Annotated in this window: 37 protein-coding genes and 1 pseudogene; 21 read left to right on the top strand and 17 right to left on the bottom strand. The window is 44.3% G+C overall.

Annotated elements, in window-relative coordinates; translation table 11 throughout:
- The first annotated feature begins 65 nt into the window (after positions 1-65).
- Positions 66-254, top strand: a complete 189-nt coding sequence (locus tag ACED42_RS09585) for a hypothetical protein (protein WP_371702351.1) — start codon at positions 66-68, stop codon at positions 252-254.
- 100 nt (positions 255-354) lie between these two features.
- Here the strand turns inward: ACED42_RS09585 and ACED42_RS09580 are convergent, their stop codons facing one another.
- The 6 genes from ACED42_RS09580 to ACED42_RS09555 form a co-directional block, all read right to left on the bottom strand.
- Positions 355-1,809: an alanine/glycine:cation symporter family protein gene (locus ACED42_RS09580; protein WP_371702349.1), complete on the bottom strand. Its 1,455-nt coding sequence runs from the start codon at positions 1,807-1,809 to the stop codon at positions 355-357.
- Positions 1,810-2,454: 645 nt separating this feature from the next.
- On the bottom strand, positions 2,455-3,609 hold the full coding sequence (locus ACED42_RS09575) for an ABC transporter permease (protein ID WP_371702317.1): 1,155 nt from the start codon (positions 3,607-3,609) through the stop codon (positions 2,455-2,457).
- Positions 3,606-4,868 (bottom strand): ABC transporter permease, encoded by a 1,263-nt coding sequence (locus ACED42_RS09570; protein WP_371702315.1) that lies wholly within the window; start codon positions 4,866-4,868, stop codon positions 3,606-3,608. The genes ACED42_RS09575 and ACED42_RS09570 overlap by 4 nt, the downstream gene beginning before the upstream one ends.
- A gap of 7 nt (positions 4,869-4,875) precedes the next feature.
- Entirely contained in the window at positions 4,876-5,850 is a 975-nt protein-coding gene (locus tag ACED42_RS09565; RefSeq protein WP_371702313.1) for an HlyD family secretion protein, read from the bottom strand.
- A gap of 3 nt (positions 5,851-5,853) precedes the next feature.
- Entirely contained in the window at positions 5,854-7,308 is a 1,455-nt protein-coding gene (locus ACED42_RS09560) for a TolC family protein (RefSeq protein WP_371702311.1), read from the bottom strand.
- Positions 7,309-7,521: 213 nt separating this feature from the next.
- The gene (locus ACED42_RS09555) at positions 7,522-7,749 is read right to left on the bottom strand and encodes a hypothetical protein (protein WP_009846577.1); all 228 of its coding nucleotides are present in this window, start codon (positions 7,747-7,749) and stop codon (positions 7,522-7,524) included.
- Between the two features lie 662 nt (positions 7,750-8,411).
- Between ACED42_RS09555 and ACED42_RS09550 the strand changes: the two genes are divergently transcribed.
- The 5 genes from ACED42_RS09550 to gnd all read left to right on the top strand — a co-directional run bounded on the left by ACED42_RS09550 (position 8,412) and on the right by gnd (position 14,917).
- Complete coding sequence (locus ACED42_RS09550) at positions 8,412-10,022, top strand: ATP-binding protein (RefSeq protein WP_371702347.1); 1,611 nt, start codon at positions 8,412-8,414, stop codon at positions 10,020-10,022.
- A 69-nt stretch (positions 10,023-10,091) separates the two neighbouring features.
- Positions 10,092-10,787, top strand: a complete 696-nt coding sequence (locus tag ACED42_RS09545) for a response regulator (protein WP_009846579.1) — start codon at positions 10,092-10,094, stop codon at positions 10,785-10,787.
- 437 nt (positions 10,788-11,224) lie between these two features.
- Entirely contained in the window at positions 11,225-12,727 is a 1,503-nt protein-coding gene (gene zwf, locus ACED42_RS09540) for a glucose-6-phosphate dehydrogenase (RefSeq protein ID WP_029222938.1), read from the top strand.
- Positions 12,724-13,440: a 6-phosphogluconolactonase gene (pgl, locus tag ACED42_RS09535; protein ID WP_371695602.1), complete on the top strand. Its 717-nt coding sequence runs from the start codon at positions 12,724-12,726 to the stop codon at positions 13,438-13,440. The genes zwf and pgl overlap by 4 nt, the downstream gene beginning before the upstream one ends.
- A gap of 28 nt (positions 13,441-13,468) precedes the next feature.
- Positions 13,469-14,917, top strand: coding sequence for a decarboxylating NADP(+)-dependent phosphogluconate dehydrogenase (gnd, locus tag ACED42_RS09530; protein WP_004733587.1), 1,449 nt, complete (start codon positions 13,469-13,471; stop codon positions 14,915-14,917).
- 133 nt (positions 14,918-15,050) lie between these two features.
- Here gnd and ACED42_RS09525 read toward each other — a convergent pair whose 3' ends face one another.
- A complete protein-coding gene (locus tag ACED42_RS09525) occupies positions 15,051-16,211 on the bottom strand; it encodes an HD-GYP domain-containing protein (protein WP_371702309.1) in 1,161 nt (386 codons plus the stop codon).
- 423 nt (positions 16,212-16,634) lie between these two features.
- On the opposite strand from ACED42_RS09525, the gene ACED42_RS09520 reads away from it, so the two are divergent.
- Positions 16,635-17,048 (top strand): VF530 family DNA-binding protein, encoded by a 414-nt coding sequence (locus ACED42_RS09520; RefSeq protein WP_012603790.1) that lies wholly within the window; start codon positions 16,635-16,637, stop codon positions 17,046-17,048.
- A 152-nt stretch (positions 17,049-17,200) separates the two neighbouring features.
- Here the strand turns inward: ACED42_RS09520 and ACED42_RS09515 are convergent, their stop codons facing one another.
- The 5 genes and pseudogenes from ACED42_RS09515 to ACED42_RS09495 all read right to left on the bottom strand — a co-directional run bounded on the left by ACED42_RS09515 (position 17,201) and on the right by ACED42_RS09495 (position 21,880).
- Positions 17,201-17,392 (bottom strand): hypothetical protein, encoded by a 192-nt coding sequence (locus ACED42_RS09515; protein ID WP_009846584.1) that lies wholly within the window; start codon positions 17,390-17,392, stop codon positions 17,201-17,203.
- A 284-nt stretch (positions 17,393-17,676) separates the two neighbouring features.
- Positions 17,677-18,435, bottom strand: coding sequence for a sulfite exporter TauE/SafE family protein (locus tag ACED42_RS09510; protein ID WP_371702306.1), 759 nt, complete (start codon positions 18,433-18,435; stop codon positions 17,677-17,679).
- A 195-nt stretch (positions 18,436-18,630) separates the two neighbouring features.
- A complete protein-coding gene (locus tag ACED42_RS09505) occupies positions 18,631-20,151 on the bottom strand; it encodes a tripartite tricarboxylate transporter permease (RefSeq protein ID WP_371702304.1) in 1,521 nt (506 codons plus the stop codon).
- Between the two features lie 10 nt (positions 20,152-20,161).
- Positions 20,162-20,662 carry a tripartite tricarboxylate transporter TctB family protein gene (locus tag ACED42_RS09500; protein WP_009846587.1) on the bottom strand — a complete coding sequence of 167 codons (501 nt, stop codon included), beginning with the start codon at positions 20,660-20,662 and terminating at the stop codon, positions 20,162-20,164.
- 247 nt (positions 20,663-20,909) lie between these two features.
- A pseudogene (locus ACED42_RS09495) lies at positions 20,910-21,880 on the bottom strand (tripartite tricarboxylate transporter substrate binding protein).
- Between the two features lie 454 nt (positions 21,881-22,334).
- On the opposite strand from ACED42_RS09495, the gene ACED42_RS09490 reads away from it, so the two are divergent.
- The 11 genes from ACED42_RS09490 (at position 22,335) to ACED42_RS09440 (ending at position 38,298) form a co-directional block, all read left to right on the top strand.
- Positions 22,335-25,508 (top strand): HD domain-containing phosphohydrolase, encoded by a 3,174-nt coding sequence (locus ACED42_RS09490; protein ID WP_371702302.1) that lies wholly within the window; start codon positions 22,335-22,337, stop codon positions 25,506-25,508.
- A gap of 391 nt (positions 25,509-25,899) precedes the next feature.
- Positions 25,900-26,619 (top strand): GntR family transcriptional regulator, encoded by a 720-nt coding sequence (locus ACED42_RS09485; RefSeq protein WP_017071741.1) that lies wholly within the window; start codon positions 25,900-25,902, stop codon positions 26,617-26,619.
- A 100-nt stretch (positions 26,620-26,719) separates the two neighbouring features.
- The gene (gene prpB / locus ACED42_RS09480; RefSeq protein WP_371702300.1) at positions 26,720-27,616 is read left to right on the top strand and encodes a methylisocitrate lyase; all 897 of its coding nucleotides are present in this window, start codon (positions 26,720-26,722) and stop codon (positions 27,614-27,616) included.
- A 146-nt stretch (positions 27,617-27,762) separates the two neighbouring features.
- Positions 27,763-28,965, top strand: coding sequence for a 2-methylcitrate synthase (gene prpC / locus ACED42_RS09475; protein WP_371702298.1), 1,203 nt, complete (start codon positions 27,763-27,765; stop codon positions 28,963-28,965).
- 101 nt (positions 28,966-29,066) lie between these two features.
- The gene (acnD, locus tag ACED42_RS09470) at positions 29,067-31,703 is read left to right on the top strand and encodes a Fe/S-dependent 2-methylisocitrate dehydratase AcnD (RefSeq protein WP_371702297.1); all 2,637 of its coding nucleotides are present in this window, start codon (positions 29,067-29,069) and stop codon (positions 31,701-31,703) included.
- Between the two features lie 9 nt (positions 31,704-31,712).
- The gene (gene prpF, locus ACED42_RS09465) at positions 31,713-32,885 is read left to right on the top strand and encodes a 2-methylaconitate cis-trans isomerase PrpF (protein WP_371702295.1); all 1,173 of its coding nucleotides are present in this window, start codon (positions 31,713-31,715) and stop codon (positions 32,883-32,885) included.
- A 117-nt stretch (positions 32,886-33,002) separates the two neighbouring features.
- Positions 33,003-34,907, top strand: coding sequence for a propionyl-CoA synthetase (locus ACED42_RS09460; RefSeq protein WP_371702293.1), 1,905 nt, complete (start codon positions 33,003-33,005; stop codon positions 34,905-34,907).
- Between the two features lie 146 nt (positions 34,908-35,053).
- Positions 35,054-35,500 (top strand): hypothetical protein, encoded by a 447-nt coding sequence (locus tag ACED42_RS09455; protein WP_371702291.1) that lies wholly within the window; start codon positions 35,054-35,056, stop codon positions 35,498-35,500.
- 217 nt (positions 35,501-35,717) lie between these two features.
- On the top strand, positions 35,718-36,119 hold the full coding sequence (locus ACED42_RS09450; protein WP_371702290.1) for a glycine zipper domain-containing protein: 402 nt from the start codon (positions 35,718-35,720) through the stop codon (positions 36,117-36,119).
- Positions 36,120-36,322: 203 nt separating this feature from the next.
- Positions 36,323-36,802 (top strand): GNAT family N-acetyltransferase, encoded by a 480-nt coding sequence (locus tag ACED42_RS09445; protein ID WP_009846623.1) that lies wholly within the window; start codon positions 36,323-36,325, stop codon positions 36,800-36,802.
- Between the two features lie 83 nt (positions 36,803-36,885).
- Complete coding sequence (locus ACED42_RS09440) at positions 36,886-38,298, top strand: NUDIX domain-containing protein (protein ID WP_371702288.1); 1,413 nt, start codon at positions 36,886-36,888, stop codon at positions 38,296-38,298.
- 100 nt (positions 38,299-38,398) lie between these two features.
- Here the strand turns inward: ACED42_RS09440 and ACED42_RS09435 are convergent, their stop codons facing one another.
- Positions 38,399-39,208 carry a Cof-type HAD-IIB family hydrolase gene (locus tag ACED42_RS09435; RefSeq protein ID WP_371702286.1) on the bottom strand — a complete coding sequence of 270 codons (810 nt, stop codon included), beginning with the start codon at positions 39,206-39,208 and terminating at the stop codon, positions 38,399-38,401.
- Between the two features lie 203 nt (positions 39,209-39,411).
- Between ACED42_RS09435 and queE the strand changes: the two genes are divergently transcribed.
- Positions 39,412-40,062, top strand: a complete 651-nt coding sequence (queE, locus tag ACED42_RS09430) for a 7-carboxy-7-deazaguanine synthase QueE (protein WP_371702285.1) — start codon at positions 39,412-39,414, stop codon at positions 40,060-40,062.
- Positions 40,063-40,122: 60 nt separating this feature from the next.
- Complete coding sequence (queC, locus tag ACED42_RS09425; protein ID WP_371702283.1) at positions 40,123-40,818, top strand: 7-cyano-7-deazaguanine synthase QueC; 696 nt, start codon at positions 40,123-40,125, stop codon at positions 40,816-40,818.
- 2 nt (positions 40,819-40,820) lie between these two features.
- Here the strand turns inward: queC and ACED42_RS09420 are convergent, their stop codons facing one another.
- From ACED42_RS09420 to ACED42_RS09405, 4 genes are all read right to left on the bottom strand, one after another.
- Complete coding sequence (locus tag ACED42_RS09420) at positions 40,821-42,809, bottom strand: diguanylate cyclase (RefSeq protein WP_371702281.1); 1,989 nt, start codon at positions 42,807-42,809, stop codon at positions 40,821-40,823.
- 162 nt (positions 42,810-42,971) lie between these two features.
- Entirely contained in the window at positions 42,972-43,322 is a 351-nt protein-coding gene (locus ACED42_RS09415; RefSeq protein ID WP_017062305.1) for a DUF2750 domain-containing protein, read from the bottom strand.
- Positions 43,323-43,453: 131 nt separating this feature from the next.
- A complete protein-coding gene (locus ACED42_RS09410) occupies positions 43,454-44,068 on the bottom strand; it encodes an OmpA family protein (protein WP_017103074.1) in 615 nt (204 codons plus the stop codon).
- The gene (locus ACED42_RS09405) at positions 44,068-45,375 is read right to left on the bottom strand and encodes a TolC family outer membrane protein (protein WP_009846631.1); all 1,308 of its coding nucleotides are present in this window, start codon (positions 45,373-45,375) and stop codon (positions 44,068-44,070) included. Before ACED42_RS09405 ends, ACED42_RS09410 begins: the two co-directional genes overlap by 1 nt.
- 400 nt (positions 45,376-45,775) lie before the next feature.
- Between ACED42_RS09405 and ACED42_RS09400 the strand changes: the two genes are divergently transcribed.
- Positions 45,776-47,670: Calx-beta domain-containing protein (locus ACED42_RS09400; RefSeq protein WP_371702279.1), on the top strand; the 1,895-nt coding region annotated here is incomplete at its 3' end.

The raw sequence follows: 47,670 nt of genomic DNA, 5'->3' as shown, positions 1-47,670 counted from the left end.
GACAAAGGACAAAGGACAAAGGACAAAGGACAAAGGACAAAGGACAAAGGACAAAGGACAAAGCGATGCCTGAATATCTGTGCGAGACTTGTACCGTAGCTTATTGCTTTGATGATTGTAATTCGGCATTGGCGCAACGAGAAATGATTGAAGTAGAAGAAGTCTTGGATCGTAAACAAGTAAGCCAAGGTCCTGAACGGCGGCTTAAACAAGAAAATTCAGACATAAAAAATCCCTACAAGCACAGCCTGTAGGGATTTTGTACGTTGCAATACTGTTCTCGCTTTCTAAAGCAAAGGGTCTTACAAAAATTTTTAGAACAGTGTTATTCGACAATAAATTATTGACGAGTCACTATTTTTCGTAAGTTTTGATTTCGCCAGATTTAACGCGAGCAACAAATGATTGCAGTTCTTTCTTCACAACAGGCATTAGGAAGTACAGGCCAAGAATGTTGAAGATAGACATCGCAAAGATAGCTGCGTCAGAGAAGTCGATTACCGCGCCAAACTGAATCGTCGCACCGATAACAACAAACACACAAAACATCACTTTAAAAATCAGTTCCGTTGTTTTGCCTTCACCAAATAGGTAAGTCCACGCTTTAAGACCGTAGTACGACCAAGAGATCATGGTAGAAAACGCGAACATGATTACCGCTAGAGCGAGTGTGTATTTGAACACTTCTGCCGTTTCAGTAAACGATGCAGCAGTCAGCGTTACACCCGTTAAGCCAGAACCATCGAATGGACCTGTATTTAGACCAGCGATAGTGATAACCAAGGCTGTCATTGTACAAATGATGACAGTGTCAACGAACGGTTCTAATAGTGATACTAGACCTTCAGTGATTGGCTCTTTTGTTTTAACCGCTGAGTGAGCGATAGCTGCTGAACCTACACCGGCTTCGTTTGAGAACGTTGCACGTTTTAGACCTTGGATTAAGGCACCAATGAATCCACCAACCACACCTTCGCCAGTAAACGCACCTGTAAAGATTGCACTGAACGCAGGACCCACTTGATCAAGATTAGAACCGATAACAATCAGAGCCATACCGATATACAGAGCAGCCATCCAAGGAACAACTTTTTCCGTTACCGATGCGATAGAAGGCATACCACCAACAATCACAGAGAAAACTAAAGCGGCGAGTACAAGGCCTGTGATGACACCGTATTCACTTGGTACATCGAATGCGTAAGTTAACATGGCATGTGCTTGGTTAGCTTGGAACATGTTACCGCCACCCAATGCGCCTAAAATACACATTAATGCAAAACCAATAGCAAGGGCTTTACCTAGTCCACCCAACCCTCTTTCACCAAGACCTTGGCTTAGGTAGTACATTGGACCACCGGAAACGACACCTGAAGGTAGGATAGTTCGATATTTCACACCTAAGGTACACTCACAGAACTTAGACGCCATACCCAGAAGACCACACAAGATCATCCAGAATGTTGCACCAGGACCACCAATTGCGAGTGCAGCACCCACACCGGCAATATTACCAAGCCCAACAGTTCCAGAAAGCGCGGTTGTTAACGCTTGAAAGTGAGAAACTTCCCCTTCGTGTTTGGAGTTAGGGTCTGTGTACTTACCTTTAATAATGTCTATGGCCATCCCGACACGTTTAAATTGAACAAAGCCAAAGTAAACAGTAAAGATGATCGCAGCGAGCAGTAACCAGCCAACAATAATTGGGAAGTTTGCTTCACCTACCGGTACGCTTTTAAATATCAGTCCAACGAACCAACCTGTATATTCGTTGAAAAAACCATCAACACTTTGACTTAAGTTACTGATAGATTGATTAAATCATCCTTCTTCTGCAAATGCACTGGAACTAAACAATAATATAAACCCAAAAAATAATTCACGTATGTTTTTCATGGTTTTCCCTGTCTTTTTATTAAATTATGTTTGTTGCTGTTGTGTTTTTTCTATTTGATTTTTTACATTTCAGCGACTTATTTATTGCAATTCGACGGCAACATAAACGGCTGTAGCTAGGTCGAAAAATGAAATAAATATGAGTACTGATCTTGCTTTATATGGATATCCTTTTGGTATGTGCACCAATTAGACTATGGCATTCGGCCTGCCAAGTCCTACTGATAATCCTATACACAAAAATAATACCATCAAAGATTTTTTTACAATAAATTTACAATTGTTCGGGTTTTGTCATTGTTTGGGAATAAGCAGGCATTTTTTAGGTTGGAAAAGGCATATGCAGCAGCTGTTATAGCATGAACTAAGGTGAATGATAGTGGAGGTGCATAGGGAAGTCGGCGAGTTTTAATGTTCAATATGTTTTGGGGAGGTGTTTAAACAATTGATAGTTGAAGATGTAATCAAGCTAAAAGACATTAAAAAAGCCCTTTATCAGAGCTTTGTTAATGGTTTCAATGAGCGTGAGGTTTAGTGCCTGACGAATAGAGACTAGAGTTAAACAGAGCCAATGATACGTTTACTCGATTTGTGGTAAAGCTTAAGTGCGAGTAACGAGCCCCATAGAGCGACTTGTATCCATAGCAATGTCCATTGAGACGCTACCTCTTGCCAAGATGCCCCCATCTGATTGAGCGCTAAAAAACCTTGGATAGCGGGTGTGCTTGGGAATAACTGTGACAGCAGTACTAACCATTCAGGCATCATTTCAACAGGCCAGATAAAACCTGAAGAGAAGATCAGCGGCATTGAACTGATTAACACCACAACCGTGACTAACTCTCTTCTTGGCACTAGCTCACCAATAAAAATCCCGATCAAACAACTAGCCAATAAGAAGGGTAGCAGTAAGGTCAAAATGTTTGTTATGGAACCAAGTAGGTTAATGCCATACATCGAAAAGCTAGCGCCGAAGTAGTACATCGACAACAAGTAATATATGCCGACTAAGGTACAGCAGCGAGCAAGTATCAGTTTCGCTGGAGAGGTCTTACTCCAATAGCCAAACGTCGATTGAGCGTTTTGGGTCGCGCCAACTAAACCAGAAGCCATGGCTAAGGTTTGTTGCAAGATCAACACAAAGACGGCTGGAACCACGTAATCAATGTAGCCCATGCGACTATTGAAGGTTGGTTTTAGGTTCAAGCTGAATGCACTGTAGCCTTTGGCTGCGGATTCTAACGGCACACCTTCAACTAACAAGTGACTGACTTTAACTTGTGCAGCTAACGTGCCGCCTGCCTTGGCAAGCCCTTCAACAATGGTTCCGTAGACTAAGAAGTAAGATGCATCACCGGCGTAAGAAAGCGTAGGGCTCTTACCTAGGAGCAAGTCTTTATAGAAGTTCTCTGGGATGACGAGGAACCCACCAATCTCTTGATTAAGAACAGCTTGTTTAGCATCGGCGATGGTGGAGTCGCGGCGTACCAAGTCAATTTGAGATGTGGCATCTACCATTCTTTCTAACTGGTAGCTGCTTTGGCTCTTATCCAAATTCACAACGGAAGCTTTAAGCTGTTGAGGAACTTGATTTGCGTAAGGCAGCGGATACAAGAATGAATAGAAGACCACACCACCAAATACCGTTAGAAGTACAACAGGGTTGCGAATTACCGCTAACAGTTCTTGTTTTAGCAGTTGAGTAAAGCTCATTGTTTTACTCCTTGTTCTGCTTCGTTTTTAGTTTTAGCTGAGAGTGATGCTTGCATTAGATGTTTCTTAATTAACAACATAACCACCAATGCAGGAACTGCATACCACAACATAGAAGAGAGGCTGATCAGCGACTGTGTTGCGCTCACGCCATAGCTAGATTGTGCCGTTTGTACTTCGATGTAATGACTCACGGGCAATAAGCTTCTCCAAATTTGAGCTGCCGTGTTCATGTCTGTCACCGGAAAGGTAATGCCCATGAATGCAAAGCTTGGCGCTGTAAAGGCGCCAGCGAAGCTCATCGCCCTTGCTGGATCAAGCGTTAAGAAGAAAAACAAACACCCCATGATGATACAACTGATGACGGTAAGCAGTTGGGCAATGGTTAATGCCAAAAAACTGCCGTTAAACGGCCAGTCTAAGAGGACATAGAACCAAAAGCTAAACGCGATACCAAACATCAAAAACAAGACAAGGTAGGGTGTTAATGTTGATGTTAGTGACTTCATCGGGGCGGTGGATAACCAAGCGTGAAGGCCACGAGCTCTAACGTTCGCCGTTAAAACCAATATCGTGCCCACCACAATCATGATCTGCCACAGTGCTGGAATAACCGCAGACACCAAGAACTGAGCATAGCTAGTGTTCTTGTTAAACAGTGGCGTAATCTGGCTTTGTACCGTTACCGCTTGCCCCAATGCCGATTGTACCGTGGTATCACCGTGCGAGAGCTGTTTAACCACTTCGAGTTGCGCGTTAAATGTCCCTTGAGCCTGCAACAGAGCCGAGTTCACCAGTTTGCCAATTAAGATAAATTGGCTGTTGTAGAAAACGGACACTTGCGGGTTCAAGCCTAGGAAAAGGTCTCGGTCAAAGTGTCTTGGTATCACGACATAACCATAGATATCGCGCTCAATCATCGCTTTCGCCGCTTCACTCGCCGAGCTGTATTTCTGAGTCACTTGTAGGGTAGGTGACGCATCAACAAGGCGCGTGAACTGTTGCGATATTTGGCTGTGCTCAAGGTCGACAACCGCAACCGGTAAGTCACGAGCGATCCCTTGCGAAAAAATCAGCCAAATACTGGCAGCAAGCAGTAAAGGGATCCAAGTTAGGCAAGACAACAACCATTTGTCTTTGCGGACAATCGCCCACTGCCTAAGCAATGTATTTTTCACTTGACGGTGCTCCGGTGATTGCGTGCCTCTAGATTGCGAGGCTGTAGATCGAGAGCTTATAGAGCGAAAGTTAGCAGACATACGTCACCTAAAGCTCAACCACTAGGCTCATGCCCATACGCAGTGTTTCGTTGGTATCGACAGGGTGCGCTTCTACTTGAAAAGTGCGTAAGTCGAAGCCTTGTGCTGCGTCTGTTGAACGCCAAGTCGCGAAATCACCCATTACGGCAATGTGAGTCACTTGGAAAGTTAATGATCTATCCAGAGCTGGAAGGTAAGCTTCAAATTGGCTGCCTTTCTCAAAATGTTTCAACATATCTTCACGTACATTGAGCACCGCCCATGCATCTTTAGTGTCAATCACGGTCACAACAGGGAAACCTTGAGGAGCTAACTCACCGCTACTTAATAGTACTTGAGCCACTTCACCACTAAACCAGCTGTGGATCTGTGTGTCTTTTGCGTAAGCTTCAACTTCCGCTACTGCGCCAGCTGCCATTAACGCTTTTTGAGCGGCTGCCACTTTGGTTTCGTCACGAGCACCTTCTTGTGCTAATTGATACATTTGGAACGCAGCGCTTTCAGTGTACTTCGCCGCTTGCCACTGTGTTTTGGCTTCATCACGTTTTTGCTCGGCAACCACGCCATCGTTATAAAGGTTGTTTACACGTTGGTAAGTTTTATCCATGAGATCGGCAGCTGCTTTGGCTTTCAACCATTGGTCTTTAGCGGCTTGGATTTGCTGAGTACGCGCGCCATTCTCTGCTTGTTTTGCTAATGCACCAGCGGCTTTTTGACCGGCTTTTGCTTGCTCTAATTTAGCGTCAATTTCTGGGCTAAGTAGGGAGAAGATCAATTCGCCTTTTTCAACCGAATCGCCTTTACGCACGAATATTTCATCAATTCTGCCGGGTACTTTCGATGAGATGCTGTATTGCTGCGCATCTATTTGACCTTGAAGCTTAACAGGCTGTGGTTGATAAGCTTGGTAGAAACTGTATCCGACCCAGCCAATAACGCCGATACCAACTAAAGATAGAAGAAGGGGCTTAATAGGTTTCATGAATTATCCTTTTGACTGGCTAGCGGTGTCTGCTTTTGAATCGAAGTCAGACGGGACAGAAGACGTTAAGTAACTTGAATAAGCATTCATTTCACTGGTGAGTGCTAACAGCTTATTAAGAGAAATTAGGTATTTGAATCGAGCAGCAGATTGCTGTGTTTTAATGCTTGCAAGATAAAGCTCAGCATCAACCACTTCTAACGAATTGGATAACCCTTGAGTGAAGGCTTTTTTACGAAGTGAAAGGTTTTCTTGAGCTAAAGACAGACTTGAGTTGAGGCCTTGAACTTCTTCAATTGCTTGGTTCGCTTCAAGATAGGTCTTTTGTACCAAAACGGTTAAGTCTTGCTTGGCTTGCGACTTAAGAAACTGGACTTGAGACACGGCGCTATGAGCGGCAGCGACTTTGTCGGAACGACCTGACGTGTCAAGTAGCGGTACATTCACACCAATACCGACTAACCAATCGGGTTTCATTTCACTGGCTAGCGAGTCATCTTCGTACAGGCTGTAATCACCGTAAAGGTAAACTTCTGGGTAGTATTTGCCTTTTTCAGCCTTGATCAAGCTACTCGCTTGTTTCTCTTTTGCTTCAAGGATTTTAAGGCCTGGGTAGGTCATGAGGGTTTGATCAACAAATACGTCCATATGAGGCAGGTTTTTGTTGATAAAGAGTTGTTCTGAAGGTTCGACACTTTGGCTCTGACCAAGGATCTGAGTCAGTGCTAATTGAGCAATTTTGAGGTCGTTCTGCGCTTTGGTTCGTTCAACAACGGCTTTATCCAAAGAAGCATCCGCCTGCAGACGTTCTACTCGAGCAATTTGTCCTTGCTGTTCAAGCTTGATGGCGAAATCACGATGCTGAGTTAAGCCAGCTTCAACGGCTTGACGTGTTCTCACGACGTCTTCCGCTAAGATCACCGAGAAGTAATATTTACTTAAGTCTTCGTAGCGAGCCTGTTTCTCCATCAGCAGTTGGCTTTGCGCTTCTTCGCTTTTACCTTCGGCAGCAGTTTGCGCAGCGGTAATTCGTCCGCCAGTAAAGATAGGCCAAATAGCACGGATGGAAGAGCTGAAGATGTCTTGTTCGGTGATGGTTGAGGTAACACCGCCAAGCCCACTTAATATAGGCTGTAGAATACCTCCAACTGCACCTAAATTTGGCACGCCGCTTAAGCTATTTTTGAACTGTTCACCATTAATCGTCACATCACTATCAAGGTGCGTGTAGTTAGACCCCAAGGTGATCGAAGGTAGATTAAGGCTGCTTGTTGAATTCTGAAGGTGTTGATAACGCTCAACGTTAGCTTGTTGAGCTGCAAGTGAGTTGTTGTTCTCTTGCAATATTTGCCACGCTTCAGAAAAAGTGAGCGGGGCAGAGAAAACTGGCGAAGCCAATGTGCCGAGAAGCATACTGGCGAGCGCAAGGTATCGGAATTTTGGTTTGGTCATCTGCATTAAATACCATTTAGAGTATTAACTCTAATGTTAACAGGGTGATAGTCATTTGTCTTGAGATGATTGTCTCACATGCTTAGAAACTCTCATAACTCGTTAAGTTAATGTAATAAAGTACGTGATGTGGGCAACAAAGATCACTGAAACGAAAAGAGCACGACAAAGCGTGCTCTTTAAGTTCAGTATAGAAGTGTTCTTACAAAATGAAGTGGCTTATTTAAAGCTAGGACAATGGTGATCGGCGCGCCACACCAATTGTCTTGAACCTTGCATTGTTTGTAATAAATCTCTACCTGACATTTGCGGGAACGCTAACAATACCTTGAGATCAAGAGGAGAGGTTCCGTCTTTCTCATAGGCTCTTACGTGAGTAAAAGTCGATTGTAAGTGTTTGAACAGCATAGTCTTAGTAAGACAAATTCCAAAGTTATCGCGTTTCATTGCCTGGTTTCCTTTTCAACAATGTTTATACGTTATGTTTTTTTATCCTGTTTCTATTGGACGTTGCCACTGATCGATACTTCCTGCTCATCAATGTTTTATTATTGGGCGCTGATTTATCAGTCACCTCTGAGTTGTCTACTGGCCTGTCGCGTAAATAGAGATGTATGAATGAGGTTAGGTAGGTAACCTGTTTGTTCAACAATCGTAACGACGAGCGTGCAACTTTTAGTTATAGATACGTCCAGTGAGCGAAGGCTTGTTGCTTTTTTGTTAATCTAAATTTCGATTTAAAGCGTGGTCTGAAAATCATGACTTATGTCTTGGCAACAACGAACTCCTTCATATGCAACCATTATAATTGTATTTATTTTAAACAACCTAAAAAACACCTAAAAGCTTAGTGATCCAGCTCAATATTTATTCGTTTATTTTGCTTTTTAAGCTAATCCGTTCTAAAAATGAACGATTAATCCAAATGAATAACGTAAAGGGTTATCAATTAACAATCTGCTCAATTATTTAGTTGAGTAGCAGTCACAAATTCACGTACCTAGAAAGGTCATGCGATTAACTTGGTGTTAACATTGATGGTCTAACACTAGGGGCGGTGGAATATGAAATGGAGCAGTATCAGTTTCCGTAAAAGGTTACTGATTATCATGACGGTCACTGGCCTCGTTGAACTTTTGATTCTTGCAGCGGCTGGCTTTTACTACATCAAACAATCTCAAGAACAAGAGATGGGTTTGAAAGCGTTAGGTGTTGCTGAATTTCTATCTGAATCGCCACTGGTCACCAGCATTATTCAAGAAAATGGAACGTTGGACCCTAATGGCGTTCCCTACGTTTTGTCTGAAGAAACCCAAGTTAAGTTTCGTAACCTTACTCAGCTCATTGGCGCGGCGTTTATCGTTGTGGGAGATGACAAAGGTATCCGCCTTATTCACCCTTATGATGACAGGCTCGGTAAACCAATGCGTGGTGGCGATAACCAAAAAGCATTGGTATTGGGCGAGTCTTATGTGTCGACGGCTAAAGGTTCACTTGGCTTCTCTGTCCGTGGGAAATCCGCGGTTAAAGACCCACAAGGCACTGTCATTGGCGTGGTGTCGGTTGGCTACCTCTTAGATTCTTTACAAGATCGAATTGAACCTTACTTAGCCTTTTTGATTGTGATGGCCTTGCTGGTGGTTGCGGTTAATGCTGTGATTTCAAGCTATGTATCTCGTCGTTTTCAACGCGCTATTTTGGGGTTTGAGCCTGAAGAGATTGGCCGTTTATACGTAGAACTTGATGTGACCATGAGTACTGTGAAAGAGGGCATTTTAAGTATCGATAAGAGCGGTATTTTGCGTTCAATTAATAAGAGTGCCTGCGATATTTTATCGATAGACCGAGATAAAGCACTTAATCAACAGCGCCTTTCTGATGTATTGCCAGGCAGTGATTTAGAGCAGCTGTTATCAACGGGTGACACTGATCATGATGTTGAGCTGTACCTGAACAATAAGCGAATCATTGCTAATCGCAGCCCAATTATAGTGGCTGGTGAGGTGGTTGGGGCGGTATCCAGCTTCCGATTGCGAGATGAAATCAACGATTTAACAGACCAGCTCTCACAAACCAAAGAGTATGCTGATCTACTGCGTTCGCAAACCCATGAGCATCAAAATAAGCTAAACACCATTAGTGGCTTGATTCAAATGGGCGAGCTGGACTCTGTTCAACAATTGATTGGTCAAGAAACCGCTCATTACCAGAGCTTAATTGAGTTCTTAAGAGAGACGGTGAAAGATCCATTGATTGCAGGCATGCTTTTAGGCAAAACAGAGCGAGCTCGAGAGATTGGTTTGGAGCTTAAAGTTGAAGAGGGATCAAGGCTTGAGGCATTACCCGCTTGGTTAAACGCAGAGGATGTCGTGACGATTCTTGGCAACCTGATTGATAACGCGTTTGATGCCACCATGATGGCAATTAAACAAGAAGGGCCAATAGCACCAGCTCGTCGCGTAATCGATGTGTCGATCAGTGATTTTGGCAATGAAATCATAGTGGAAGTCGAAGACAAGGGCTGTGGTTTGCCGAAAGACTTGGCGACCAAAGCACTCACCGAAAAAGGCGTATCGAGCAAAGCGAAGCAGAACCGAGGTGTTGGTTTGTATCTCATTAAGCAACTTGCAGATCGTTATCAAGGGCAATTAGAAATGGTTGATAACCCTGATTTTGGGTCACGCATGACGGTGTATTTACCGAAAGAAGAACAACAATAATAATTAAGCACGAAGCGATCTTGCGAAGATCATCGTGACGGAAAAAGCATGGTTAAAGGAAGAACATAAATGAACGCAATCACGAGAGTCATGGTCATTGAAGATGATATTGCGATTGCAGAGCTTCACCATCGTTATTTAGAACAGATGGGAGGCTTTGATGTGGTCGGGATTGCGACCACACAGTCTGAAGCATTAATGCAATTGGACATCTTAAAGCCTGATTTGGTTTTATTGGATGTGTATCTACCGGACGGATGCGGACTTGATATTTTGAACCACGTTCGTGGTAGTAATCAGGGATGTGATGTGATTTTGATTACTGCTGCCCGAGATGTCGACACCTTGCAACAGGCGATGCGTGGTGGAGTCGTCGACTACTTACTGAAACCTGTGATGTTTCCTCGTTTGGAAGCGGCACTGAAAAAGTACCAATCGCAACAACAAGAATTTGAAAGTGTGTCTGATTTGAACCAAGGCTTGGTCGACAAGATGCTTCAAGCCAATGCCAAGGCAGACTCTCGAAAGGTTTCTACGTTACCTAAAGGGATCGATGGTGTAACGCTTGATAAAATTAGAGCTATTTTCCAACAAGCCGACATTGCTGATATTACAGCTGATGAGGCAGGTGAACGTATTGGAGCTAGTCGAACCACCGCTCGACGCTATTTGGAATTCCTTATCACGACTGGCGAGTTAGTGGCTGACTTAAATTACGGGTCAGTAGGTCGCCCAGAACGCTGCTACAACAAAGCTAGAAGATAGATTTAGCGACAACAAGTCACAAAGATAAACGCGATGCTATCAAATAAATATAAAGCCAGTTGAGTAAGCTGGTTTTGGTTTTTTCTCCCTTTCTTATTGCTCACTCCACCGACCAGATACCGTTCTTTCTTGACTACAATGTTTGAGAATGCCGATTTGCTTCTTCTTCCAGATAGAACAGCTGACTTATCGATTATAATTTGTTCGAAATCAGTCAATATTTAATCGATTGCTTTCACAGTGGTTGATGTAAATCAAATACTCATAGACAATACTGTCCCGAATAGAGGTGATAGCTTTCACCCTCGTTTACCAAACGCATTCTCAAGTGTAATAGGCACTCGCTATTGATGTAATAGCCAAGACCTATTATCTATTTTCGTATGTCGCTGATACCTTTGGCGAATACTAAAAACCTTGTTTTTATAGGAAAGATGATGGTAATACCTGAAAACAGCAGCATCGTTATTTTTGGTGCGTCGGGAGATCTAACTTACCGCAAGTTAATTCCTGCTTTGTACCACCTGTATGCTAGCAATCAACTTCCAGAATCCTTTGCGATTCTTGGAGTGAGCCGTACTGAGTACAGCGACGAGTCTTACCGTGAGAAGCTGAAGAAGTCTCTTCAGGAAATGGAAAAAACTGAGCCAGAGACGCTGAATGCATTTATTGAACATCTGCATTATCAAGCGATCAACACTTCAGATGTAGACGATTACGCTCGTCTAGCACAACGTCTGGATAAGCTTGAGCAAGACTACCAATTCGAAAACCATAACACATTGTTCTACTTGGCAACCCCGCCAAGCCTTTACGGTGTGATTCCAGCAAACCTTGCTGCACATGGCCTAAACGATGAGAAGAACGGCTGGCGTCGTCTGATTATTGAGAAGCCATTTGGTTACGATCTAGCATCAGCTCAAGCGCTGGATGAAGAGATCCATCATCACTTCCAAGAACACCAGATCTACCGTATCGACCATTACCTTGGTAAAGAAACGGTACAAAACCTTCTAGTGCTTCGTTTCTCAAACGCGATGTTTGAACCTCTGTGGAACCGTAACTTCATTGAATACGTTGAAATCACAGGTGCTGAGTTCCTTGGCGTTGAAGAACGTGGCGGATACTACGATGGTTCTGGCGCAGTTCGTGACATGTTCCAAAACCACCTGCTACAAGTGCTAGCAATGGTTGGTATGGAGCCACCTGCTCAAATCAATGCAGATTCTATTCGTGATGAAGTGGTTAAAGTACTTCAGTGTCTGAAACCATTAGAAGAAGATGATTTGCGTAAAGACTTAGTATTAGGTCAGTACACAGCATCAGATGTTCGTGGTCAGCACTTACTAGGTTACCGTGAAGAGCATGGTGTAGCGGATGATTCTCGTACTGAAACGTACATTGGCCTTAAAGCACACATCAATAACTGGCGTTGGAATGGGGTTCCTTTCTACGTACGTACGGGTAAACGCTTACCAACACGTGTGACTGAAATCGTGATTCACTTTAAGAACACACCTCACCCAGTATTTGGTCAAGATGCACCAGAGAACAAACTGATTATCCGTATCCAACCGGATGAAGGTATTCAGATGAGCTTTGGTTTGAAAGAGCCAGGTGCAGGTTTCAAAGCAAAAGAAGTGAAAATGAACTTCTCTTACTCTGACTTGCCTGAGACTCAGATGCTAACGGCTTATGAGCGTCTTCTTCTTGATGCACTGAACGGTGATGCGACTCTGTTTGCACGTACCGATGCTGTAGAAGCATGTTGGAAGTACGTTCAACCGATCTTAGATTTCAAGCAAGACCCTCAAGCACTGTTTGGCTATGCTTGTGGTACTTGGGGCCCACAAGAAGCCGATGAGCTTCTGCAGCGTGATGGCCGCGCATGGCGTTTCCCATGCAAAAACTTAACAGACACGGATTACTGCGAACTATGATCAATCACAAGATCTTTGCAACGCCTGAATTAGTCGTTGAAAACCTAGCAAACGAAATGAAAGCTTACAGCGAGCAGGGTAAACCTGTTCACATTTCACTGTCGGGTGGCAGCACGCCAAAAATGCTTTTTAAGCTTTTAGCTCAAGCGCCATACGCAGAAGGCATTCAATGGAATAACCTTCATTTCTGGTGGGGCGACGAACGTTGCGTGGCACCTGATGATGCTGAAAGTAATTTCGGTGAAGCAAACGCATTGCTGTTTACACAAGTAAACCTTCCTGCTGAAAACATCCACCGCATCCGTGGTGAAGATGAGCCAAAAGCAGAAGCAGAGCGTTTCGCGAAAGAAATGGCAGACGTGATTCCAACAGAAAACGGCACGCCTGTTTTCGATTGGATCCTGCTAGGTGTTGGCGCAGACGGCCACACAGCTTCACTATTCCCGGGTGTAACTGACTACCAAGATGAGAACCTATCTGTATTAGCTTCTCACCCAGAGTCGGGCCAGATCCGTGTTTCTAAAACAGCGAAAGTTTTAGAAGCAGCAAAACGAATCAGCTACCTAGTACTGGGTGCAGGTAAAGTTGAGATCGTTAAAGAAATTCATACAACTCCTGCTTCAGAACTGCCTTACCCGGCAGCGAAAATCCAGTCTAAAACTGGTGAAACAGAGTGGTTCCTAGATTCAAATGCAGCAAGTGCTATCGCATAAGTGCGAGTAGCCGCAAGGAGATAAAATAATGAAAGGTGATATCGGTGTAATTGGCCTAGCAGTAATGGGTCAGAACCTTATCCTAAACATGAACGACCACGGCTTCAAAGTTGTGGCTCACAACCGTACTGCTGCGAAAGTAGACGAGTTCCTAGAAGGCCCAGCTAAAGGTACTAACATTGTTGGTGCTTACTCTCTAGAAGAGTTAGTTGAGAAGCTAGAAGCGCCACGTAAAGTGATGCTTATGGTTCGTGCTGGTGATGTTGTAGATACGTTCATCGACAAGCTTGTACCACTTCTAGACAAAGGCGACATCATCATTGATGGTGGTAACACTAACTTCCCAGACACTAACCGTCGTGTTGCCGCTCTTCGCGAGAAAGGCATCCACTTCATCGGTACGGGTGTTTCTGGTGGTGAAGAAGGCGCTCGTTTCGGTCCTTCTATCATGCCAGGCGGGTCTCCTGAAGCTTGGGAAGCGGTTAAGCCTATCTTCCAAGGTATCTCTGCGAAAACTGACGCGGGTGAGCCTTGTTGTGATTGGGTTGGTAACGACGGTGCTGGTCACTTCGTTAAGATGGTTCACAATGGCATCGAATACGGTGACATGCAGCTTATCACTGAAGCATACCAGTTCATGAAAGATGGCCTAGGTATGAACCACGACGAAATGCAGGCTGTATTTGCTGACTGGAACAAAACTGAGCTAGACAGCTACCTAGTAGAAATCACTGCAGACATCCTTGGCTACAAAGATGAAGACGGTGAAGCGCTAGTTGAGAAGATCCTAGACACTGCTGGCCAAAAAGGTACAGGCAAATGGACAGGTATTAACGCACTAGACATGGGTATCCCACTGACTCTAATCACTGAGTCTGTATTCTCTCGTTGCCTGTCTGCACTTAAAGATCAACGTGTTGAAGCTGAGAAACTGTTCGGTAAGACTGTTGCTCCAGTTGAAGGCGACAAGCAAGAGTGGGTTGATGCAATCCGTCAGGCTCTACTTGCTTCTAAGATCATCTCTTACGCTCAAGGTTTCATGCTAATGCGTGAAGCGTCGAACGAAAACGGCTGGGATCTAAACTATGGTAACGTTGCTCTTATGTGGCGTGGCGGTTGTATCATCCGTTCTGCATTCCTAGGCAACATTCGTGATGCTTACGAAGCGAACCCAGAGATCGCATTCCTAGGTTCAGATGCATACTTCAAAGGCATCCTAGACAACTGCATGGGCGCTTGGCGTAAAGTTGCAGCTAAGTCTATGGAATCAGGCATCCCAATGCCATGTATGACTTCTGCACTAACGTTCCTAGACGGCTACACTACAGCTCGTCTTCCAGCGAACCTTCTACAAGCTCAACGTGACTACTTCGGTGCTCACACTTATGAGCGTACTGACCGTCCACGTGGTGAATTCTTCCACACAAACTGGACTGGTACAGGCGGCGACACTGCTTCTACAACTTACGACGTATAATCATTAGTTAGAATCAGTAAAGAACACGTTTGTTCTTTCAGCTGAAACTAGAAAACAAAAGGATGCCAATTGGCATCCTTTTTTGTTGGTTCACGTTCTCTTACTTAGGCCTGAATAACAAAGAAGCCATAGTTTAAGCTGTCATTAAATGCGGCTGAGCATCGTCATTGTATTGCTCCCGAATGGCCATAAAGCCGTCTAGGTTTTGTTTAAGAGCCACAACACACTCAGGGTCGAACATCGAACCCGAGTGAGCTTCTATGTATTCCATCACTTCATCGAGTGACCACGCTTGCTTATAGGCTCTTTTGCTCATCAGCGCATCGAATACATCGGCTAATGTCACGATGCGTGCTTCGAGCGGTATCGCTGTGTTACTCAAAGCATCGGGCAACCCTGTGCCATCAAACCTTTCATGATGATGACGTACGATATTTTTAATGAATTGGATTTCCTCAGAACACATAGCGCTATGGCATGATAGGGCAACCACATTGTTAATCATTTCTTCACCGTACAAGGTGTGGTTGTCCATGACGGCTCGTTCTTCTTCATTAAAGCGTGCGCTACTGAATAGCACTTTATCTGGAATTCGATATTTACCTATGTCGTGAAAGGGCGCATACAGCCGAATTCGGTGAATGAATTGGTGCGTTATTTCTTCCTTGCTGTGCGACAGAGTACGAGCAACGTGTTCACTGTATTTACCCATGCGAATGAGATGCTCTTTAGTCTCTGGGTCTCGAGCATGACCCATGTTTAAAGCAATCGCTAAAGAGGATTGAAAGTGACGTTGGCGCTCAAACCATTGAACGAAAAGGCTAGAGATCACTTGAGTGAGATAAGCGATATCACACTGGATAGTTTGGTTAGCAAAGAACCCCGCTGATGAAGCATTGATAAACACAAATCCAAGATTACTTTCTTGATGATGAATAGGTGTTGTGTAACTGCTTTGATGACCGATATCGAGCAGGTGAGATATTTGTTTGGTTGGGCTAATGGTGGTGAGGTCGTGGATGATTCGAGTATCTAAAGACTCAGCCATTCTAGATAAAGCTGATTCTGGCTTAAGTTCTTGCTCGATGTAGCGATGCTCGGCTTCTTGGCAAAGAGTATCCGAAACAAAATAATTCGATGCTCTATTTTCATTGCACAGCACGACCGAAAGCCTAGACAGAATGGGGTAATGTTCGCGAGCTAGCCGAAAGAGATCATCAACGATGGCGATAATGTCTTTATCTTGGGCGGCTACTCTGCTGATTTGGGAGTAGTCAAACATGGTCAAAGCCAACCTTTATTTATAGTTATATCATTGTTTAATATCATTATTAGTAGGTTTCTATACCACTTCTAACATAGCACCTCGCTGTTAATTAGCAACACTGCGTTCTAATAAGTTTAAATTCCATTGGTAAAGTAGGGATATTTCATTCTTCTATCATGGTTTTTGTTAACTTGAGCTAGTTTGGTGGATCTTTAAGACAGACCCTTTTTAGTAGGGGCGGCTGTATTACACGCAACATCAGGATGGTAAGTGACCATATTAAAATTAAATTGAAAGATAAATAGGATAACGAGCATGCTTTATGCCATCATAAAGGCATAGATAAGGGCAATGGATGATATGCCCAAATGATTGAGCTAGAAGCGGTCAGTGATGACGGTGTTCTAGAGTAAATTCAAGGCCTTTAGTTGCCTTGGAAAAGGTAATGTTATGACTGAAGAAGAAAGAATCGAACTGCAACAAAACAACCCACTGCATGGCTTAAAGCTTGAAACTATGATCAACGAATTAGTGGATCATTACGGTTGGGAAATTTTGGATGCAGCAATGCGCATGAACTGCTTTAACACTAAGCCGACAGTAGCAAGTGCCGTTAAATACTTGAAGAAAACAGAGTGGGCTCGTGAGAAAGTAGAGAATTTCTACCTTTACCGTTTCAAGCGCATGCCTAAAGCTTCTGATATCGAATACCAGATGCCTCCGCGTTCACGTACATTCCGTCACGGGTTAGAACCTCGTGAGCCAATGGAATTAACGGTTGAATCGATTCTAGCATCACAAGCTAAAGCGGCGTCTGCATTTAAAGAGCGTCGTGGCGGCAACGGTCGTAACTTTCGTCGTTAATAGAAATACGTCGCTAGTAAAAGGGCGTCGCCAATAGAAAGGCGTCGCTAGATAAGCCGTCGAAATAGCCTAATCAGCTAAAGCGATAAGCATAAAATACAAAAGGAGCCTAAGTGCTCCTTTTTTAATGCATGTCGCTTTAGTCGTTCGCCTTAAGCTTCGCGGTTCTTTCTTTGATTCTTCCAAAGGTCAACGCCATAGACAATAGCGCTGATCAATAAGAATAGCGCTGACACAGAAAACAGAGCGGGCATTTTTAGAATCCACGCGAATGTGGCAGCAAGAAAAGCGACAAAGCAAATGAGTCGACTTGATGACATGACATGACCGAGTTTAATGTTCATAACGCCTCCTAATGAAGTCTCACTTTCGACAGGAAAATTATCCCACCTTTGGCAAAATAAAGGCTAAAAAATAGTCTAAATTGTTATCAAATTTGCTAATTGAATGACTCGTCTCACATATTTTAGCTTGGCTATTTTATAGTTCATAAAATAACCAGTCGAGGGGCTTTGTCAATTCTTTATACTTAACGATTTGCGTTGTGTTTTGCTAACGAAAACCGTGATTGCTGCACGAAGCAGTTCGAATAAAAGCTAGTTGGTATAGAACCTATTTCGCATAAAACTTACCTAGCATAAAAGAAGTAAGCGGTAATCAAAAAGCTCGCGATGATCACTGTGGTGCGAACATATTGTTGTGGGATACGACGAGAAACTTTTGCTGAATAGTAACCACCGACCAATGTCCCAAACAAAACGGCCATGCCTGACGGCCAATCAATCGAACCATTCACAACAAAGAACACGATTGCCGCGAGTGATGCGCATGCCGATACCAACAATTTGATGCCATTCATCACGTTGATATTGGTATACCCTGCCAGTGCCAAGTAGCTCAATGTCACAATGCCTAAGCCTGCATTAAAATAACCACCATAAACACACACGATCAAAAGCAATACAGCTGAAAAGAACGCGCCTGCGCTGGTGGCGTGCTTATGTTTAGCTGTTACTTTTTTGAGCCATTTGTTGAGTGTGCCACCAAAGGTAAAAAGTAGAGCGGCGAACAGTAATAACCAAGGGACGGATTGGGTAAATAGCGCTTCTGGCGTGTGTAGTAGTAAAAATGCACCAATGCCGCCGCCAATTATACATAGCCCGACAACGAGTTTGAGTTGTTTGGTACCAGATTGAATTTCGTGGCGTAGAGCGTAGGCTCCGCTAATGTATCCAGCACACGAAGCAAAGGTATTGGTCGCGTTGGCTGCTATTGGTGGAACGCCTGCAAACAATAGAGCGGGGAAGGTGATGAAGCTGCCTCCTCCTGCGATGGAATTCAACACGCCACCAATCACACCTGACAAGAATAGAATCAACCAATCCATAGTTTTAGAATCCAATGCGTTAAATGATGAATCACCTTACTTGATTTTGTTATTAATATCAGGGATATGTGTTTTTCAGGAGTCGGATTGTGAGTTTGCTACCATCTTAGAGCTGTGGTTTTTTGAAATGACTGATACGAAAAAAGGAGCCTGAGGCTCCCTTTATTTCGTTTTGTTTTCTAGGCTAAGCCAAGTTTATACTTCAACAGGCTTTGCTCTAAAGCTCTTGAACAGCTTAATCAGAATAGGACTAGATAGAACCAATACCGCTAAAATGGTGAAGGTCATTGTGATAGGGCGTTCCCAAAGGAAGCTGAGTTCACCATCACTGATCATCAGTGCGCGTCTCAAGTTCTCTTCCATCAAACCACCTAATATGAAGCCAAGCAGTAACGGTGCGAGCGGGAAGTTGGCCAGCCTTAACGCTATCGCCGCCATTGCCACAATTAGCATCACAAACACATCCATCGTGTTGAAAGACACCAAGTACACACCTGTGATTGAGAAGAAGATAATCATTGGCAGTAGTACCGTTCTTGGTACCGCTAGCAGTTTAGAGATATATGGGATCAGCGGTAGGTTTAAGATAACCAGCACGATGTTGCCAAAGTACATCGAGATAATCACCGACCAAAATACATCTGGATGCTCAACGAACAAGCGAGGGCCTGGCTGAATACCGTAAGCAATCAACGCACCAAGCATAATTGCAGTAGTACCAGAACCCGGAATACCGAGTGTTAGTAGCGGAACAAATGAACCGCTTGAAGCTGCATTGTTTGCTGATTCAGGAGCCACAAGACCACGAATACTGCCTTTACCAAACTCTTTCTGCTTGTCTTTTGGCGCTAGGCTGCGTTCCATGCCGTAGCTTAAGAAAGCTGCGATCGTCGCGCCAGCACCCGGAAGCACGCCAGTGAAGAAGCCAAGAATTGAAGAACGAATCGAAACGGGCGCGACTTCTTTGAACTCTTCTTTAGTCACTTTCATGCTGCCAATATCGGCCATCTTTTGGCTTTCTTCGCCGCTGGTGTCTTTCTCAGGTTTCAAAATACCCATTAAAGTCTCACCTAAAGCGAAGGTTGCCATAGCAAGAAGTAGGAAACTAAAGCCATCCATTAGGTCTGTTAGGCCAAACGTGAAACGCTCAACACCAACGCCTTTGTCGATACCAACAGTAGATAACATCAAACCAAGAATGGTCATCATCCATGCCTTTATTACCTGACCTGGGCCTGCAAACGCTGCTACAGCCGATAGACCTAACAACATCAATGCGAAGTAGTCTGACGACTGGAAGCTCAATGAGACACTTGCTAGAGCCGGTGCTGCAATCAAAAGCATGATTGCTGACAGCGTACCGCCAGTGAAAGAAGAGTAGGCTGCTAGTGCCAACGCTTTACCTGCTTGGCCTTTTTGTGCCATTGGGTAGCCGTCGAATGCGGTTACTACCGTTGAAGAACAACCTGGAGCATTGATTAAGATTGATGACGTTGAGCCACCAAATACAGCGCCGTAGTACACACCTGCCATTAAGATTAAGCCAGAAGAAGGGTCTAGGCCGTATGTAATCGGGATCATCAACGCGATTGCTGAAATTGGACCTAGCCCCGGGAGCATACCAATGAAGGTACCCACGAAGCAGCCCACAATTACCATCATGATGTTCATTGGCATCACAGCGGTAGAAAGTCCTTGTAAAATTCCGTCTAACATAATGTTATCCCTACCAAAGAGTGAAGATTAAGCCAGGCTCTAGGTAGATATCTAAGCCTTGAGTTAATAATAAAAAGAACGCGATAACGAAAGGAAATGACGCGCCAAATAAAATAGATTTACGGCGCTCACCCAATAGGTAAAAGCCAGCAAGCAAGAAGAAGCTGGTTGCTAAAACAAAGCCAAGATAAGTCAGCCCAACACCGTACAGTGCCATTAACACCAAGAAGCCAATCAGCAGCTTCCAGTTCAACGGCGTGGTGTCGCATGAAACCTTCTGGTCCGGTTGTCCTGTAACTAGTAGGATCAACGACAGGCCGATGCCGATAAACGTTAATAGGGTAGGTAAAGTTCTTGCTGTGAAGGGTTCGTACTCGTCACCGGGGAACAAAGGAATTAGCGTGGTTTGGTAGCCATAGCACAAGCACGCCAGCATAAAGATCATGGCTCCGATGCGATCCTTTGAAAGCAAAGATTCCTTACTCAGAAATTTGGTTGGTAAGTCCGACATATCCAACTCCATTTGGGGTGGTATAAATAGTAAAAAAGCCGTACATGAGCGAGTTAATGAAGAATGTCTGGGATCACTAACCAAAGGTAAGCGAATTACGGTACTGGTTTATCAGCCACTTGCGTTTACAACGAATCGGCAAGCGTTAGTAATACGTCTACGAATAAACAAAGGAGTTTGAAGTTAACTCATGTACGGCGAAACAAGGAAAGAGTAAGAGGGCACATAGACCCTCTATGGTTGTTGGTTATTTCAAGAAACCAAGCTCACGCATTAGGTCGCCCATCTGTTTTTCTTGGTCTTCTAGGAAGGCGTAAAAATCTTTGTCAGCTTTGTAGTTGTCAATCCAACCGTTACGGTCACGAACCACTTGCCATTCATCGGTCTTGTACATTTTGCCTAGCGCTACATTCCACTCGTCGATTTTCGCTTGGCTAGTGCCAGGTGCCGCGAAGAAGCCACGCCAGTTAGCAAATACTGTTTCGTTGCCGTACTCAGTTAGTGTTGGGATGTTTGGTGCCGCATCAAGACGTTTTGGTGCCGTTACCGCCAATACTTTTACTTGGCCTGATTTAGACATTTCTAGCACTTCACCAAGGCCTGTCGAAAGCAGTTGTGTTTCGCCAGATAATAGAGCTGCCATTGCTTTACCACCTGCATCGTAAGCAATGTATCGCACTTTCTTCGCATCAAAACCTTCGCCTTTGAACGCTGCCGCCACAACAAGGTGATCCATGCTGCCTCGAGCCGAGCCGCCTGCAATTTTCACTTTACGTGGGTTGCTTTCGAATTCTTTTACTACATCTTCCCAAGTGTTGTACTTCGAATCCGCAGACGCAACGATTGCGCCATAGTCGGCAATAGTTGCTGCTACAGGAGTTAGGTCGCGGAAAGATTGTGGGAAGATACCGGTCAGCGAGCGCACAACGATAGGCGTTGAGTTCACCATTAGCGTGTCTTCTTGACGTTGAGCCGTCTCGATTAGGTGTGCATGGCTTTACCGCCACCACCACCAGACAAGTTTTGGAAAGAGACATTTTCTACGATGTCGGATTTAACTAATACATCACCCGTACCACGAGCCGTCATATCCCAACCGCCACCAGCGCCGCCAGGGATTAGGAAGTGGATTTTTTCTACGTCAGCAGCAAAAGTGTTAAAAGAAAAGGTTGCTGCGATGATAGAAGCCGCAAGAGTAGGTTTCAGTGCCTTGAACATGGTTCACGTTCCTTATGTAGGGGATCTCTTCAATGGAGAGAAACTTATGTTTTATATCCAGCTGCTAAACACACGAGTAGGGTATTGCTTAGCAGATGACGTTAAAGTTAACGGTGTGTTAAAGAATTGTCTTCAATGCGGCGATATTGAGGATAAAGAACATTGGGTGAATAAAGTGCATAAAGTTCACGGGGACGTGGCTCTAGGATTCTTCAAGAAATAATTATTCTCATTTTTTCTTAAGGTTGTGTGAACAATTTGTTTTGACTATTAGCCGTTTTATACTGTTGGGTATCATTAAAGTAGGTACTTTATTGTGACACAGAGAGAGGGATAGGGAGACGCTCTTGTATATATAGAATAATGTGTTGCTAGGTGGGGTATGCTACTGTAATAATATAAATATTGCTGGCACGTTACATTTCTGAGCTAATGGTTATTCAAGGATCGAATAATGGCATTAAAAAAAATTTCGTTACGATTTACTGTTGGAGGAATGTTTTTACTCGCGACATTTCTTACTGCTGTTGTTGCGGTTTCACTGCAATATTACTTCAGTAAAAAAATGGCGACGGAGAGTACTCTGTCAAAATTGACGATGGTGTCTCATGACCTGAGTGATTATATAGGCGCTATTGATTCTGACGCAGCCAACACTGCGCGTTTACTTGCTTCAGTGAAACGGTCAATCAGTAACAAAATATCGAAAGAAGAGTCGCGTAGTATTCTTTCTGAAGCCATTAAAGATAACCCTCTCTTTTATAGTATTTACATTGGCTCATCCGATGAAAATTTCTTCCAAATTATTAATCTAGAATCTGCCCCTGTCGTTAGAGAAAAAATAGGTGCACAACAAACGGATCGTTGGGTTGTGGTTGAGATTAAAAATATAGGGCAGGAGCGAGTCCGGACAACGAAATACTTTGACCAAGAGTTTACGCTCAGAAGCTCAACTACGGAGCAGAGCAACTACTTTCCAACGACCAGGCCTTGGTATGTTTCTGCCAATGTTCAGTCGGTCGAAAAAACTCAGCCATATCTTTTTCAGCATTTACAAATTACCGGACAAACTTATTCTTTAGCGTTTGATTCGAAAATAGAATCTGAAATTCAACATGTGATTGGTATTGATATTGTGTTGTCTTCTTTGGCTAACAAATTATCAGGTACGGCGCTTGGATTAGCAGAAGATAGTAAGGTTGAGTCTTTCTTATATTCGAAATCGGGAAATATCATTGCGTCCAACCTCAAGGTTAATAATCAGGAATCGGAGTTTGATGTATCAACATTGATACTATCATCTGAGCAAAAAACCTTGGTTAACGATACCCCTCCGCTGCTAGTTTCTAATCAAAATGATTGGGGGCCGATGGACTTTTCTGTGGCGGGAAAACCAAACGGTTATGCGATAGACCTTCTCAAAATGATCGGTGAGATGACTGGGATCAGGTTTGAATTTGTGAATGGCTTTTCTTGGGGAGAGCTTGTCAATAAGTTTCAAGAAGGAAGCATCGATGGGCTGCAATCGGTGCAAAATTATAAAGATAATGGCATAAATGGCCTATACACAACTCCAATCTATGAATTGCCGTTTGCTATCGTGACAAAGGTTGGTGCGAAGGTTGTTACTAATTATGCCGAACTTGAGGGTAAAAAAGTTGCCATTTTATCTGGGTGGTCAATTATTCCTAAAATGAGGGAAGACTTTCCGAATATTGATTTAGTTGAGTTTGAAAACCTGGAGTCTGCATTTAATTCAATTGAAAGCGGAGAGAACTTTGCATTCTTAGACGCTGAACCCGTACTCTCGTTTGCATTAGATAGGTTTTTCCAACCAGGCCTTGTTGTCAATGGGACTCTAGAAGATCTAAAACAGAACTACACAAATCAATTCCATTTGGTGTTGCAGAGCAAGCATAAGCAATTGCTTCCGATTATTGATAAAGCTATCAGTAAATTAAGTGGTGAACAACTTGATGCCTTAGCGAAAAAGTGGCTCCATGATACCGGCTTTAATACGAATACGACGGTTCCTTATACTGAACTTTATGATTTGACTAAGGAAGCAACGGTTGAAGGCAGTATGATAAGGGTAGAGTTGAATGGCGAGATCAAGCATCTCTATTTAAAGAAAATAGACACAGGCGAACACTACTCTGAGTATTTTGCGGTATTGATTCCCGAAACTGAAATCTTTAGTACAGTCAATAAACGTCTAGTAACCTCTGTTGGCGTAACGATGTTACTGATGAGTTTGACCTTACCTATTGCTTGGGTTTTTGGTGCACCGATAGTGCGTCCTATTCGTCAATTAGAGGAGGAGACTCATAAGATCAAGATGCGTGATTATGACAGTGTCGAACTTGTTGACACTCGAATTAAAGAAGTATGGGAGCTATCTGTGGCGGTAAAAGACATGGCGATGGAACTCAAGCAACATGAGCTAACCCAAGAAGCCTTTGTTGAGTCGTTCATTAAACTTATCGCCCAGGCTATCGATGATAAATCCGCTTATACGGCTGGGCACTGTAACCGCGTACCAGAACTGGGCTTGATGTTGGCTGATGCGGCTGAAAAATCCCAGTCTGAGCACTTCAAAGATTTTAAGTTTGAGAACGACGATGAACGTCGTGAATTTAGAATTGCTGCTTGGCTTCATGATTGTGGCAAGATCACGACACCTGAACACATCGTCGATAAAGGTACGAAGCTAGAAGCTAACTACAACCGAATTCACGAGTTGAGAACTCGATTTGAAGTGCTTTGGCGTGATGCAGAAATTACAGCTTTGACAAAACAACTCGAAGGATCTCTACCGGCTGAGCTGGTAGCTGATGAACTTGCGTCAACCAAACAGCAACTACAAGAGGACTTTGCTTTTATCGCGGCATCAAACGTTGGTGGTGAATTCATGAGTGAAGATAAAGTCGCACGTATTCGATCTATCGCTGAGACGACTTGGACGCGTAACTTTGATGATCAACTTGGTTTATCACCGATAGAGGCGTTGAACCGAGAACCGAGTGCAAGTTTACCTGCAACAGAGCCACTGTTAAGTGATAAAGCAGAGCATATAGTGAAAAGAGATAGGCCGTTAGAGTTTGACCCGAAACATCAAATTAAAATGGATGTGCCTGAGCACTTATACAATCTGGGCGAAGTCTATAACCTGAGTATTGCGCGTGGTACCTTAACTGCTGAAGATAGGTTTAAGATAAATGAGCACATGCTTGGTACCATCAAGATGCTTGAAAACCTGCCATTCCCGAAAGAGCTAAGCCGTGTGCCTCGTTATGCGTCGACTCACCATGAAACCCTTAAAGGCACAGGCTATCCAAGGAAGCTGACAGGTGATGACCTTTCAATCCCAGAACGTATTCTGGTGATCTCAGATATTTTTGAGGCGTTAACTGCTGCGGATAGGCCTTATAAGAAGGCGAAACCAATCAGTGTTGCTGTCGACATCATGTATAAAATGGCGTTGGACGAGCATCTAGATATCGAGCTGTTTAGATTGTTCTTAACCAGCGGTACTCACCTGCGTTATGCAGAAGAGTATCTCAAACCAGAACAGATTGATTTTGTCGATATCAGCAAATACCTCGAAGTCACTCGTCAGATAGCTTGATTAAAGGTTGGCTTGTTAGAACGGGTTCGATGAATGAAAGGCGCACATGAGTGCGCCTTTTTTATATCTGTTTATCGGTGAGCAGGTGGATAGACACAGAGTGAGCTGCGATTGACAAGTTTGGCGATAAGTTGTCGACACATCGATTCCAAATAATTTTAGAGTATGTATCGGGTTGGTGGTTGTTAGTCTGTTTTAAGCGATAAATAACAATTAGTTAAGTTGTTTTTAGTGTCCTTTTGGGTGAGTTTTTATCGTCTATAAAAAATACTACCTTAGTCTAAATTGTCGACAATCTACTTGATTGTCGACAATTTGATCGTGTATTTTATGTTCATGTTATGAAATTGTTGACAGTTAGGGTCGGCAATCAGAAGTGAGCAGCGTGAATATGAATACTGCGATAAAAGATCTCACCTTAAGTGCAAACACGAAAACACGTGTGAGCGACAAAGAAAACACCAAGTCGGAAAATCTGACTGAGTACCTCGTTGAGGCGATTGTTAACGGTGAATTAGCACCGGGCAGTAAGATCTCGGAGCCTGAGCTGGCCAAACGCTTCGAGGTAAGTCGAGGTCCATTACGTGAAGCGATAATGCGTGTGGAAGGGCTAGGGCTTATTGAGCGAATTCCTCATGTCGGCGCTCGAGTTATTACTTTTTCTGCAGACAAACTGCTAGAGCTTTACGCGGTGCGAGAGGCATTGGAAGGCATGGCGGCTCGCCTAGCAGCGCGACATATCACACAAGAAGAGCTTATCGGGCTTGAAGGATTATTGTCGACACACTCAAAGCACATCGATGAAGTCGAAGGTTCTTCTTACTTTCATCAACATGGGGATTTTGATTTCCATTACCGCATTATCAAAGCGAGTCGTAACAGCAAACTCATTTCGCTGCTGTGTGATGAGCTTTATCACCTATTACGCATGTACCGCTATCAATCGCCTAGGGCTCAGTCTCGACCAAAAGAGGCGCTCGATGAACACAAATACATCCTACAAGCGATTCGTAATCGCGATGAAGAGCTAGCAGAAATGCTAATGCGACGACACATCTCGGGTAGTCGATTGCTTATAGAACAACAAATTCAATCCAAAGATCTTGATTAAGCGACCATTGGAACCTGTCAGCAGATCAGTGCTGGCGATAACCAAAAGCCGTAAGTTTTAAAGATTAGCTAGAAATAAACAATTAACAGGGAGCGTCATTATGAAGTTATCAGCAGGAGTAAAGTTCCGACAAGCTGTGCAAGACAACGACCCATTACAGATCGTCGGCACGGTGAATCCGTATTGCGCGATGATGGCAAAAAACTTGGGGCATCAAGCGATCTATTTGTCGGGTGGAGGTATCGCCAATGCGTCTTATGGTTTGCCTGATTTAGGTATTACGACATTGAACGATGTGTTGGTGGATGTTGAACGTATTACCAATGCGTGTGATCTGCCATTGCTGGTGGATATCGATACGGGTTTTGGCGGAGCGTTTAATATTTCACGTACCATTCGAGCGATGGAAAAGGCGGGGGCAGCTGCGATTCACATGGAAGACCAAGTCGCGCAAAAACGCTGTGGTCATCGACCAAATAAAGCGATTGTGAGCCAACAAGAGATGGTCGATAGAGTCAAAGCGGCAACCGATGCTAGAACCGATGAGAGCTTTGTGATTATGGCGCGTACGGATGCATTGGCGGTTGAAGGCATTGATAGTGCGATTGAACGAGCGATAGCTTGTGTTGAAGCGGGCGCAGACATGATCTTCCCTGAGGCGATGAATCAACTCGACCAATACGTGAAGTTCTCGGCGGCGCTGAAATCTGCAACGGGTAAGCACGTGCCTATTCTCGCGAACATCACTGAGTTCGGCCAAACACCACTCTACAACTGTCACGAGTTAGCCCAATCAAGTGTCGACATGGTGCTTTATCCATTGAGTGCGTTCCGTGCGATGAACAAAGCGGCGGAGAATGTTTACAAGCACTTGTTAGTTGAAGGCAATCAAGAAGCTCTGTTGGATTCAATGCAAACCCGTAAAGAGCTTTACGAACACCTGAATTACCACGACTACGAGAACAAGCTTGATCAGTTGTTTTCAAGCGAAGGGTAAACCAGTTTCAATTAATCAAAAATCAACTTAATCCAATAACGTGAAATGGTTAGTCGCCATATCCAGTACCGATGATAAAGATCATCGGACATATAAACAGGCAGCACCAAAGAGTGCAGGCGGCTAACACAGAAAAGGAGTTCAACATGTCTGTATCTTTGAGTGATAAAGCAACTGTCGAAAAGGCTTCTACAGAAAACCAACAACAAAGCGAAAAAACAGCCAGCACACCTGCAATCGGTGGTGCTGGTTTACGCGGCCAAAGTGCGGGAACCACGGCGCTATGTACGGTAGGAAAATCAGGAACTGGTTTAACCTACCGTGGTTATGATATTACCGACCTTGCTAATCATGCTCAGTTCGAAGAAGTGGCGCATCTGCTACTAAGAGGTCATTTACCCAGTGAAAAAGAGCTTGATGATTACAAAACATTGTTGGTTGGTCTGCGCGGCTTGCCTCAACCTTTGAAAGTAGCATTAGAGCTTACCCCTGCTGACGCTCATCCAATGGATGTGATGAGAACGGGCTGTTCAATGTTGGGTAACTTAGAGCAAGAATCGGACTTCTCTGAGCAACTATCAGCAACAGAACGTATGCTTGCACTTTTTCCTGCGATTATTTGTTACTGGTATCGCTTTAGCCATGATGGCGTGCGCATTGATACTGAAGATCAAAGTGAAGCATGTTTGGGTGGCTACTTCTTGAAAATGCTAACGGATAAAGCACCGAGTGAACTTCACAAGAAGGTGATGCACTGCTCGCTAACCCTTTACGCGGAACATGAGTTTAATGCTTCGACTTTTGCCGCTCGTGTGTGTGCATCAACGCTGTCGGATATCCATTCTTGTGTCACCGCAGCGATTGGTACGTTGAGAGGCCCTTTGCATGGCGGTGCGAATGAAGCGGCGATGGAAATGATCCAAGATTGGCAAACCGCCGATGAGGCTGAAACGAACATCATGCAGATGCTTGCTAACAAAGACAAAATCATGGGCTTCGGTCATGCCATTTATCGTGAAAGCGACCCGCGAAATGCTCTAATCAAGCGTTGGTCAAAAGAGCTAGCTCAAGAAGTGGGAGATCAACAGCTTTACGCCGTTTCAGAACGTGTTGAAGCGGTAATGAAGCGCGAGAAAGGCTTGTTCTGTAACGCTGACTTCTTCCATGCATCGGCCTACCACTTCATGGACATCCCAACCAAATTGTTTACTCCTATCTTCGTGATGAGCCGCCTTACGGGTTGGACGGCGCACGTGTTCGAACAGAGAGAAAATAATCGCATCATTCGTCCAAGTGCAGACTACACCGGCCCAGAGCATCAAGACTGGCTGCCTATTCATCTACGTTAGTCCTCTATATCGAGCCGACTTATATATCGAGGTGACTTTTCTCTTCTTGTGATAAGGCCTCGAGAACCAACGAATAGAATTTAACAGATAATGGTGGATGTATGTCTGATGTAAAACTTGAACAAGCTCAGTACCTTGATAAAAATCAGTACCGGAAACTTTTACCCGGAACCCATTTAGAATATTTCGACGCTTGCGAAGCGGTAGAAGCAATATCCCCGGGCGCTTATAAAACCTTGCCTTATACGTCGCGAGTGTTGGCGGAACAATTGGTAAGACGCTGTGATCCTGAAACCCTTGAAGATAGCTTAAAACAGATCATTGAACGCAAGAGCGACTTAGATTTTCCTTGGTATCCTGCGCGAGTGGTGTGTCATGACATTCTAGGTCAAACAGCCCTAGTAGATTTGGCTGGATTAAGAGACGCGATTGCCGATCAAGGCGGAGACCCTGCCAAGGTGAACCCAGTGGTCGAAACTCAACTGATTGTTGATCACTCTTTGGCAGTGGAACATGCCGGGTTTGATAGCGAAGCATTTGATAAAAACCGCGCGATTGAAGAGCGCAGAAACGAAGACCGTTTTCATTTTATTGAATGGTGTAAAACCGCGTTTAAAAACGTGAGTGTGATCCCAGCGGGTAATGGAATTATGCACCAGATTAACTTGGAGAAAATGTCTCCGGTGATTCAATCCAAAGAGGGTATCGCGTTTCCCGATACCTGTGTCGGCACCGACAGTCATACTCCTCATGTTGATGCTCTGGGTGTTATTGCAATAGGTGTCGGTGGTTTGGAAGCTGAGACTGTGATGCTCGGTCGTCCGTCTATGATGCGTTTACCAGACATCGTGGGCGTTAAACTTACCGGTCAGAGACAAGAAGGCATTACCGCGACTGATATTGTGCTCTCCATTACTGAGTTTCTTCGCAATGAGAGAGTGGTCTCAAGCTATTTGGAATTCTTCGGTGAAGGGGCGCGTGCACTGACCATTGGTGACCGCGCAACAATATCTAACATGACGCCAGAGTACGGTGCGACTGCGGGTATGTTCTACATCGATGAGCAGACCATTCAATACCTCAAGCTTACAGGGCGAGAGCCTGAACAAGTTGAATTGGTAGAGCTTTACGCCAAACAAACTGGGTTATGGGCTGACGATCTAGACTCTGCTCAATATGAGCGTGTATTAGAGTTTGATTTATCGAAGGTTGAGCGCAATCTTGCAGGGCCATCCAATCCACATCGTCGTTTGCCAACCAGAGAACTGGCTGAACAAGGCATCAGTCAAGCATCTTGGAAAGAGCAGCATGCTAAGCAGTACAGCGAAGAGCAAATGCCTGATGGTGCCGTAATCATTGCGGCAATTACTTCTTGTACCAACACCAGCAACCCAAGAAACGTAGTCGCCGCAGCATTGGTGGCCAAGAAAGCCAATCAGCTTGGATTAGTTCGTAAGCCGTGGGTGAAAACGTCATTTGCGCCGGGCTCTAAAGTTGCCAAGCTCTATCTTGAGTCGGCAGGTTTGCTACCTGAGCTGGAACAATTAGGCTTTGGTATCGTGGGTTATGCGTGTACTACCTGTAACGGAATGAGTGGGGCGTTGGATCCTACAATCCAACAAGAGATCATAGACCGCGACCTGTACTCAACTGCTGTGTTGTCAGGGAATCGAAACTTTGATGGTCGAATCCATCCCTATGCCAAACAAGCGTTTTTAGCCTCACCGCCGTTGGTGGTTGCATACGCGTTGGCTGGCACGATTCGCTTTGATATCGAGAAAGACAGCTTAGGCACTGACAACTATGGTAAGCCAATCTACTTAAGCGATTTATGGCCGAGTGATGCCGAGATCGATGCTGTTGTCGGTGAGCATGTTAAGCCTCAGCAATTCCAACAAATCTACGTAAAAATGTTCCAGCCAGACGAGGATCAGGTGACTACTGAGCCACTTTATGATTGGCGACCTCAAAGTACCTATATACGCAGACCACCTTATTGGGAAGGGGCTCTTGCGGGAGAGCGTAGCCTTTCAGGGATGAGACCTTTAGCGATTCTGGGTGACAACATCACTACGGATCACTTATCTCCTTCAAATGCGATTCTCGCTTCGAGCGCAGCGGGGGAATACCTCACCAAAATGGAAGTCCCAGAAGAGGACTTTAACTCTTATGCGACCCATCGAGGTGATCACTTAACCGCACAACGAGCAACCTTCGCCAACCCTAAACTGTTCAACGAAATGGTGAGGGATGCCGGAGAAGTTATGCAAGGTTCATTAGCAAGAGTTGAACCCGAAGGTCAAGTTACGCGAATGTGGGAAGCGATAGAAACCTACATGAACCGTAAACAACCCTTGATTGTTGTTGCTGGTGCCGATTATGGACAAGGTTCATCACGTGACTGGGCAGCCAAAGGGGTGCGCTTAGCGGGTGTTGAAGTGATTGTGGCTGAAGGGTTTGAACGAATTCACAGAACCAACTTGGTTGGCATGGGTGTGTTGCCTCTGCAATTCAAAGCGGGGACCAATCGCAACACCTTAGAACTGGACGGCACTGAGCTTTACGACGTGTACGGCGACATTGAAGCAGGTTCTGATTTGGCTCTCGTCATCACTCGTAAAAACGGTGAAAAGCTTGATGTGCCAGTGACCTGTCGACTGGACACCGCAGACGAAGTGAATGTCTACAGCGCTGGTGGCGTGTTGCAACGTTTCGCCAAAGACTTTCTTGCACAGTAGGAGCTGGTTATGAACATCAAACAGATAAAAGTATCTGCTACCTACATGCGGGGCGGAACAAGTAAAGGCGTTTTCTTCAACCTAAGTGACTTACCTGAAGTTGCACAAGTTGCTGGAGATGCACGAGACGCATTGCTTCTGCGTGTGATTGGCAGCCCGGATCCTTATGGCAAACAAACCGATGGTATAGGGGGGGCAACATCCAGCACCAGCAAAACCGTTATTGTTTCGAAAAGCAGTAAAGCCGATCACGATGTTGATTATCTCTTTGGCCAAGTAGCAATAGACAAGCCGTTCGTTGATTGGAGCGGTAACTGCGGCAATTTGTCTGCTGCAGTAGGCCCATTTGCTATTCATAGTGGATTGGTCGATTCGAATCGTATTCCAGAAAACGGTGTGGTCGAGGTGCGAGTGTGGCAAGTGAACATAGAGAAAACCATTATTGTTCATGTACCTATCGCTGGTGGTGAAGTCCAAGAGTTAGGTGATTTTGAACTCGATGGTGTCACTTTCCCCGCTGCTGAAATCCAAGTTGATTTCCTAGACCCAGCCGATGCGAGTGGTTCAATGTTTCCAACAGGGAATGTTGTCGATTTTTTAGATGTTCCAGATCTGGGTTGCATCAAAGCGACATACATCAACGCAGGAATACCGACCATTTTTGTTGATGCTGAATCGGTGGGCTATCAAGGCACAGAGCTTCAATCTGATATCAACAGTGATTCAAAAGCCTTGGCTCTGTTTGAATCCATCCGAGCACATGGTGCGGTTGCGATGGGGCTGATTGATTCTTTAGAACAAGCTGAATCACGCCAACACACACCGAAAGTCGCGTTTGTTGCTAAGCCTCAAGTGTATCAAGCTTCAAGTGGTAAATCGGTATTAGCTGACGATACCGACCTTCTGGTGCGAGCTTTGTCTATGGGGCAATTGCATCACGCCATGATGGGCACCGCTGCGGTCGCCATTGCTTCAGCGGCAAGTGTGCCAGGCACTTTAGTGAACTTGGCAGTCGGTGAGGGTTCCCGAGATTTTGTTACCTTTGGTCATCCATCAGGAACCTTAAAAGTGGGTGCTAAAGCTATTCAGACGGAAAGCGGTTGGCAAATAGAACGGGCGATTATGAGTCGTAGTGCCCGAGTGATCATGGAAGGTGCCATCCGTGTGCCTTTTCCTAAGTAAAGCGATTGTCGTGAACGGTTTAATGTTCACGAACACAACGCTGAGAAAAGAGTGCACCCAAGTGAACGGCCAAAGGCTAGGCACTTGGAGAAATGGATGAATCATGGAGGAGGCACTATGTCTGCTACGAATCGAATGAACAGAAAAACAGACTATATCACCGAGTATCAATGGGCTAGGGAAGACCCAAATTCGTTTTGGGAAACACAATCACAAGCGATAGATTGGTTTGAACAACCAAAAACGATGTTACAAACTGACGATAACGGTATTGAGCGTTGGTTTCCTGATGGAGTGATGAACACCTGCTGGTTGGCGTTGGATTATCATTGCGAAAATGGTCGTGGTGATAAAGTGGCGCTGATTTACGACTCTCCAGTGACAGGGACTCAATCATCGTACACTTACGACCAACTGCGTGACCAAGTGGCAAAAGTCGCAGGTATGTTAGCGACGCAAGACGTTACCAAAGGCGATCGTGTGGTGATCTACATGCCGATGATTCCTGAAGCGGCAATGGCAATGTTGGCTTGTGCACGACTAGGCGCGGTGCATTCGGTGGTGTTTGGTGGCTTTGCTCCTCATGAGCTTGCCGTTCGAATTGAAGATGCCGAGCCGAAGGTGTTGATTACTGCCTCCTGTGGTGTCGAGATAAACAAAGTCTTGCCATATAAGCCGATGGTTGATCGCGCAATCATGGACAGCCGCTGGAAGCCTGAGAAAGTGGTGGTATTCCAAAGAGAGCAGTCTCTCGCCGAATTGAACAATGAACGCGATGTACTTTGGCAGCAAGCAGTTAACGATGCATTGCCACACAGTTGTGTTCCAGTCTTGGCAACCGATCCGTTGTATATCCTTTACACATCAGGCACCACGGGTAAGCCAAAAGGTGTTGTGCGTGACAATGGTGGTCATGCGGTTGCGATGAAATACTCGATGAGTACCATCTACGATATGCCGCAAGATGGCGTATTTTGGGCGGCTTCTGATGTCGGCTGGGTAGTGGGGCATTCCTATATTGTGTATGCACCATTGATTCACGGCTGCACTACGATTCTGTTTGAAGGTAAGCCGGTAAGAACACCAGATCCAGGCGCATTCTGGCGTGTGTGTGAAGAGTACAACGTCGATGTGTTGTTTTCCGCGCCAACAGCATTTAGAGCAATCAAGAAAGAAGATCCTGAAGGTGAGTTGCTCACCAAGTATGACTTATCATCGCTCAAGTCGATTTTCATGGCGGGAGAACGCTTAGACCCGCCAACATTGGATTGGGTTGAGTCTCATACTAATAAGCCGGTTATCGATCATTGGTGGCAAACCGAAACGGGTTGGGCTATCTCTGCAAATCCTACAGGGCTAGAGTCTTTGCCAGTGAAAGCCGGTTCTTCAACGAAACCTGTACCGGGTTATCAAGTGGAGATCCTCAATGAACTAGGCGAAGTAGCTCTGCCTAATCAACAAGGATTTGTGGCGCTTAAACGCCCATTACCACCAGGTTGTCTACCGACGGTTTGGCGCAACCATGACCGATTTGAGTCTGGCTATCTGAGTCAGTTCCCGGGCTATTATGTTTCGGGTGACGGTGGTTATCTCGATGATGATGGTTACCTATTTATCATGGGGCGTATTGATGATGTGATTAATGTCGCAGGACATCGATTGTCTACTGGTGAAATGGAAGAGATCGTTGGCGGTCACCCAGCCATTGCAGAATGCGCGGTAGTCGGTATTCACGATGACTTAAAAGGACAACTTCCATTAGGTCTAGTTGTGTTAAAAGATGGCGTAAAAGTCGATGGCATTGAACTGCAAGCGGAGTTGGTTGGCAAGGTTCGTAACGAGATTGGTGCGGTTGCATGCTTTAAGCAAGCCTTGGTGGTTGAGAGGCTGCCTAAGACGCGCTCAGGTAAGATCTTGCGTAGAACTATTCGACAGATAGCCGAAGGTGAGCAATATGTGGTGCCTTCTACTATTGATGATCCAACAAGCTTAACGGAAATTGCAGAAAAGCTAGGTAGATGAACTTTGAAGATTAGTTAATCTCTATTTGGTGCGTTTATAAACGCATAGCCAAACGTGATGGTTTATCTAAACTCTACTTTATTCATCCGCTTATCCATTGTGCTTAATATGACCTCATTATGAATCCCACATATTGAGGTCTTTTTATGCGAACCTACCTTTTACTCATAACTTTACTTGTTAGTGGTGCTGCTAATGCTGCCATTTCAAAGAATGATATCAGCAGAACGTTGTTAAAACCCTTGAGTCATCCTAAGGTATTTAAATGCGTATCTAAGACTGGTGTCGATTTGTATCAAGCGGTTTTTGATATTGGCGTAGGGTACGAAGCTGATCCTATTAACTCGAAGATGATCGTTAATTCAAGGAAAGGTCGCTACGAATATCAAATCTTAGGCGCGGTAAGGTCTGAAAGAGCCGGTGAAATTGTCGTGTTGACTCGTCATGTGGGAGACGGTGTTAAAGTTGCCGCAATGATTGATGACGAAAATGGCAAGATACTGGGGATAGGCGATAAAAATCATTATCGAGATTGCGGTGTTAGGCCACCACCTAGTGCAGAAAATATGCAAAACTTTTGGTCTAAAGACTAAACCTGAACGGCAATCATTCTTGAGGCGACCTTGTTGGTCGCCTTTTTTGTGTCTGATGAATTAGGTACACCAATGCGATACGTCATCAATCGGTTATGTGTTAACTGCGAAATACATAGCTAAGTATGATGTATCGTCTAAAGGTGGCTTTATTTATCTGGTTAACGGATCTGCTTAAGATGGCTTTACTCCAAACGAAGAACTAAGCGAGACTCCTATGAAATTCACTAAACCTTTTCTTTTAGCGACACTGATTGTGACTCTTTCTGGTTGCGCATCACCAGCAATGGATAACGAAAATGAGAATGCCGCACGTAATCGTGGTGCTGTAGGTGGTGCTTTATTAGGAGCGACAGCAGGCGCTCTAACTGGAGATGCGAGTTTAGCCGTAAAGGGCGCTGCATTAGGTGGCGTGACCGGTGGCGTTGCGGGTTCAATGAAAGATACGGACGATGCAAGAAACGCACAACGAACCCAAGTTACTGCTGACGGTCTAGCGCAAGAGAATCGCACCGATGCAGAAAAACGAGTTGCTGAAGTTGAGGCTGAAATTAAGCTTATTGAATTGGAACAACAACTTGCTGATCTCAAAGAAGAGAAAGAAGATAACGGTGCATAAATCTGAAGCTACAGCAAAAGCCATAGCTTCGATATTCGTTTAATTCAAAATAATTCAAACAGAATGGCCACGTAATGTGGTCGTTTTTGTATCTAAAATACACACTTCAAACAATGAATTAATTCAATAACTTGTATAGATACTCACGCCAAGTAAACTAGACTCAGTTTAGATATTAATTTGGTTTGAGAAGCGCAATAGTCATGAATGTCACCTTAAGGGCCGCAAAGCACGCGGATTTGGAACAACTTAACGAGTTAATGTTCGATCTCCACCATCACCACCACCTTGCAAGCCCAGAGCACTTTAAAACGGCAGAAGAGATTGAGCAGGAAAAAAGCATTGCACGTTACTTAGATGATCCTGAATGCTTAGTCTACGTGGCATTAAAAGGTGAACTAATTGTTGGCTTTATCTCCGGACATTTTTGTGAGCTTATCTCAACGGTGAGTAAACCGGTGCCGATGGGGAGTGTCGATGAACTGTTTGTCTTACCTGATTATCGAAAAGAATCAATTGCTGAAAAGTTGTTTAACAAAGTTGAAAGTACTTTTGATGATTATGGCGTTGAACAAGTCTTTGTAGAGGTTTGGGACTTTAATTCACCTGCCAAGGACTTCTATCAAAAAATGGGGTTCACACCTCACATTCAATGGATGAGGAAGGCTTTGCACAAAACGTAGACAGCGATTTTGTGTGGCTTTGATTACAATAGACTCGTGTATTAGCAGTCTTAAATTTCTTCTCTTATTTTTAGGTAAACTCGTTGGTTATTAGATATTTTTTCGTTTTCATACTGTCTCTTTTGAGTACTACTTCCGCTTGGGCTAACAACACTTTGCCCGATCATATCGCGGGCGCTTTGTGTGTAGTACGTGCTGATAACCAAATCGTGTTGGTTGATGAATTGATCACGGGGCAATTGTCTCTACCGGGAGGCACTGTGGTTTCTGGTGAGCCGCCTGCCATCGCAGCGCAACGAGAAACTTGGGAAGAGGCGGGCTTGTCCGTGACGGTCGGTGATGTGTTGGGATATACCGACAGTGCCGTTGTATATGATTGTGTCTCTGACTCTGAAGTGATCAGTTTTCAAACTCGAAATGAGCTAGGTGGTTTTGAACTACCTATATGGTTTGCTCCTCATTATGGCGTGGAAGTTAGTAGAGCGATGTTACTTCCTCCCATTGAGTTGGAAGCAAAGCAATATCGTTACCCAGAGCAGTGGTCAGAGATTAATGAGTTGTTTTTATCTGCGACAGATCAACCTGTGACGTATGTGACTGAGCTGGTGGGCGCGGCACCCCAAGTCCATCAAGTTGAACTAAATTGGATTGTGTCGCTTCAAAACGCGTTCGATAAGATGCCAAGCTTGTTTGCGAATACTGTACTTTTAACTGACTCGTTAGCGAAGCCATGGGTTTTTATCGTGATATTGCCGCTAATTGCTTGGCATTTTGGCCGTAACTTCGCATTGAAGTTTGGCTTCACTTTGATTTCAGTGACACTGCTCACTTTAATCGCCCACCAAGGGTTTGGTTTTCCACGTCCGCATGCTTACTTGCCAACATTGAAACTAGTGATGAGCAGTGGCTATAGCTTCCCAAGTTTATTGGCTGGCTTGTGGGTGAGTTTAACTTTGTTGGTCTTTTGGAAACTAAAGCGCCTCTTGGAGCAAAAAGCTATTCTGATAGTGCTCGTTGGTTTGCTATGGATCATGTTATTTAAGTCTTATTCAGGTAGTGCATTCTTTAGTGATGTATTAATGGGTGGCGTATTAGGCGCATTAACGACTTGGCACATCGTGAGATTAGATGCGAAACCTGATGTTGATATTAGTGCTTTATTGAGTTCTAAAGGTGTTTGGTGGGCATTGTGCTTACTGTCGATTGTTCTCACTGTTATATGGCCATTGCCGACATTCTCTTTCTGGGTAGCAATTTTGATGACGATTGCATGCTTAGTAACGTTAACGGATTCGAAGCCTTTGGTCGGCCAGTTCTCATTCAAGATTGTATTTGGAGTGATGGCGATGTTGTTAGCGGGGAATCTGCTGATTAGCTGGGCAGGAAGTTTCGTCTCATTCAGTGGCATTGCTTCATTTATCGTTGAGACCTTACGTTTCCCAATCTTGATTCTATTTGGTGTCGTGGCGTTTCGTCTGCCATGGAAAAGAGAGTAGGCGAACCGACTAATATAAAATCAAAAAAGGCTGTGCAGTGCACAGCCTTTGTCATTTGTGCAACAAGAAAAAAGTAATTCTCACTATAGCTGCTGAGCGTTTATGAGTTGAAGATAAACTTCTCAATCGCGACCGCTACACCATGGTCGTCGTTGCTCGCTGTGATGTGATCCGCCAGTTTCTTGGTTTCTTCCATTGCGTTTTTCATTGCAATGCCAAGGCCAGCGTATTCAAGCATATGATGATCGTTTTCAGCGTCACCCATGCAGATTACTTCTTCTGCTGTAATACCCAAGTGCTTTGCTATCGCCTCAATACCGACACCCTTGTTTGAATTTGGGTTTAGGAACTCTAAGAAGAATGGTGCACTTTGCACGATAGTAAATTGAGTCTTAAGCTCTTGTGGCAACTTGCTGATGATTTCAGTCAGCTTGCTTGGTTCTGCGACAATCATAGTTTTGATGATTTCGTGGTCATCTTCTAGTTGAGAAAAGTCGAACTCGGTAATCTCTAAGCCATTAATACGCGCTTCAATAGCTGTGTACTCATTGTTTTCAGGCGTGATTAAGCCATGAATCTTGCTGAATGCATGAACATAACCACCAAGCTGTACAGCGAGGGCTGCGATCTCTTTCGCGGCTTTACCATTACTGATCTCACTGTGAATGAGTTCTTTTGTAGAGACGTTTTGAACCATAGAGCCGTTGTAGAAGAGCACAAAGTCATCTTCGCCGTTGATTGAAAGCTCGTCTAACTTACTCTGCATGCCTTCTAAAGGACGACCAGAAGCCAGAACCACTTTCACACCTGCAGCGCGTGCTTTGGCAATCGCGTCTTTGTTCTCTTGAGAAATTACTTTATCACTGTTGAGCAGTGTGCCATCCATATCAAGAGCAATCAGTTTGTACATGTTGTTCCTTACTAAAAAATTAAAAGCTAACGAAATCTAATGGGCGAAAGGATAAGGGAACTTGAAAGTTCAGGCTAGAGCTTTGATCAACTCATTTATCAGTACTCATTTGTTTGACCAAAAGGGGCAAGTGCTTTAAGGTCTGCGGTTGATTAATTTCATCAAATGATTGAGCTGAGGGTAAGTTGTACAAGATTAATGAAATGTTTGAAACCATCCAGGGCGAGGGCGTATTTACCGGCGTTCCTGCTGTTTTTGTTCGACTGCAAATTTGCCCTGTAGGCTGTTCTTGGTGTGATACCAAACAGACTTGGGAAGCGTTGCCGGAAGATGAAACGAGCCTTGGTAATATTATGGTTAAGACAGAGGATTCACCGACTTGGTCTGCAATTGATGCGCAGGGAATCGTGAATGAATATATCAAGCAAGGTTACACCGCGAAGCACATTGTGATTACCGGTGGTGAGCCGTGCATCTATGATCTTGTCCCTCTTACTGAAGCATTTGAGCAGCACGGTTGTCGTTGTCAGATTGAGACCAGCGGAACATCGGAAGTAAAAGCCACACCGGACACTTGGGTTACGGTGTCACCAAAGGTCGCAATGAAAGCCAAGTTGGATATCCTTGATAGTGCACTCGTTCGTGCGAATGAAATCAAGCACCCTGTTGGTACCGGTAAAGATATTGAGCAACTAGATGCTCTTATTGCTAGAGCCGATGTTCCTGAAAATACAGTCATTGCACTTCAGCCGATTAGCCAAAAAGAACGTGCAACGCAACTGTGTATTGATACTTGTATTGAACGTAACTGGCGTTTATCTATTCAAACTCACAAATATTTGAGCATCGCATAGGTTGCATTTGTTTACTGGCCTAGATAAGTCGCTAGTAGAAGATTCTCGTAAGGATTTAAGATGAAAAAAGCAGTGGTAGTATTCAGTGGTGGTCAAGACTCAACAACGTGTCTTGTTCAAGCTTTAAAAGAGTATGATGAAGTTCATGCGATTACGTTTGACTATGGCCAGCGCCATAGACTCGAGATTGAAGTGGCTGAGTCATTGTCGAAAGAACTTGGTGTGAAAGCGCACAAAGTAATGGATGTGACTCTGTTGAATGAACTGGCTATTAGCTCTCTTACTCGTGACGATATTCCTGTCTCTCATGAGCTACAAGAGAATGGGCTACCGAATTCTTTCGTTCCCGGTCGTAATATTCTGTTCTTAACTTTGGCGGGTATTTACGCTTACCAAATCGGTGCAAATACCGTAATCACGGGTGTGTGTGAAACAGATTTTTCAGGCTACCCTGATTGTCGTAATGACTTTGTGAAAGCGATGAACTCTGCGCTTGTACAAGGTATGGATAAGCAGCTTGATATTAAAACACCGTTAATGTGGCTCAACAAAGCTGAAACATGGGCGTTGGCAGATCAGTATTCAGCACTCGAACTTGTTAGAAACAAAACACTGACCTGCTACAACGGTATTATCGGCGATGGCTGCGGCGACTGTCCAGCGTGTGAACTACGCAAAATAGGCCTTAGCGATTACCTAGGTGATCGCCAAGGTATTATGGCTGAATTGATTCGCAAGCAGGGTGAGAATAAATAACCTCATGAGTCAATAGGTTCGTTATAAGCATCAATGATGCAGTTTCGGCCGTTGCTCTTTGCTTGATACAGCGCCTGGTCAAGCACTGAATACAAGTCATCAAAGTCACTTAATGCGTTTGAGGTTGCTAAATAAGCAAAGCTCGCGGTTACATTAAGTGGCTTTTTGTTTTCTGATAAGAAGACTGCACTCGAAATGGCATAATGTAACTCCTCTACACGCTCTTGTACTTCAGCTGGTTTTGTATCAGTAAGCACGATCAGAAATTCTTCGCCGCCTAAACGCCCGAACAGCTCACCTTTAATTAAATGTTGTCTTATTTGATGACTTATATGAACGAGCGCTCTATCACCAGTAGGGTGGCCATATTGGTCATTAATTTTCTTGAATTTATCTAGATCGAGTAAAACGAGAACATGTTGTTTTTCTGTTCCTTTACAGGCTTTGATACGCTTGACTCTTCGTATTATCTCGGTGCGACTATACGCCTTTGTCATGGCATCGATTGCTGCTTTCGCACGAATGGCTTTGTTTGTGAAGATCATAAAGCTAGCCGCACACAGCAATAGAATAACAATGATGTTATACACCATCCTTTGATGTTCCATCTTTTCGATTTGAAGTCGGTCTAAATTTGCTTGATGTCTCAGGAAAGAACTCTCTAGTTCTTTTTCGTACCTAGCATGAGCTAGATCTAGTGCTTCAAAAGCCAACCTGTTATCTATATCTCGGGTTTCGAACTGTATTAATGTGTATCGCTGATAGAAATAGAAAGCTTGCTTGTAATCGCTGAGAGTTTGATAAATATCAGAAAGTTGAAGTAGTGCTTGAGCTGTGTATTTGTGTCTTGTGACTTGTTCGGATAGCTCCAAAGCTTGTTGTGCATAATTGAGCGCTTCCGTTTTAAGTTTTTGGTCTTCGAACATATCGCTGATTGCCAAGAAAGCGTTGATTCGAATGACATCGTTGTTTAGCTTGCTTGAAGCCGATAGAGACTCTACTAAGTAGTCTCTCGCCAAATCATAGTTCTTCGTCTGCGTGTATGCTTTTCCTAAACCAAGAGTTGTTAGCGCAATACCGTAGCTATGAGATGATGTAGTCAACAGTGCTTTTGCTTTTTGAAAGTGATTAATTGCTAGGTCACTTTGTCCTTGATTAAGGTAAAGATCTGCAAGGCTATGATGAACTTGTGCTTTCATCAAATCAGAAGCATCCGATCTCAGAGCGAGTGCTTCTATGAGGTACTCTGCCGATTTATCATATTGCTTTAACTCTTTGAGCAAATTACCCACATCGTTATAGATCCCCGAAATATCGTGTCCTTGTGGGAACACGCTTATCAGTGATAGGTAAGTATCTAGTGCGGCTTGATAGTCGCTGCGGAAATGGTGATTGTTAGCGATCACTCGATAAGTGCCAAATTTTGGTAATACAGGGTCAGCAATGTCATGCAAATCCGACTGAAGTGCAGAACAATAATAGTTCGCTTGATGGTATTTAGCTTGCTCATTGAGAGAACGACATAATTGGTATTTTAATAATGCTCTACCTGTAACATCGTTGATTGATTGCATTTTTACTAATATGGACAAAAAGCCTTGTTGAGCTTCTTTGTACTGACCTTGTCCATCATTTACTAGGGCATTAATAAACGCTTGTTCTATCGCTTGGTAGTCACTGTCGTTTGAAGCGATTCCATAAAACGGTTGATCGCGCTGGCTCATGTATTGATATAGCAGTGCCGATAGGTAGAGCTTATCCCCGTAGGTTGTTGAACTCGTGTAGCGTGTTTGCAGCATGTTCAATGCGCGCGAAGGGGAATGAGTTAGAGTCGAGAGATAGAGTGCGTTCCAATCAGCATTTGGAGTTGCGTGGGGATCTAATACCGAGGTGCTAATTGTTGGAGAAGATTCATGATCCGCTGTTGATGCTTGGCTAAAGGAATAAAGGTTGATGAGAAGCAGAAAGGCAATGAAAATGGAGTGAATCACGAGATAATATCAATCAGATAAAGAACGATATTCTATTGTTAGTTTGATATTGCTTCAATTTTTTTGGCGAGTTGATGGTTTGTTATGTGAGGTAAATCTCTAATTCTCAATGGCTTATCATGGGTAACCGGTCGTACGCTATTGTACGACCGATCTTGGAAGCTAGATGTATAATTTCGCTAGATCAGAAGGCTCAAGCTCTTTGCCTTCCAATGTTGCATTCCAGTTAGTACCAACAAGAACGCCATCTTCAGCTAGGGTCAGTAACCAATCTTCTACAAAGATATCTAGTGGGATTTCTAATACTTCGAAGTCTGCCCACTCTTCAACGTTGTGAGTCTGAGCGTCCTCTTTTGAAGACCAGAACGGCATCACTTCACTGTTTTCGAATTCACTTGAGTCACATGCTAGCCAACCTTCTTCGTTGCGAAGGCCCCATACCAGTTTAGTTTCTTGTGTTTCAGAAACGAAAAGTTCTAGATTTGCTTGAGTATCAGCGGTTAGTTTGCTCATGAATAATTTCTCTATGTTGATAACAAGACAAGATTAACATTATACAAGGGGTAGGTATATGGCGATCAAGGAATTATAAGGATACTGAAACGCTTACCAAACGTTTCAGTATGGTTTGGGTGCGGTAGAATCTATTTGCCGATTTTAGTAAATATATGCCACTCTTCTTTGATGTTGCCTTTAAATCCGACAACAGAGGCTACGACTTTTCTGTTCAATGCATGATTAGTTTCGGTGTCATTATCACGGAAGCCTGCATCTCCGTACCCTACGGTATAGACTCTTGATGGCGGGATACCGTTGCTGATGAGCGCACGTCTTACATTGACCGCACGTTCTTCTGAGAGCTTGAGATTGTATTCGGCATTACCTACTTTACTAGCATAACCTTGCAATTGAATACTTGTGTTTTCGTAACGCTTTAGAAACGCAGCCATTTGACGAATTTGGCTCAGAAACACAGGTTTAATTTCTGCAGAGTCATTGGCAAATAAAATATGAAGATCTTTTTCTTCGCTAGACTCGAAATACGAGCCACAGCCATCATTATCTATTTCAGCGCCTATTTGTGTGTCTATACATAAATCGCGAGCGTTGATAACACCATCATTATCATCATCTTCGAGATCATAACTTTGTGTGGTGCTAGGAAGAGCACGATAAGTGAATTCATCATTTGTTTCAGCCATGATGTTGGCAGAAGCAACCACGAAGCATAGTGGGAGTATAGTTTTGAGAAGCTTCATTAATATTCTACCTTTTCATTCCATTCTTGTGGAGTCTCTACACGTAACCCTGTTAATAGGTTACCTGTTGCATTCATGACTCTATATTTTGCGTACTGTACATCGTACTTAGCGTCTAAAAATCCCTTACGTGCTTCGAAGAGTTCATTTTCAGTGTTAAGTAGATCGAGAAGGGTACGCTTACCAATTCGGTATTGTTTTTCATAAGAGATAACGGTGTCAGAAGCTGAATCTACGTGATCCGACAAGAAATCTTTCTGCTGAACGGTTAAGTCAAGAGCGCTCCATGAAAGGCGTAAGCTTTCTTCTACATTACGGTAAGTACTCTCACGTAGGTCTTTTGCTTTGTTGAGTTGATAAGCGGCACTTTCGGCACGGTCTTGATCGGCTCCACCGTTATAGAGATTGTACTTTAAGCGAAGCATCGCAGAAAATTCATCGCTGTTGCCTTTCGTACCACCTGCATCATCGCGCCACCTTTGAGCGGCTTCAAAAGAAACAGTTGGGTAGTTGGTACTCTTCGACTGCTTGTATTGGAACTTCGCTGAATCTACGTCAGCTTGTGCAATTTTGATAACCGGGTGTTGGTTAAAGGCTTTTGCCAAAGCACCGTCGATCGTATAAGGAATAGAGCCTGCGTCAGCACGTGGATATACCAAGCCTAGTGGGGCTTGGCCAACAAGGCGTTTGAATTGAGTATGGGCATCAAATAAATTATTTTGAGCTGCCAGCAAATTACCATGAGCTTTTGCAATACGAGCTTCTACCTGAGACATGTCTGCCGTAGATCCAATGCCTGAATCAACTCGTTTCTTGATATCTATATAGATATTTTTGTGCGTCGCCAGATTGTTTTCAGAAAGTGTAAGCACTTCGTAAGCTTTAACGGAATCAAGATAGACTTTGGTTACTTGCAGTGCAATATCTTGAGCGCTAGATAGCAATTGATAACGGACAGACTCTGCATCAGCAGCGGTACGATCAATGTCGTTAGAAGTATTCGCGCCATCCCAAATGAGTTGTGTTAACGTAATTGCTGCTTCTTTACGCGTTAGATCTGTTGAGCTCGAATTCGTCGCCAAATCCGTATATTCGTAACCAATGCCACCGTCTAAATCTATACTCGGGCGGTAAGCTCCACCAGAAGCATCGTTAAGGTAACGTTGACTAACGTACTGGTTATATGCCGCTTTGATTTCAGGGTTACTTTCTAAAGTAAACGCGACGGCTTGCTCTAAGGTTTGCGCGCTAGCCGGTAAACTGAGTGCAATAGCCAACCCTAATGTAGTCGTTTTAATCCAGTTCAATTTCAATCTCCCAAAAATGGAGTATCACCTAAGTTTGTCGCTTTTAAGCTTGAATATATCAAATTTAGATGAACCGCCAAAAAAATAACGAATGCTCAATGAGCATTCGTAAATGGTTGTAAAGTTGTTAACCGATCGCCGTACAATTTAAGTCGATTTTGAGTACTTAAATTTGATTTGAGTGTTTGGGTTATCTTTCCCTAAGACAATAACTTATATGGAAGTTTTCGTCATCTTAATTATCACTCAGTGACCGTTATCATTCGTTTACATTGTAAGTTATTAAAGATGTAATTCATAGCTAGGAATTATATGACATTAGATGTTATATTGTCACTAGATTATAAAATTGATGTCACTATTTTGACGTCGCAAACAGAAAATGAGCTTAGGGATTTATATGGACATGACAGTATTGAATGCGAGCGGTGCATTAGCATTAGGTCAACGCATTGTTATTTCGATAGATGGCACAATCACGGTCCTAGAAGACGGCCAGCCATTACAAGCTGGGGATGTCGTTTTAGAATCCCAAAATGTAAATTCTGAATCTCAGATTTCAGTTAAGCGCTTTACGCCACAAGGAAAAGATGGCGATGAAGTCGATCTTGACCAAGATATTGAAAATATTTTTGCCGCTTTAGAAGAAGGGCAAGATCCTACAGAGTTAGGCGAAGAGTTCGCAACTGCGGCAGGTGTACGAGGTTCGAGCCTAGTTAGCAGTGGAACTATTGAACGTGATGGTGACGAAACCATCCCAGTTACCGAATTTGTAACAACAGGTTTCGAAGGCCTAGGTTTGTCTCGTACTCAAAGCTTAAGTTTGCTTGATCTATTCCGCTCAGTGGAAGTTGAGCCAACAGTAAGTATTGAAGACAGCCAAGTCATTAATGAAGGCTCAACAGCAATTTTCGACGTAAGTCTAAGTAAAGCTGCGTCAGGCGATGTAAGCGTTACGCTTGAGACGTTATACGGAACGGCAACAGCGGACGACATTACAAGCGTTGTTGTGAAAGATGCCGCGGGTAACGTAGTGACACCTAACGCTGACGGCTCTTACACCGTCAAAGCGGGTGAAACTAAGTTAGTCGTTGAAGTCGAGACCAAAGACGACGGCACGTACGAAGGTGATGAGAAGCTGAGCCTAAAAGTGACCGGCGCAACAGGCGTGACAGGCTCAGGTACGGGCGAGCTAACCATCAAAGATGACGGCACAGGCCCTGTTGACCCAACCGATCCTACTCCCCCAGTGAATCCAGATGACCGCCCATCGGTGAGCATCGAAGACAGTAAAGTGATTAACGAAGGCTCGACAGCGAGCTTTGATGTGAGCTTAAGCAAAGCCGCATCAGTTGACGTGAGCGTAACGCTAGAAACCCTTTACGGCACCGCAACAGCGGATGATATCACCAGCATTGTGGTAAAAGATGCCGCAGGTAACGTAGTAACACCTAACGCTGATGGCTCTTACACCGTAAAAGCGGGTGAAACTAAGTTAGTCGTTGAAGTCGAGACCAAAGACGACGGCACATACGAAGGCGATGAGAAGCTGAGCCTTAAAGTGACGGGAGCCACCGGCGTGACAGGCTCAGGTACGGGCGAGTTGACCATCAAAGATGACGGCACCGGCCCGGTTGACCCAACTAATCCAAATCCAGATGACCGCCCATCGGTGAGCATTACTGGTGGTGGTGACGTGAACGAAGGCGGCACCGCGAACTTCACTGTGAACTTGAGTGCGACAGCGGACACAGACGTGACTGTGCAGTTGACGTTAGATTACGACGAAGCCGAAGCGGCGGACATCAAATCGTATGAGTATGAAAGTGCACCGGGCGTGTGGAACGCGGTACCGGCGAACGGCATCTTGACCATCGCAGCGGGCGTGCAAAACGTGAACGTACGCGTAGTGACCGAGAACGATGACGTCTACGAAGGCAGCGAAAGCTTCAACGTCAACGTGGCGGGCGCGACCGGGACCATCACGGATCCAAATGCAGCGAAACAAAGCGCGACGGCGACCATCAAAGACGATGGCACAGGCACCGTCGATCCAGGTAAGCCAACAGACAACGATAAACCAACCTTGAGCGTTGCGGACGCAGGGGACGTGAACGAAGGCAGCACAGCAAACTTTGCGGTGAGCTTAGACAAACCAAGCGAAGCGGCGGTGACGTTAACGTTAGACGCGTTAGTGGACGGTCAATACAGCGCAGAAGCGAACGATGTGGGCGCGATCAGCGCAAGCTACACCGACGCACAAGGCACAGTGCACACCCTAGCCGTGAGCAACGG

The sequence above is a fragment of the Vibrio sp. FF145 genome, assembly GCF_041439075.1.
Taxonomy (GTDB): domain Bacteria; phylum Pseudomonadota; class Gammaproteobacteria; order Enterobacterales; family Vibrionaceae; genus Vibrio; species Vibrio tasmaniensis_A.
Note: the sequence above shows the minus strand (reverse complement) of the source record. Positions and strands in the feature narration are given on the sequence as shown.

Coding starts and splice junctions, on each gene's coding strand:
- ACED42_RS09520 (WP_012603790.1), top strand. CDS start 16,635: ATGACTGAAGAAGAAAGAATCGAACTGCAACAAAACAACCCACTGCAT.
- prpF (WP_371702295.1), top strand. CDS start 31,713: ATGAACATCAAACAGATAAAAGTATCTGCTACCTACATGCGGGGCGGA.
- ACED42_RS09585 (WP_371702351.1), top strand. CDS start 66: ATGCCTGAATATCTGTGCGAGACTTGTACCGTAGCTTATTGCTTTGAT.
- ACED42_RS09550 (WP_371702347.1), top strand. CDS start 8,412: ATGACGGTCACTGGCCTCGTTGAACTTTTGATTCTTGCAGCGGCTGGC.
- ACED42_RS09410 (WP_017103074.1), bottom strand. CDS start 44,068: ATGAAGCTTCTCAAAACTATACTCCCACTATGCTTCGTGGTTGCTTCT.
- ACED42_RS09445 (WP_009846623.1), top strand. CDS start 36,323: ATGAATGTCACCTTAAGGGCCGCAAAGCACGCGGATTTGGAACAACTT.
- ACED42_RS09555 (WP_009846577.1), bottom strand. CDS start 7,749: ATGAAACGCGATAACTTTGGAATTTGTCTTACTAAGACTATGCTGTTC.
- ACED42_RS09510 (WP_371702306.1), bottom strand. CDS start 18,435: ATGGATTGGTTGATTCTATTCTTGTCAGGTGTGATTGGTGGCGTGTTG.
- ACED42_RS09570 (WP_371702315.1), bottom strand. CDS start 4,868: ATGTCTGCTAACTTTCGCTCTATAAGCTCTCGATCTACAGCCTCGCAA.
- ACED42_RS09505 (WP_371702304.1), bottom strand. CDS start 20,151: ATGTTAGACGGAATTTTACAAGGACTTTCTACCGCTGTGATGCCAATG.
- ACED42_RS09565 (WP_371702313.1), bottom strand. CDS start 5,850: ATGAAACCTATTAAGCCCCTTCTTCTATCTTTAGTTGGTATCGGCGTT.
- ACED42_RS09435 (WP_371702286.1), bottom strand. CDS start 39,208: ATGTACAAACTGATTGCTCTTGATATGGATGGCACACTGCTCAACAGT.
- gnd (WP_004733587.1), top strand. CDS start 13,469: ATGAAAGGTGATATCGGTGTAATTGGCCTAGCAGTAATGGGTCAGAAC.
- ACED42_RS09500 (WP_009846587.1), bottom strand. CDS start 20,662: ATGTCGGACTTACCAACCAAATTTCTGAGTAAGGAATCTTTGCTTTCA.
- pgl (WP_371695602.1), top strand. CDS start 12,724: ATGATCAATCACAAGATCTTTGCAACGCCTGAATTAGTCGTTGAAAAC.
- ACED42_RS09450 (WP_371702290.1), top strand. CDS start 35,718: ATGAAATTCACTAAACCTTTTCTTTTAGCGACACTGATTGTGACTCTT.
- ACED42_RS09460 (WP_371702293.1), top strand. CDS start 33,003: ATGTCTGCTACGAATCGAATGAACAGAAAAACAGACTATATCACCGAG.
- prpC (WP_371702298.1), top strand. CDS start 27,763: ATGTCTGTATCTTTGAGTGATAAAGCAACTGTCGAAAAGGCTTCTACA.
- zwf (WP_029222938.1), top strand. CDS start 11,225: ATGGTAATACCTGAAAACAGCAGCATCGTTATTTTTGGTGCGTCGGGA.
- ACED42_RS09490 (WP_371702302.1), top strand. CDS start 22,335: ATGGCATTAAAAAAAATTTCGTTACGATTTACTGTTGGAGGAATGTTT.
- ACED42_RS09415 (WP_017062305.1), bottom strand. CDS start 43,322: ATGAGCAAACTAACCGCTGATACTCAAGCAAATCTAGAACTTTTCGTT.
- ACED42_RS09545 (WP_009846579.1), top strand. CDS start 10,092: ATGAACGCAATCACGAGAGTCATGGTCATTGAAGATGATATTGCGATT.
- ACED42_RS09575 (WP_371702317.1), bottom strand. CDS start 3,609: ATGAGCTTTACTCAACTGCTAAAACAAGAACTGTTAGCGGTAATTCGC.
- acnD (WP_371702297.1), top strand. CDS start 29,067: ATGTCTGATGTAAAACTTGAACAAGCTCAGTACCTTGATAAAAATCAG.
- queE (WP_371702285.1), top strand. CDS start 39,412: ATGTTTGAAACCATCCAGGGCGAGGGCGTATTTACCGGCGTTCCTGCT.
- queC (WP_371702283.1), top strand. CDS start 40,123: ATGAAAAAAGCAGTGGTAGTATTCAGTGGTGGTCAAGACTCAACAACG.
- ACED42_RS09485 (WP_017071741.1), top strand. CDS start 25,900: ATGAATACTGCGATAAAAGATCTCACCTTAAGTGCAAACACGAAAACA.
- ACED42_RS09455 (WP_371702291.1), top strand. CDS start 35,054: ATGCGAACCTACCTTTTACTCATAACTTTACTTGTTAGTGGTGCTGCT.
- prpB (WP_371702300.1), top strand. CDS start 26,720: ATGAAGTTATCAGCAGGAGTAAAGTTCCGACAAGCTGTGCAAGACAAC.
- ACED42_RS09560 (WP_371702311.1), bottom strand. CDS start 7,308: ATGCAGATGACCAAACCAAAATTCCGATACCTTGCGCTCGCCAGTATG.
- ACED42_RS09515 (WP_009846584.1), bottom strand. CDS start 17,392: ATGAACATTAAACTCGGTCATGTCATGTCATCAAGTCGACTCATTTGC.